This is a genomic window from Streptomyces sp. NPDC007945 (assembly GCF_042958885.1).
GTDB lineage: Bacteria > Actinomycetota > Actinomycetes > Streptomycetales > Streptomycetaceae > Streptomyces.
Map to the genome: position 1 here is coordinate 673,647 of NZ_JBIBJV010000003.1, position 52,165 is coordinate 725,811.

47 protein-coding genes (1 of these 47 running past the window's edge) are annotated in these 52,165 nt (G+C 74.0%); 28 read left to right on the forward strand and 19 right to left on the reverse strand.

The window, feature by feature from the left end:
* Both ACFZCF_RS13910 and ACFZCF_RS13915 read right to left on the reverse strand, forming a co-directional pair.
* Positions 1–381 carry the beginning of an NADH-quinone oxidoreductase subunit D gene (locus ACFZCF_RS13910; protein ID WP_388443343.1) on the reverse strand. It extends 762 nt beyond the left edge of the window, so the window shows 381 of its 1,143 coding nt (coding positions 1–381); its start codon is at positions 379–381; its stop codon lies beyond the left edge, outside the window.
* A 160-nt stretch (positions 382–541) separates the two neighbouring features.
* Complete coding sequence (locus ACFZCF_RS13915; RefSeq protein ID WP_391286683.1) at positions 542–1,549, reverse strand: SAM-dependent methyltransferase; 1,008 nt, start codon at positions 1,547–1,549, stop codon at positions 542–544.
* Positions 1,550–1,636: 87 nt separating this feature from the next.
* On the opposite strand from ACFZCF_RS13915, the gene ACFZCF_RS13920 reads away from it, so the two are divergent.
* Positions 1,637–2,839 (forward strand): sensor histidine kinase, encoded by a 1,203-nt coding sequence (locus ACFZCF_RS13920; RefSeq protein ID WP_388443346.1) that lies wholly within the window; start codon positions 1,637–1,639, stop codon positions 2,837–2,839.
* Positions 2,840–3,035: 196 nt separating this feature from the next.
* Positions 3,036–3,710: a response regulator gene (locus ACFZCF_RS13925; protein WP_391286646.1), complete on the forward strand. Its 675-nt coding sequence runs from the start codon at positions 3,036–3,038 to the stop codon at positions 3,708–3,710.
* Between the two features lie 28 nt (positions 3,711–3,738).
* On the opposite strand, the gene ACFZCF_RS13930 is transcribed toward ACFZCF_RS13925, so the two are convergent.
* The gene (locus ACFZCF_RS13930; protein WP_391286647.1) at positions 3,739–4,830 is read right to left on the reverse strand and encodes a DUF5937 family protein; all 1,092 of its coding nucleotides are present in this window, start codon (positions 4,828–4,830) and stop codon (positions 3,739–3,741) included.
* Positions 4,831–4,930: 100 nt separating this feature from the next.
* Between ACFZCF_RS13930 and ACFZCF_RS13935 the strand changes: the two genes are divergently transcribed.
* Entirely contained in the window at positions 4,931–5,158 is a 228-nt protein-coding gene (locus tag ACFZCF_RS13935; RefSeq protein WP_388443355.1) for a hypothetical protein, read from the forward strand.
* Between the two features lie 153 nt (positions 5,159–5,311).
* Here the strand turns inward: ACFZCF_RS13935 and ACFZCF_RS13940 are convergent, their stop codons facing one another.
* The gene (locus tag ACFZCF_RS13940) at positions 5,312–6,583 is read right to left on the reverse strand and encodes a beta-eliminating lyase-related protein (protein WP_391286648.1); all 1,272 of its coding nucleotides are present in this window, start codon (positions 6,581–6,583) and stop codon (positions 5,312–5,314) included.
* A gap of 138 nt (positions 6,584–6,721) precedes the next feature.
* Between ACFZCF_RS13940 and ACFZCF_RS13945 the strand changes: the two genes are divergently transcribed.
* The 10 genes from ACFZCF_RS13945 (at position 6,722) to ACFZCF_RS13990 (ending at position 14,871) form a co-directional block, all read left to right on the forward strand.
* Entirely contained in the window at positions 6,722–7,699 is a 978-nt protein-coding gene (locus tag ACFZCF_RS13945) for a DUF2520 domain-containing protein (protein WP_391286649.1), read from the forward strand.
* Positions 7,696–8,766 carry a pantoate--beta-alanine ligase gene (gene panC, locus ACFZCF_RS13950; RefSeq protein ID WP_391286650.1) on the forward strand — a complete coding sequence of 357 codons (1,071 nt, stop codon included), beginning with the start codon at positions 7,696–7,698 and terminating at the stop codon, positions 8,764–8,766. Before ACFZCF_RS13945 ends, panC begins: the two co-directional genes overlap by 4 nt.
* Entirely contained in the window at positions 8,763–10,436 is a 1,674-nt protein-coding gene (locus ACFZCF_RS13955; RefSeq protein ID WP_391286651.1) for an L-aspartate oxidase, read from the forward strand. The genes panC and ACFZCF_RS13955 overlap by 4 nt, the downstream gene beginning before the upstream one ends.
* 70 nt (positions 10,437–10,506) lie before the next feature.
* On the forward strand, positions 10,507–11,520 hold the full coding sequence (gene nadC / locus ACFZCF_RS13960; protein WP_391286652.1) for a carboxylating nicotinate-nucleotide diphosphorylase: 1,014 nt from the start codon (positions 10,507–10,509) through the stop codon (positions 11,518–11,520).
* Positions 11,520–12,326 (forward strand): type III pantothenate kinase, encoded by an 807-nt coding sequence (locus ACFZCF_RS13965; RefSeq protein ID WP_169093168.1) that lies wholly within the window; start codon positions 11,520–11,522, stop codon positions 12,324–12,326. Before nadC ends, ACFZCF_RS13965 begins: the two co-directional genes overlap by 1 nt.
* A 191-nt stretch (positions 12,327–12,517) precedes the next feature.
* Positions 12,518–13,090 (forward strand): hypothetical protein, encoded by a 573-nt coding sequence (locus ACFZCF_RS13970; RefSeq protein ID WP_388443553.1) that lies wholly within the window; start codon positions 12,518–12,520, stop codon positions 13,088–13,090.
* A gap of 14 nt (positions 13,091–13,104) precedes the next feature.
* Positions 13,105–13,281 (forward strand): hypothetical protein, encoded by a 177-nt coding sequence (locus ACFZCF_RS13975; RefSeq protein ID WP_388443373.1) that lies wholly within the window; start codon positions 13,105–13,107, stop codon positions 13,279–13,281.
* A 130-nt stretch (positions 13,282–13,411) separates the two neighbouring features.
* Entirely contained in the window at positions 13,412–13,825 is a 414-nt protein-coding gene (locus ACFZCF_RS13980; RefSeq protein ID WP_388443376.1) for a BlaI/MecI/CopY family transcriptional regulator, read from the forward strand.
* Positions 13,826–13,840: 15 nt separating this feature from the next.
* Entirely contained in the window at positions 13,841–14,350 is a 510-nt protein-coding gene (locus tag ACFZCF_RS13985) for an amino-acid N-acetyltransferase (protein WP_388443379.1), read from the forward strand.
* Positions 14,351–14,535: 185 nt separating this feature from the next.
* Positions 14,536–14,871 (forward strand): Lsr2 family protein, encoded by a 336-nt coding sequence (locus ACFZCF_RS13990; RefSeq protein ID WP_383458062.1) that lies wholly within the window; start codon positions 14,536–14,538, stop codon positions 14,869–14,871.
* Here ACFZCF_RS13990 and ACFZCF_RS13995 read toward each other — a convergent pair.
* Positions 14,850–15,446 carry an SCO3374 family protein gene (locus tag ACFZCF_RS13995; protein WP_391286653.1) on the reverse strand — a complete coding sequence of 199 codons (597 nt, stop codon included), beginning with the start codon at positions 15,444–15,446 and terminating at the stop codon, positions 14,850–14,852. The genes ACFZCF_RS13990 and ACFZCF_RS13995 overlap by 22 nt on opposite strands.
* Positions 15,447–15,919: 473 nt before the next feature.
* On the opposite strand from ACFZCF_RS13995, the gene ACFZCF_RS14000 reads away from it, so the two are divergent.
* A complete protein-coding gene (locus tag ACFZCF_RS14000) occupies positions 15,920–18,439 on the forward strand; it encodes an ATP-dependent Clp protease ATP-binding subunit (RefSeq protein ID WP_388443385.1) in 2,520 nt (839 codons plus the stop codon).
* Between the two features lie 73 nt (positions 18,440–18,512).
* Here ACFZCF_RS14000 and ACFZCF_RS14005 read toward each other — a convergent pair whose 3' ends face one another.
* Positions 18,513–21,455 carry an NACHT domain-containing protein gene (locus tag ACFZCF_RS14005; protein ID WP_391286654.1) on the reverse strand — a complete coding sequence of 981 codons (2,943 nt, stop codon included), beginning with the start codon at positions 21,453–21,455 and terminating at the stop codon, positions 18,513–18,515.
* A 476-nt stretch (positions 21,456–21,931) separates the two neighbouring features.
* On the opposite strand from ACFZCF_RS14005, the gene ACFZCF_RS14010 reads away from it, so the two are divergent.
* Positions 21,932–22,633 (forward strand): M23 family metallopeptidase, encoded by a 702-nt coding sequence (locus tag ACFZCF_RS14010; RefSeq protein ID WP_388443389.1) that lies wholly within the window; start codon positions 21,932–21,934, stop codon positions 22,631–22,633.
* Between the two features lie 12 nt (positions 22,634–22,645).
* On the opposite strand, the gene ACFZCF_RS14015 is transcribed toward ACFZCF_RS14010, so the two are convergent.
* The gene (locus ACFZCF_RS14015) at positions 22,646–23,200 is read right to left on the reverse strand and encodes a TetR/AcrR family transcriptional regulator (RefSeq protein ID WP_388443392.1); all 555 of its coding nucleotides are present in this window, start codon (positions 23,198–23,200) and stop codon (positions 22,646–22,648) included.
* A 107-nt stretch (positions 23,201–23,307) separates the two neighbouring features.
* Here ACFZCF_RS14015 and ACFZCF_RS14020 point away from each other — a divergent pair, with 107 nt between their 5' ends.
* Positions 23,308–24,885 carry a DHA2 family efflux MFS transporter permease subunit gene (locus ACFZCF_RS14020; protein ID WP_391286655.1) on the forward strand — a complete coding sequence of 526 codons (1,578 nt, stop codon included), beginning with the start codon at positions 23,308–23,310 and terminating at the stop codon, positions 24,883–24,885.
* Positions 24,886–24,954: 69 nt separating this feature from the next.
* Here ACFZCF_RS14020 and cseC read toward each other — a convergent pair whose 3' ends face one another.
* The 6 genes from cseC to ACFZCF_RS14050 form a co-directional block, all read right to left on the reverse strand.
* Positions 24,955–26,271 (reverse strand): two-component system sensor histidine kinase CseC, encoded by a 1,317-nt coding sequence (gene cseC / locus ACFZCF_RS14025; protein ID WP_388443398.1) that lies wholly within the window; start codon positions 26,269–26,271, stop codon positions 24,955–24,957.
* 3 nt (positions 26,272–26,274) lie between these two features.
* On the reverse strand, positions 26,275–26,985 hold the full coding sequence (cseB, locus tag ACFZCF_RS14030; protein ID WP_391286656.1) for a two-component system response regulator CseB: 711 nt from the start codon (positions 26,983–26,985) through the stop codon (positions 26,275–26,277).
* A 60-nt stretch (positions 26,986–27,045) separates the two neighbouring features.
* Positions 27,046–27,849, reverse strand: coding sequence for a hypothetical protein (locus ACFZCF_RS14035; protein ID WP_391286657.1), 804 nt, complete (start codon positions 27,847–27,849; stop codon positions 27,046–27,048).
* Positions 27,837–28,433, reverse strand: a complete 597-nt coding sequence (locus ACFZCF_RS14040; protein WP_388443406.1) for a SigE family RNA polymerase sigma factor — start codon at positions 28,431–28,433, stop codon at positions 27,837–27,839. The genes ACFZCF_RS14035 and ACFZCF_RS14040 overlap by 13 nt, the downstream gene beginning before the upstream one ends.
* Positions 28,434–28,697: 264 nt before the next feature.
* Positions 28,698–29,702, reverse strand: coding sequence for an A/G-specific adenine glycosylase (locus ACFZCF_RS14045; protein WP_391286658.1), 1,005 nt, complete (start codon positions 29,700–29,702; stop codon positions 28,698–28,700).
* Between the two features lie 33 nt (positions 29,703–29,735).
* The gene (locus ACFZCF_RS14050; protein WP_388443412.1) at positions 29,736–30,413 is read right to left on the reverse strand and encodes a phosphatase PAP2 family protein; all 678 of its coding nucleotides are present in this window, start codon (positions 30,411–30,413) and stop codon (positions 29,736–29,738) included.
* 215 nt (positions 30,414–30,628) lie between these two features.
* Here ACFZCF_RS14050 and ACFZCF_RS14055 point away from each other — a divergent pair, with 215 nt between their 5' ends.
* Positions 30,629–31,507 carry a hypothetical protein gene (locus ACFZCF_RS14055; protein ID WP_391286659.1) on the forward strand — a complete coding sequence of 293 codons (879 nt, stop codon included), beginning with the start codon at positions 30,629–30,631 and terminating at the stop codon, positions 31,505–31,507.
* A 181-nt stretch (positions 31,508–31,688) separates the two neighbouring features.
* Here ACFZCF_RS14055 and disA read toward each other — a convergent pair whose 3' ends face one another.
* Both disA and radA read right to left on the reverse strand, forming a co-directional pair.
* Complete coding sequence (gene disA / locus ACFZCF_RS14060; protein WP_388443419.1) at positions 31,689–32,813, reverse strand: DNA integrity scanning diadenylate cyclase DisA; 1,125 nt, start codon at positions 32,811–32,813, stop codon at positions 31,689–31,691.
* 264 nt (positions 32,814–33,077) lie between these two features.
* On the reverse strand, positions 33,078–34,484 hold the full coding sequence (gene radA / locus ACFZCF_RS14065; RefSeq protein ID WP_391286660.1) for a DNA repair protein RadA: 1,407 nt from the start codon (positions 34,482–34,484) through the stop codon (positions 33,078–33,080).
* A gap of 412 nt (positions 34,485–34,896) precedes the next feature.
* Between radA and ACFZCF_RS14070 the strand changes: the two genes are divergently transcribed.
* Positions 34,897–36,714, forward strand: coding sequence for a hypothetical protein (locus ACFZCF_RS14070; protein ID WP_391286661.1), 1,818 nt, complete (start codon positions 34,897–34,899; stop codon positions 36,712–36,714).
* Between the two features lie 171 nt (positions 36,715–36,885).
* On the opposite strand, the gene ACFZCF_RS14075 is transcribed toward ACFZCF_RS14070, so the two are convergent.
* A complete protein-coding gene (locus ACFZCF_RS14075) occupies positions 36,886–37,692 on the reverse strand; it encodes a hypothetical protein (RefSeq protein WP_388443556.1) in 807 nt (268 codons plus the stop codon).
* 161 nt (positions 37,693–37,853) lie between these two features.
* Here ACFZCF_RS14075 and ACFZCF_RS14080 point away from each other — a divergent pair, with 161 nt between their 5' ends.
* From ACFZCF_RS14080 to ilvD, 4 genes are all read left to right on the forward strand, one after another.
* The gene (locus ACFZCF_RS14080) at positions 37,854–38,798 is read left to right on the forward strand and encodes a Ppx/GppA family phosphatase (RefSeq protein WP_391286662.1); all 945 of its coding nucleotides are present in this window, start codon (positions 37,854–37,856) and stop codon (positions 38,796–38,798) included.
* Positions 38,799–39,000: 202 nt separating this feature from the next.
* The gene (locus ACFZCF_RS14085) at positions 39,001–39,825 is read left to right on the forward strand and encodes a sugar phosphate isomerase/epimerase family protein (protein ID WP_388443431.1); all 825 of its coding nucleotides are present in this window, start codon (positions 39,001–39,003) and stop codon (positions 39,823–39,825) included.
* Positions 39,822–40,436, forward strand: a complete 615-nt coding sequence (locus tag ACFZCF_RS14090) for a TetR family transcriptional regulator (protein ID WP_388443434.1) — start codon at positions 39,822–39,824, stop codon at positions 40,434–40,436. Before ACFZCF_RS14085 ends, ACFZCF_RS14090 begins: the two co-directional genes overlap by 4 nt.
* Positions 40,437–40,591: 155 nt before the next feature.
* A complete protein-coding gene (gene ilvD / locus ACFZCF_RS14095; protein WP_388443438.1) occupies positions 40,592–42,445 on the forward strand; it encodes a dihydroxy-acid dehydratase in 1,854 nt (617 codons plus the stop codon).
* Positions 42,446–42,622: 177 nt separating this feature from the next.
* On the opposite strand, the gene ACFZCF_RS14100 is transcribed toward ilvD, so the two are convergent.
* Positions 42,623–44,848, reverse strand: a complete 2,226-nt coding sequence (locus ACFZCF_RS14100) for a PQQ-binding-like beta-propeller repeat protein (protein ID WP_391286663.1) — start codon at positions 44,846–44,848, stop codon at positions 42,623–42,625.
* 142 nt (positions 44,849–44,990) lie between these two features.
* On the opposite strand from ACFZCF_RS14100, the gene ACFZCF_RS14105 reads away from it, so the two are divergent.
* The 5 genes from ACFZCF_RS14105 (at position 44,991) to proC (ending at position 48,865) form a co-directional block, all read left to right on the forward strand.
* A complete protein-coding gene (locus tag ACFZCF_RS14105; protein WP_388443444.1) occupies positions 44,991–45,245 on the forward strand; it encodes an SH3 domain-containing protein in 255 nt (84 codons plus the stop codon).
* Positions 45,246–45,293: 48 nt separating this feature from the next.
* On the forward strand, positions 45,294–45,800 hold the full coding sequence (locus ACFZCF_RS14110) for a hypothetical protein (RefSeq protein ID WP_388443447.1): 507 nt from the start codon (positions 45,294–45,296) through the stop codon (positions 45,798–45,800).
* Between the two features lie 590 nt (positions 45,801–46,390).
* A complete protein-coding gene (locus ACFZCF_RS14115) occupies positions 46,391–47,236 on the forward strand; it encodes an ATP-binding cassette domain-containing protein (protein ID WP_391286664.1) in 846 nt (281 codons plus the stop codon).
* Entirely contained in the window at positions 47,233–47,970 is a 738-nt protein-coding gene (locus ACFZCF_RS14120; RefSeq protein ID WP_391286665.1) for an ABC transporter permease, read from the forward strand. Before ACFZCF_RS14115 ends, ACFZCF_RS14120 begins: the two co-directional genes overlap by 4 nt.
* An 85-nt stretch (positions 47,971–48,055) precedes the next feature.
* Positions 48,056–48,865: a pyrroline-5-carboxylate reductase gene (gene proC / locus ACFZCF_RS14125; RefSeq protein WP_388443456.1), complete on the forward strand. Its 810-nt coding sequence runs from the start codon at positions 48,056–48,058 to the stop codon at positions 48,863–48,865.
* 4 nt (positions 48,866–48,869) lie between these two features.
* On the opposite strand, the gene ACFZCF_RS14130 is transcribed toward proC, so the two are convergent.
* A complete protein-coding gene (locus ACFZCF_RS14130; RefSeq protein ID WP_391286666.1) occupies positions 48,870–49,457 on the reverse strand; it encodes an isochorismatase family protein in 588 nt (195 codons plus the stop codon).
* 76 nt (positions 49,458–49,533) lie between these two features.
* Here ACFZCF_RS14130 and ACFZCF_RS14135 point away from each other — a divergent pair, with 76 nt between their 5' ends.
* Positions 49,534–50,532: a helix-turn-helix domain-containing protein gene (locus ACFZCF_RS14135; RefSeq protein WP_391286667.1), complete on the forward strand. Its 999-nt coding sequence runs from the start codon at positions 49,534–49,536 to the stop codon at positions 50,530–50,532.
* Here the strand turns inward: ACFZCF_RS14135 and trpS are convergent.
* On the reverse strand, positions 50,499–51,497 hold the full coding sequence (gene trpS / locus ACFZCF_RS14140) for a tryptophan--tRNA ligase (RefSeq protein WP_388443464.1): 999 nt from the start codon (positions 51,495–51,497) through the stop codon (positions 50,499–50,501). The two genes, ACFZCF_RS14135 and trpS, sit on opposite strands and share 34 nt — an antisense overlap.
* Positions 51,498–52,165 lie beyond the last annotated feature (668 nt).

The following is a 52,165-nucleotide window of genomic DNA, read 5'->3' on the forward strand; positions in this document are numbered from 1 at the left end:
GTAGGAACCCAGGAACATCAGGTGGTTCAGGACCCGGTTCAGCTCCGCGAGCAGCGTCCGCAGCCAGACCGCCCGCTCCGGCACCTCCATGCCGAGCATCCGCTCGACGCCCATCACCACGCCCAGCTCGTTGGAGAAGGCGGAGAGCCAGTCGTGACGGTTGGCCAGCATGACGATCTGGCGGTAGTCGCGGGCCTCGAAGAGCTTCTCGGCGCCCCGGTGCATGTAGCCGACGACCGGCTCCGCGTGCCGGATCACCTCGCCGTCGAGCACCAGCCGCAGCCGGAGCACGCCGTGCGTGGAGGGGTGCTGCGGGCCGATGTTCAGCACCATGTCGGTGCTCTCCGCCGCGCCGCCGATGCCGACCGTCGTCTCCGTCATGCCGGACAGTATCCCCCGCCGCCCACCCCGCCGACGGGCGAGCCCCCGGCCTGTGGACAACCCGTCGCCCCGGCCACCGCCCTGTGGACGAAGGACCCGCGGACGTCCGGTCCGCGGCCCGGAGACCCCACGGCGCCGACCCCGGACGACCGGCGCCCCCTCACACCCGCTGGCTCAGCCACAGGAAGTCGCCCAGGCCCCCGCGCGCGGTCAGTTCGGCCGCCTCCCCGGCGCCCGCCAGGGCGCGCACGTACGCCGCCGGGTCCGTCGAGGCGAGCGCGAGCGGCGGGCGGGCACCGGAGACGCCGAGGCCGCGCAGCGCCTCGCGCTGGGTCGTCAGCTCCGCCGGCACGCGCGCGTGGACCGCCGCCGCGCAGGCGTCCAGGGCGACGTGGGAGGTCAGGTCCCCGGTGCCGTCCGGGACCGGCGCGACCTCCCGGCCCGCCCGGAAGCCGGTCAGCGTGCCGAACGGCGGCCGGGAGCCCCGTACGTGCCCGTAGTCCACGGCCACCGCCAGGCCCGCCGCCAGCGAGCCGACCGCCGCCGCCCACGCCTCGTCCCGGGGCCGGCCGATCTCGGCCCGCCCGCCCGGCTCCTCCAGCGGCCACCAGCGGGCCAGCCACTCCGCGTCCGGGCCCGCGACCGGGGCGCCGAGCCGCTCGGTGCCGTCGGCGCGGACCTCCACGTACCGGACCGTGCCGTCCTCGCCCACCTCGGCGACGTCCACCGGCACGTTGTCCAGCCACTCGTTCGCGAAGAGCAGGCCGCGCACGCCCTCGGGGAGCCGGTCGGACCACTCCACGCGCGCGTGCAGCCCCTCCGGCCGGGCGGCCCGCTCCACCGCGTACGCCCGCACCCGCAGCCCCGCCGGGACCGCCGCAAGCACCCCGGCCAGCAGCTCGCCCCGGCCCGCGCCCACGTCCACCAGGTCGACCTCGTCGGCGCCCAGCTCCTCCGCCGTCGCCACGAGCAGCCGCGCCACCGCCGCCGCGAAGAGCGGCGAGGCGTGCACCGAGGTGCGGAAGTGGCCCGCGGGGCCCTCGGGGCGCAGGAAGAACCCCCCGGGGCCGTACAGCGCCTCCTCTGTCGCCTCCCGCCAGCCCCGCCACTCCCGACCGCCCCGCGGCCGCGCCGTCCCGCCCGTCACCTCATCCGTCACGCGCCCCAGTCTCCACCCCGGGGTGTACGGGTCACGCCGCGAGGATCGACCGCTCGGTTGATCCCCCGCCCCCGGGCTTTCCCTACTCTGGGTTACGTGCAGCGCCTCTACGACTTCATCCGCAGCCACCCGACGGGCGTCGACGTCTTCTGGGCCGTCGTCCTCCTCGGGTTCTCCGCGCTGTGGATCGGGTCGATGTACCCGGCCCTCGACCACGCCGTCGGCTACGGGGCGGTGGCCACGCTCTTCTCGCTGGTCGTCGCGCTCCGGCGGCGGGCGCCCGAGAAGATGCTGCTGCTCGCCGTCGCCCTCGGCGTCGTCCAGCTGGTCCTCGACATCCAGATCTTCATGGCGGACTTCGCCATGCTCGTGATCATCTTCACCGTCGCCGCGCACGACGGCCCCCGCTGGGCCTCCCGGCTCGCCCTCGTCGGCGGACTGTGCGCCGCCCCGCTCTCCCAGCTGCGGTGGCCGCTGGAGGAGACCGTCTCGGTGCCCGCCCGGGTCTTCTTCACGGTGATCATGGCCGTGCCGTTCGCCCTCGCCTGGGTCCTCGGCGACTCGCTGCGCACCCGCCGCGCCTACTTCGCCCAGCTGGAGGAGAAGGCCGCCCGGCTGGAGCGGGAGCGGGAGGCCCAGGCCAAGGTCGCGGTGGCGGCCGAGCGGGCCCGGATCGCCCGCGAGCTCCACGACGTCGTCGCGCACAACGTGTCGGTGATGGTGGTGCAGGCCGACGGCGCCGCCTACGTCATGGACTCCTCCCCGGAGACCGCCAAGCAGGCCCTGGAGACCATCTCCACCACCGGCCGGCAGGCCCTCGCCGAGATGCGCCGCCTCCTCGGCATCCTGCGCACCGGCGAGCACCAGGAGGCGGGGGAGTACGTGCCGCAGCCCGACGTGGAGCAGATCGAGGAGCTCGTCGAGCAGGTGCGCGGCGCCGGGCTCACCGTCGACCTCGCCGTCGAGGGCACCCCGCGCGAGCTGCCCACCGGCGTCGGCCTGACCGCCTACCGGATCGTCCAGGAAGCCCTCACCAACACCCGCAAGCACGGCGGCCCCGACGCCGGCGCCAGCGTCCGGCTCGTCTACTTCGACGACGGCCTCGGCCTCCTCGTCGAGGACGACGGCCGGGGCGCGCCCCAGGAGATGTACGAGGACGGCGGCGCCGACGGGCGCGGCCACGGTCTCATCGGCATGCGGGAACGGGTCGGCATGGTGGGCGGCACCCTGGACGCGGGACCGCGTCCCGGCGGCGGGTTCCGGATCAGCGTCCTGCTCCCGCTCAAGCCCGCACACTGAGAGGGGCCCGCCCACCACGAGCCGTTTACCGCGAGCCGTCCCCCGGCAGCCCCCACCACGAGTCCGCCCGTCGGGCCCGCCCGCCGAGACCCCGCCCCGCCGAGACCCTTCCCACCGAGCGCCCCCGCCCCGACCGGCCCGTCCCCGTCCGACCCACCCGCGAGTCCCCGCTCCGTCCCCTCACCGAAGGAACCCCATGTCCATCCGCGTGATGCTCGTCGACGACCAGGTGCTGCTGCGCACCGGTTTCCGCATGGTGCTCGCCGCCCAGCCGGACATGGAGGTCGTGGCGGAGGCCGGCGACGGCGCGGAGGCCCTGGAGGTGCTGCGGACCACCGAGGTCGACGTCGTCCTCATGGACGTCCGGATGCCCCGGCTCGACGGCGTGGAGGCGACCCGCCGGATCTGCGCGGCGCCCGACGCCCCGAAGGTGCTCATCCTGACCACCTTCGACCTCGACGAGTACGCCTTCTCCGGCCTGAAAGCGGGCGCGAGCGGCTTCATGCTGAAGGACGTGCCGCCGGGCGAACTGCTGGGCGCGATCCGCTCGGTGCACAGCGGCGACGCCGTCGTCGCCCCCTCGACCACCCGCCGTCTCCTGGACCGCTTCTCCCCGATGCTGCCGTCCTCCGGCCGCGAGCCCGAGCACCGCGAGATCGAGCGGCTGACCGAGCGCGAGCGCGAGGTCATGCTCCTCGTCGCCCAGGGGCTGTCCAACGGCGAGATCGCCGCCCGGCTCGTCCTCTCGGAGGCGACGGTCAAGACCCACGTGGGCCGCATCCTCACCAAGCTGGGCCTGCGCGACCGCGTCCAGGTCGTCGTCCTCGCGTACGAGACGGGCCTGGTCCGCGCGGGCGGCGCCAAGGGCTGAGCGCGCGGAACGCCGGTGCGCCGGCGGCTCAGCGCAGCACCGACTCCAGGAAGTCGCTGCCCAGACGGGCGACGACGGAGAAGTCGAGCTGGTGCAGGACGTAGCGGCCCCGGCGGCGGGTGGTGAGCAGGCCGGCCTTCCGCAGGACGGCCAGGTGGCGGGAGACCTCAGGAGCGGTGATGCCGTGGGTGTCCGCCAGCTCGCTCGTCGAGTACGGGCCGCGTGCCAGGCTCCGGCACATCCGCATCCGCACCGGGTGGGCGAGCGCTTCGAGGCGGAGCCGCACGGTGCCGACGGACTCCAGGCCGCCGACCTCGCGGCTCGCCGCCGGATACATGATCACCGGCTGCCAGCCGGGCGTGTAGAGGGCCATGAGGTGCGGCCGGCCGAAGGCGCTGGGCACCAGGGTCAGGGCGCCGGCCGTGGCCTCCGTCCGGGCCTCCACCAGCTTGTCGACCACGATCCGGGTCCGCTCGTCGTCCTCCTCCAGGCACAGCGCCGGGGAGGCGTCCGCGAGGGCGTCGGCGAGGCCCTTGCGGCGCATCAGCTCCGTCTTGTGGCGGGCGTCGGCGGCGAGCTGGACCCGGACCCGCCGCCAGGTGTCGGCGAAGAAGGCCTCGTCGCAGTCCTCCAGCAGGCGGCGGAGCCACGCGCGCGTGGCGGTGGGCGCGTTGATCATCCGCTCCGCGAACGCGGCCTGGCGCGGGCCGCGCGCGGCGGCCAGGTCCAGGGCGCGCCGACGGGACCCCTCGTCGACCAGCGGCGACGGGATGCCGCCCCGGGCGTAGCGGGGGCTGCACGAGATCTCCAGGGCGGCGCCGACGAAGGTCTCGTCGTCGATGCGGTCGAGGTCGTCGAGCTCCTCGGCCAGCGTCTCGCGGGGCCGTGCGGGCAGCAGGAAGTCCGAGCGGGTCGACCGCCACATGAAGTCGGCCTCCAGGAGGCGGTCCGCGAGGCCGGGTTCGAGCGCGGCGCTGGTCGCCGTCGCCCACGCGTGGTGGGCCGGGTGGTGGCCCGGTTCGGCGAGGACGTGGACGGCGTTGCCGAGCTCGGCCAGCGGCGAGGGGCTGAAGGCGATCCGCTCGGGCGGCACGCCGGTGATGTCGATGGTCACGCTCACGCCCCCATCGTGCGGGATGCCCCCGGGCCGCCGTCGCCCCGATTGACCAGGGCCGTCAATCGGCGCGCGCACCGGGCGGGGGCGGGCCCAGGGTGAGCCCATGGACGCGTTGCAGCAGCACCTCTTCGACAGCTACCGGGCCGCGCGGCGGGGCGAGCCCGCGCCGCCCGCCCCCGGCACCCACGACCTGGCCGTGCTCCGCGAACTCCGCGACCACCGCCGCTTCGCGCGCGTGCTCGCCGGCCGCCCCGCCACCGGCCCCCTCCACGCCGCCCGCACCCGCCTCCTGACCCGCCTGGGCCTCCGCCCCCGCCCGGCCCGCCCCTGACGACACCTCGGCCGCCCGCCGCGGGACCGACCGGCTCCACCGCCGCCCGGCCCGGGCCGAGGGACCGGACGCCTCCGCTCCGGGCGGACCGCGCCTCAGCCGCCCGGCCGAGCGCCCGGCCGCCTCAGCCGCATGACAGCGGTGCCCGTCGCCTCAGCCCTCGACGAGCGCCAGGAAGTCCCGTACGGCCTTCACGACGTCCTCGGCCGTCCACTCCAGGCCCGCCTCGGCCACCGTCACCTCGGTGTACGCGGTCCCCGGCGGGCCGCCCGCGCCCGGGGCGGACCAGCGGCGGAAGAGACACGCCCCGGTCCGCTCCGTCAGGGCCAGCGCCGCCGCGGTCAGGACCTCCGGCTCGTACGGCAGCCACACCTGGAACTGGTGGGTGTGCGGCACCTCCGGGTGGATCCGGAACCAGCCGGGACCGCCCGCACCGGCGAGCGCCTCGCGCAGCGCCTCCGCGACCACGCGCGCGTGCGCCACGTACGAGGGCAGCCGGGGCAGCTCGGCGTCCAGGCCGCGCAGGGCCGTGAGCGCGGCCGGGTACTGCTGGAAGAGCAGGCCGCCGTAGCGGTGGAGCCAGACCCTGGCCTCCGCCACCAGCTCCTCGGGCCCGGCCAGCACGGCCCCGGACAGCCCGCCGAGGGACTTGTAGAACGACACGTACACGCTGTCCGCGAGCCCGGCGATCTCCGCGAGCGGCCGCCCGAAGTGCGTCGGGCACTCCCACAGCCGCGCGCCGTCGAAGTGGACCACCGCGTCCCGCTCCCTGGCCGCCTCGACGGTCGCGGTGAGCTCCTCCCAGGACGGCAGCACGAAACCGGCGTCCCGCAGCGGCAGCTCCAGCATCAGCGTCCCGAAGGGCTCCGGGTGGTCCCGTACCTCCTCGGCCGTCGGCAACCGGGGCGCGTCCGTCGGGTGGACCGTCCGCAGCCCCGACACGGTCCCGAAGGCGTCCTCCTCGTGGACCTCGGGGTGGGCGAGCGAGTGGAGCGCCACGACCGGGTTGCCGGTGCGCCCGGCCCAGCAGCGCAGCGCCACCTGCTGGGCCATGGTGCCGCTGGGGAGGAAGACGGCGGCCTCCATCCCCAGCTCCTCGGCGACCCGGCCCTCCAGGAGCTCCACGAGACCGTCGCCGTACGTGTCGGGGAGCGCGTCGGCGAGGCCCGCCGCGTCCGTCCACTCGGCCAGCTCGCGCAGCCGCGCCCCGACCGTGCCGTCCACGGACGGGCGCCACAGCGAGCGCGCCGCCCCGCCCCAGACCCGGGCCCGGTGCCGCCGCGCCGCGGCCCCGTCGGAGGCCGCCGCGACGACCTCCCCGGCCGCCTCCCCCGTCGTCCCGCCGGACGCCTCGCCCCGTACCCCGCCGGACGCCTCTCCGGTCACCTCTCCGGGTGTCTCCGGTGGCAGCTGATCCCTGTTCATGGAGAGATCATCACACCGTGGCCCGCACCCCCGCCTGCGGGTTTCGGGCGGCCGGGAGGAGGGGCGAAACGCTGGCGTAGCATGACGAGAAATCGTCCGGTACCCGCCGAGGACTGGAACGGAAGGCCCGTAACCACCGTGAACGCACCCGCAGCGCCAGAGCCCAGGGCCGAGGACCGGCCCGCCCGGCTGACCGTCGGAGTCGTCGGCGCCGGCCGCGTCGGCCCCGCGCTCGCCGCCTCCCTCCGGCTCGCCGGACACCGCCCCGTCGCCGTCTCCGCCGTCTCCGACGCCTCCCGGCGCCGGGCCGCCGCGCTGCTGCCGGACGTGCCGGTGGTGGAGCCCGCGCGGGTGCTCGCGCTCGCCGACCTCGTCCTGCTCACCGTCCCCGACGACGCCCTGCCGGGCCTCGTCGAGGGGCTCGCCGGGACCGGCGCCGTCCGGCCGGGCCAGCTGATCGTGCACACCTCGGGGCGGTACGGCGCGCGGGTCCTGGACCCGGCCCGGCGCGCGGGCGCGCTCCCGCTGGCCCTGCACCCGGCGATGACCTTCACCGGCACCGCCGTGGACGTGCAGCGGCTCGCCGGCTGCTCCTTCGGGGTGACCGCGCCCGAGGAGCTGCGGCTCGCCGCCGAGGCACTGGTCATCGAGATGGGCGGGGAGCCCGAGTGGATCGCCGAGGAGGCCCGGCCGCTCTACCACGCGGCCCTCGCCCTCGGCGCGAACCACCTGGTCACCCTGGTGGCCCAGTCGATGGAGCTGCTCCGCACCGCCGGTGTCGCCGCGCCCGACCGGATGCTCGGCCCCCTCCTGGGCGCCGCCCTCGACAACGCCCTGCGGTCCGGTGACGCGGCCCTGACCGGCCCCGTGGCGCGCGGCGACGCCGGCACGGTCGCCGCCCACGTCGCCGAGCTCCGCAAGCACGCGCCCGGCACCGTCGCCGGCTATCTGGCGATGGCCCGGACGACCGCGGACCGGGCCCTCGCGCACGGTCTGCTCAAGCCGGAACTGGCCCAGAACCTGCTGGGCGTCCTCGCCGCCGACCCCGCCGCCGGCCAGGCCGGCCCCGCCGACACGACAGGCCCCGCCGACGGGCCGCGAGGAGACGACCGATGACCCTGACCGATCGGAGGAACCCCGGGCGTCATGCGCCGGCGGAGCTGGTCTCCACGGTCGCGGAACTGGCACGCGCGCGTGCGGGCTTCGGCGGCCCGCCCGGGCGCAACGCCGTCGTCATGACCATGGGCGCCCTCCACGAGGGGCACGCCACCCTGATCAGGACCGCCCGCGAGCGGGTCGGCGCCGACGGCTTCGTCGTCGTCACCGTCTTCGTCAACCCGCTCCAGTTCGGCGCCGGCGAGGACCTCGACCGCTACCCGCGCACCCTGGACGCCGACCTGGAGCTGGCCTTCGCGGCCGGCGCGAGCGTCGTCTTCGCGCCCTCCGTCGACGAGGTCTACCCCGGCGGGCAGCCGCAGGTCCGGATCACCGCCGGGCCCATGGGGGACCGGCTGGAGGGCGCCTCCCGGCCCGGGCACTTCGACGGCGTCCTCACGGTCGTCGCCAAGCTCCTCCACCTCACCGGCCCCGACCTGGCCTTCTTCGGGCAGAAGGACGCCCAGCAGCTGGCCGTCATCCGGCGGATGGCGCGGGACCTGAACTTCCCGGTCGAGATCGTCGGCGTCCCCACGGTCCGCGAGGACGACGGACTCGCCCTGTCGAGCCGCAACCGCTACCTCTCGGCTGCCGAGCGGCACACCGCCCTCGCACTGTCCCGGGCCCTGTTCGCCGCCCGCGACCGGCTCGCCGCGCAGGAGGCGCTGCACGCCCGCGCCGTCGCCCTGCCCGGCGCCCAGGGACGGGCGGGGAACCGCGCCGAGGGGCTGTCCCGGCTCGGCGAGGCCCGGGCCGCCGCCGACGCGCACGCGGTCGCCCAGGCCGCCGAGGGCGGCGGCGCCGAGGCTGTCCGGGCCGCGGCCCGCGGCGTCCTGGACGAGGCCGCGAAGGCCGAGCCGCCGCTCGTCCTCGACTACCTGGCGCTGATCGACCCCGCCGACTTCACCGAGGTCGAGGACGGCCACCGGGGCGAGGCGATCCTGGCGCTCGCCGCGCGCGTGGGCACCACCCGTCTGATCGACAACATCCCGCTGACCTTCGGAGCCATCCAGGGAGCCGCCTCGTGACCGGAATACGACTTCACGCCCCGGCGCCCGGCTGGGCCATCGACGCGGACGTCGTCGTGGTGGGCTCGGGCGTCGCCGGGCTGACGGCCGCCCTGCGCTGCACCGCCGCCGGGCTCCGTACGGTCGTCGTCACCAAGGCCAACCTGGACGACGGTTCCACCCGCTGGGCCCAGGGCGGCATCGCCGCCGCGCTCGGCGAGGGAGACACCCCGGGCCAGCACCTCGACGACACCCTCGTCGCCGGTGCCGGGCTCTGCGACGAGCCGGCCGTCCGCCTCCTCGTCACCGAGGGCCCCGACGCCGTCCGCCGCCTCATGGCCACCGGCGCCGACTTCGACCGCACCGACGACGGCGAGATCGCCCTCACCCGCGAGGGCGGCCACCACCGCCGCCGGATCGCCCACGCGGGCGGCGACGCCACCGGCGCCGAGATCTCCCGCGCCCTGGTCGAGGCCATCCGCGAGCAGGGCGTCAGGACCATCGAGCACGCCCTCGTCCTCGACCTCCTCAAGGACGACGAGGGCCGCACGGCCGGCGTCACCCTGCACGTCATGGGCGAGGGCCAGCACGACGGTGTCGGTGCCGTCCAGGCCCCCGCCGTCGTCCTCGCCACCGGCGGCATGGGCCAGGTCTTCTCCGCCACCACCAACCCGTCCGTCTCCACCGGCGACGGCGTCGCCGTCGCGCTGCGCGCCGGAGCCGAGGTCTCCGACCTGGAGTTCGTGCAGTTCCACCCGACGGTGCTCTTCCTCGGCGCCGGCGCCGAGGGCCAGCAGCCGCTGGTCTCCGAGGCGGTCCGCGGCGAGGGCGCCCACCTGGTCGACGCGGACGGCGTCCGCTTCATGCTGGGGCAGCACGAGCTGGCCGAGCTCGCGCCCCGGGACATCGTCGCCAAGGCGATCACCCGCCGCATGCAGGAGCAGGGCGCCGAGCACATGTACCTCGACGCCCGGCACTTCGGCGCCGAGATGTGGGAGCACCGCTTCCCCACCATCCTGGCCGCCTGCCGGGCGCACGGCATCGACCCGGTCACCGACCCGATCCCGGTCGCCCCGGCCGCCCACTACGCCTCCGGCGGCGTCCGCACCGACCTCCGCGGCCGCACCACCGTCCCCGGCCTGTACGCCTGCGGCGAGGTCGCCTGCACCGGCGTGCACGGCGCCAACCGGCTGGCCTCGAACTCGCTCCTGGAGGGCCTGGTCTTCGCGGAGCGGATCGCCGCCGACATCGCCGAGCACGGCCCGCACCGCGAGGGCGTGGCGCGCAACGAGGACGGCGAGGTGCTGACCCTCGTCGCGCCCGAGGCCCGCCGCGAGATCCAGCGGATCATGACCAGGGACGCGGGCGTGCTGCGCTCGGCCGCCTCCCTGACGGCCGCCTGCGACGCCCTGGAGGCGCTCCGGCAGGGCACCGAGGAGGAGCGCAAGGCGGCCGAGCCGGGCGTCGACTCCTGGGAGACCACCAACCTGCTGTGCGTCGCCCGGGTCCTGGCCGCGGCCGCCCTGGCCCGCGAGGAGACCCGCGGCTGCCACTGGCGGGAGGACCGGCCGGACCGGGACGACGAGCGGTGGCGCCGCCACCTGGTCGTCCGGATCGCCGCCGACCGCCGCCCGGTGGTCCGCGTCACCGAGGGCGCGGACTTCCCGCCCGTGACCCCCGAAGCCCCGTGACCCGGGGCCCTTCGGCCTCCCGTACCCCCGTCATCCCCCGAAGCCCCGTCACCCCCAGGGAGCAGCAGCCGTGAGCACGCCCGAGGAATCCCGTCCCGAGCCCGTGGACGTCCCTCTCATCCAGATCAGCTCGTACGAGGAGTCCGGCGGCTGCGGCGACGGCTGCGGCTGCGGCGACGCGGAGGAGTACGAGTGCGGGCTCGACCCCGCGCTCGCCCAGCTGCTCGCCGACGCCGGCCTCGACCCCGTCCAGGTCGAGGACATCGCCCACCTGGCGATCGCCGAGGACCTCGACGGCGGTGTCGACGTGACGACCGTGGCGACCGTCCCGGAGGACGCCGTCGCGACCGCCGACTTCGTGGCCCGGGAGGCCGGCGTGGTCGCCGGTCTGCGGGTGGCCGAGGCGGTCCTGTCGATCGTCTGCACCGAGGAGTTCGAGGTGGAGCGGCACCGGGAGGACGGCGAGCGCGTCGAGCCCGGCGACCTGCTGCTCAGCGTCACCGCCCGCACCCGTGACCTGCTCACCGGCGAGCGCAGCGCGCTGAACATCCTGTGCCGCCTCTCCGGCATCGCCACGGCCACGCGCGCGTGGGCGGACGTCCTGGAGGGCACGAAGGCCGAGGTCCGCGACACCCGCAAGACGACGCCGGGCCTGCGCGCCCTGGAGAAGTACGCGGTCCGCTGCGGCGGCGGCGTCAACCACCGGATGTCGCTGTCGGACGCGGCGCTGGTGAAGGACAACCACGTGGTGGCGGCCGGTGGTGTCGCCGAGGCCTTCCAGGCCGTCCGCGAGGCCTTCCCCGAGCTGCCGATCGAGGTCGAGGTCGACACCATGCACCAGGTCCGCGAGGTCCTCGACGCGGGCGCCGACCTGATCCTGCTCGACAACTTCACCCCGGACGAGACCGCGGAGGCGGTGGCCCTGGTCGACGGCCGCGCGGCCCTGGAGTCCTCCGGCCGGCTGACGCTGGAGAACGCGGCGGCGTACGCGGCGACCGGCGTGGACTACCTGGCCGTCGGCGGCCTGACGCACTCGTCGCCGATCCTCGACATCGGCCTCGACCTGCGCGAGGTGCGCGACTGATGCTCCTCACCATCGACGTCGGCAACACGCACACGGTCCTCGGGCTCTTCGACGGCGAGGAGATCGTCGAGCACTGGCGGATCTCCACGGATCCCAGCCGGACCGCCGACGAGATGGCGGTCCTGCTCCAGGGCCTGATGGGCATGCACCCGCTGCTCGGCGCGGAGCTGAGCGACGGGATCGAGGGGATCGCGATCTGTGCCACGGTCCCGTCGGTCCTGCACGAGCTCCGCGAGGTGACCCGCCGCTACTACGGGGACGTGCCGGCCGTCCTCGTGGAGCCCGGCGTGAAGACGGGCGTGCCGATCCTCACCGACAACCCCAAGGAGGTCGGCGCGGACCGCATCATCAACGCGGTCGCGGCGGTCGAGCTGTACGGGGGCCCGGCGATCGTCGTGGACTTCGGCACGGCGACCACGTACGACGCGGTGACCGCGCGCGGGGAGTACGCGGGCGGCGCGATCGCCCCCGGCATCGAGATCTCGGTCGAGGCGCTGGGCGTGAAGGGCGCGATGCTCCGCAAGATCGAGCTGGTCAGGCCGCGCGGGGTGATCGGGAAGAACACGGTCGAGGCGATGCAGTCCGGCATCGTGTTCGGGTACGCGGGCCAGGTCGACGGCGTCGTCGCCCGGATGAAGCGGGAACTCGTCGGCCCGAAGGGCGACCCCTCGACGGTGACGGTGATCGCCACCGGCGGCCTCGCCCCGATGGTCCTCCGCGACTCGGCCGAGATCGACCGCCACGAACCCTGGCTCACCCTCATAGGCCTCCGCCTGGTCTACGAACGCAACGTCTCCCGCATGTGACCCGCCCGGGCCCCGGTGCCCGCGGTGGCGTGTCCGCGGGTGGCGAGGGCCCGGCGCCCCAGGGGGGAGGGGCCCGGCCCCCGCAGGTGGAGGGGGCCGGTACCGACGCGCCGGGGTGATCGCTAAGCGAAATTTGTCCGATTAGCGCGTATCGTCGCCCCATGCCCACGCCCTACGGATCCCGCGGCGGCATGGCGTTCAGCGCGGACGAGCTGCGTGTGCTCCGACGCGCCCTCGCCAACGCCCTCCACCCCGCCCCCCTCCCGGAGGAGGACGTCCGCGACGCCCTCCGTCTGGCCTCTTCCGTGGACGAGGCGGTGCGCGAGGCGGACCGGCTGCGCGCCTTCCTCCTCGCCGACCTGGTCCGCTACCGCGAGTGCCTCCCCGGTTCGCTCACCGGCTACCTGGAACGCCTGGAGGAGGCCCTGGCCGGGGGGTACGACCCCGGCGTCGACGACCTGGCCGCCCTGCGTGCCCTGCGCGCCCACCCGGCCGCGGGCCGGCTGCTCGACCGCTGCCAGGTCCTCGCCGAGCGCTCCGTACGGGCGCGCCTCGCCCGCGTCTCCCAGGCCACCGCGAGCGCCCCGGCCGCCTCCCGCGCCCGGCTGCTCGCGCTGCCCGGTGGCCGGGCCGCCCAGGAGCCCCGCCCCAAGCCGCAGACCCCGACCCCCACCGAGCGGCCGGTCCCCAAGCCCTCCGAGGTCTTCCCGCCACGCCGACGCCCGGTTCCACCGCCCCCGCCCGAGGAACGGGTCGCGGGCTAGCTACCCTGGTCGGCATGGACTACGTCTCCGCGCTCGTGCCGCCGGTCGTGATGGCCGGGTTCTTCATCGCCCTCATCGTCGTGATCGTCAAGACGCAGGGCGGTCCGAACAAGGCCAAGGAGGACGCCGTGGTCGACGCGGCGCTGGCCCGCGCGGAGGCCGCCCGCCAGTCGGACGGCCCCGACGCGTAGGACCCGCAGGACCCCCAGGGGCGTACGACCGCCAACGGTCGGCGCCCCTTTTGTCGTGCCATGGGGTGTTGTGGACGGGCTTCGTCCGTCAATAACCGCTATTCCCGTTACCTCCCACTAGGGTGAGCCTGTGCCGCGCCCCTTGGGAGAACTCGAAGACGCCGTCATGACGCGCATCTGGCAATGGAACCGCCCGGTGACCGTCCGGGAAGTCCTGGAAGACCTCCAGCAGGAACGCTCCATCGCCTACACCACCGTCATGACCGTCTTGGACAATCTCCATCAGAAGGGCTGGGTGCGCCGGGAAGTCGAAGGCCGCGCCTATCGATATACGGCGGTCTCCACCCGCGCCGCCTACTCGGCCGCCCTCATGAACGAGGCCTGGACGCAGAGCGACAACCCCGCGGCCGCCCTCGTCGCCTTCTTCGGGATGATGTCCCCGGAACAGCGCGAGTCCCTGAACGACGCCATCCGGATCGTCCAGCGCGACATCCCGATCCCCGCCCCGCCCGAGGAGGGCGAGGGGGAACCGGAGTCTTCCTAGCGGTACCGTCCCCCCATGTCGAAAGCCGTCACCGTACGCCGTGCCCGCACCTCCGACGTCGCCGCCGTGCGACGCCTGGTCGACCCCTACGCGCGCCGCGGCATCCTCCTCGACAAGGCGACGGTGACGTTTTACGAGGCCATCCAGGAGTTCTGGGTCGCGGAACGCGACGAGGACGGGGAGGTCGTCGGAGTCGGCGCCCTGCACGTCATGTGGGAAGACCTCGCGGAAGTCCGCACGCTCGCCGTCGATCCCGACTTCAAGGGCGCCGGCGTCGGCCATCAGCTGCTCACCAAGTTGTTGCAGACGGCGCGCTGGCTCGGCGTGCGCCGGGTTTTCTGTCTCACCTTCGAAGTCGAGTTCTTCGCGAAGCACGGCTTCGTCGAGATCGGCGAGACCCCGGTCGACGGAGATGTCTACGCCGAGCTCCTCCGTTCCTATGACGAGGGCGTCGCCGAGTTCCTCGGTCTCGAACGAGTGAAGCCGAACACCTTGGGCAACAGCCGGATGCTTCTGCACCTGTGACCTATCCCGGCGGCGGAACCCGTGGAACCCCTCCGGAACCCCGCTGGAAGCCCGGTGGAGCCCTATGTCCGAATCGCGCACGTTTCCCGCGCTGTCGGGCATCTGAACCTCTCCCAGGGGTTTGTGTTTTTCCGGGAAAAGCGGTTTCCTTTCCGCGTACTGCATTTTCGATGAAAGGAAATCCGGTGGCACAGAAGGTTCAGGTCCTTCTTGTCGACGACCTCGACGGCGTCGAGGCGGACGAGACCGTGACGTTCGCGCTGGACGGCAAGACCTACGAGATCGACCTCACCACCGCCAACGCGGAGAAGCTCCGTGGCCTGCTCGAGCCGTACACCACGAGCGGGCGCCGCACCGGCGGCCGCACCACCGCGGGCCGCGGCAAGGGCCGCGTGGCCACCTCCGGCAGCCAGGACACGGCGAAGATCCGCGCCTGGGCCAAGGAGAACGGCATGGAAGTCAACGACCGCGGCCGCGTTCCCGCCCACGTCAAGGCGGCCTACGAGGACGCGAACCGCTGAGGCGTCCGCCGCTGAGCCGCCGGCCCGCCGGCCCGGGCGCTCAGCAGCCGCAGCCGGTGGCACTCCACCGCGGCCGCGGCCACCAGGCGCGTCAGACACGGGGCCTCCGCACGGCCCCACGGCCCGGACCGCGGAGCCGGCAGCGAGGACTCCACCTCGCGCCCCGGCTCGGGGGCCCGCAGCCAGACGGCGGCGTCCGGCGCGCCGGAACCGCCCCGCCCCGGCGGCGGGGGAGCGGTCATCCGGCCGTCGGCGCCCAGCGCCACCAGGTCCAGTGAGATCCCGCCCCACTCCAGCCACTCCAGCAGGCCGGGGAGCTCCTCCGCGCCACCCACGGCCACCAGGAGCCGCATCCGGCGCCCCAGCAGGGCCACGGGACCGGTGGCCGCGCCCACCCGGCGCAGCACCCCCCGGCCGGCCGCGGCGGGCAGGTCGAGCACGTCGAAACGCAGCCCCGTCACCAGCTGCGTCGGCGGACCCGGCACGGTGGCCCAGCCGAGCTCCCGCTCGTACCAGAGCGCGAGCTCCCGGCCGCCGTCGATCGGCGAGCGGGGAGACGGGACGGTGAGGGCCATGTCCGGGGAACTCCCGGGGGCCCCGGGAGGTTACGGCCCCGGCCGCGACCGGTGACGTAACGTTCCGGTCCGGGAACCCGAGGTGTCCGGTAATGGGGCGTACGAGCGCATTCGGCGACGCAACTCTGTTCGCTGGTAGCGGAGGGAACCCGGGTGTGCCGCATGGAGTGTCCGACCCGACGGGTAAGACATTCCTAGTGGAGAGGGGTGACCCGGCCGGCCGGTCCGTCTCGCGTTCGCCATCGGCGTACTCAAGGCGGGGGTAACCACTTGGCCTGCGGGAACATCGTCTCGCACCATCGAGTTGGAGCATTTGTCGGCTGTTCGGCAGCGGGCCACCCCAGGGACAAGGGGGTGATCCGGACGGATGTCGGCAGTTGGAATGAGCGGTCCCCGCTTGCGGGACTAAGCTGCGGAAGGACAGGGAGGGGATCGACCCCTAACTGACTGACCGCTCTGAGGAGCGATTAACGATGTTCGAGAGGTTCACCGACCGCGCGCGGCGGGTTGTCGTCCTGGCTCAGGAAGAAGCCCGGATGCTCAACCACAACTACATCGGCACCGAGCACATCCTTCTGGGCCTTATCCATGAGGGTGAGGGTGTCGCCGCTAAGGCCCTGGAGAGCCTCGGGATTTCGCTCGAGGCGGTCCGCCAGCAGGTGGAGGAGATCATCGGCCAGGGGCAGCAGGCCCCGTCGGGCCACATCCCCTTCACCCCTCGCGCCAAGAAGGTCCTGGAGCTCTCGCTCCGCGAGGCCCTCCAGCTCGGCCACAACTACATCGGCACGGAGCACATCCTGCTCGGCCTGATCCGCGAGGGCGAGGGCGTCGCCGCCCAGGTCCTCGTGAAGCTGGGCGCCGATCTCAACCGGGTCCGGCAGCAGGTCATCCAGCTGCTCTCCGGCTACCAGGGCAAGGAAGCCGCCACCGCCGGCGGCCCTGCCGAGGGCACCCCCTCGACGTCCCTGGTCCTCGACCAGTTCGGCCGCAACCTCACGCAGGCCGCTCGCGAGTCCAAGCTCGACCCGGTCATCGGGCGCGAGAAGGAGATCGAGCGGGTCATGCAGGTGCTGTCCCGCCGCACCAAGAACAACCCGGTCCTCATCGGCGAGCCCGGCGTCGGCAAGACCGCCGTCGTCGAGGGCCTGGCGCAGGCCATCGTCAAGGGCGAGGTGCCCGAGACCCTCAAGGACAAGCACCTCTACACCCTGGACCTCGGCGCGCTGGTCGCCGGCTCCCGCTACCGCGGTGACTTCGAGGAGCGCCTGAAGAAGGTCCTCAAGGAGATCCGCACCCGCGGCGACATCATCCTGTTCATCGACGAGCTCCACACCCTCGTGGGTGCGGGCGCCGCCGAGGGCGCGATCGACGCCGCCAGCATCCTCAAGCCGATGCTGGCCCGCGGCGAGCTCCAGACCATCGGTGCCACCACGCTCGACGAGTACCGCAAGTACCTGGAGAAGGACGCCGCCCTGGAGCGCCGCTTCCAGCCCATCCAGGTCGCCGAGCCGTCGCTGCCGCACACCATCGAGATCCTCAAGGGCCTGCGCGACCGGTACGAGGCGCACCACCGCGTCTCCATCACCGACGAGGCCCTCGTCCAGGCCGCGACCCTGGCCGACCGGTACATCTCGGACCGCTTCCTCCCGGACAAGGCCATCGACCTGATCGACGAGGCCGGCTCCCGGATGCGCATCCGCCGGATGACCGCGCCGCCGGACCTCCGCGAGTTCGACGAGAAGATCGCCGGCGTCCGCCGCGACAAGGAGTCCGCGATCGACTCGCAGGACTTCGAGAAGGCCGCGTCCCTGCGCGACAAGGAGAAGCAGCTCCTCGCCGCGAAGGCCAAGCGGGAGAAGGAGTGGAAGGCCGGCGACATGGACGTCGTCGCCGAGGTCGACGGCGAGCTCATCGCCGAGGTCCTCGCGACCGCCACCGGCATCCCGGTCTTCAAGCTGACCGAGGAGGAGTCCTCGCGTCTGCTCCGCATGGAGGACGAGCTCCACAAGCGCGTCATCGGCCAGAAGGACGCCGTCATCGGCCTCTCGCGGGCCATCCGCCGTACCCGTGCCGGCCTGAAGGACCCGAAGCGTCCCGGTGGCTCGTTCATCTTCGCCGGTCCGTCCGGTGTCGGTAAGACCGAGCTTTCGAAGGCCCTCGCCGAATTCCTCTTCGGCGACGAGGACGCGATGATCTCCCTCGACATGTCGGAGTTCAGCGAGAAGCACACGGTTTCCCGTCTCTTCGGTTCGCCGCCCGGATACGTCGGCTACGAAGAGGGCGGCCAGCTCACCGAGAAGGTGCGCCGCAAGCCGTTCTCCGTCGTCCTCTTCGACGAGGTCGAGAAGGCCCACCCCGATATCTTCAATTCCCTGCTCCAGATCCTGGAGGACGGTCGCCTGACCGACTCCCAGGGCCGGGTCGTGGACTTCAAGAACACGGTCATCATCATGACGACCAACCTCGGGACCAGGGACATCTCGAAGGGCTTCAACCTGGGCTTCGCCGCCCAGGGCGACACGAAGTCCAACTACGAGCGGATGAAGGCGAAGGTCAGCGAGGAGCTGAAGCAGCACTTCCGCCCCGAGTTCCTCAACCGTGTGGACGACATCATCGTCTTCCCGCAGCTGACCCAGGACGACATCCTCCAGATCGTCGACCTGATGATCGGCCGCGTGGACGAGCGCCTCAAGGACCGGGACATGGGCATCGAGCTCTCCCAGTCCGCGAAGGAGCTCCTCGCGAAGAAGGGCTACGACCCGGTCATGGGCGCCCGGCCGCTGCGCCGGACGATCCAGCGCGAGATCGAGGACTCGCTCTCCGAGAAGATCCTCTTCGGCGAGCTGCGTCCCGGTCACATCGTGGTCGTCGACACCGAGGGCGAAGGCGACGAGCAGAAGTTCACCTTCCGCGGCGAGGAGAAGTCGGCCCTCCCCGACGCCCCGCCGGTGGTGGCGGGCGAGAGCGGCCCGAACCTCTCGAAGGACGCGTGACGCACGCGCCGAGCGTGTAGCGGTCTGAAGGGGCGGCCCCGGAACCAGCTGGTTCCGGGGCCGCCCCTTTGCGTCAGACGACGTGGATGTGCGGCGGCAGGTTCTCGGCGCCCGCAAGGGGCAGGCTGCGGGGGCCCACGACCCGCCGCAGACGGGGGAAGACACGGGTCAGGGGAACCGTGGGCGGAACCTTCTGGAGGTGGAGGCTCGTCACCGAGGGGAGGACGACGTCCTCCGGGCACAGGGTGACGGCGTGGGGGGCGAGCACCAGGGACTCCAGGCGGCTCAGGAGGGAGAGGGCCCGCCAGTACTCCTCGTGGCGGTGCCAGGTCCCCCACAGGGAGAGGTGACGCAGGTCCGGGAAGCGGGCGAGACCGGCGAGGTCGTCGTCGGGGGCGTGACTGGCGTACAGCTGGCGCAGGGGCGCCGGCGGCAGGTCGGCCAGCTTCCACGGCGTCACCGCCATCCACAGGAGCGAGAGCTCTTCGAGGTTCTGCTGCCGGCCCAGAGCGGCGGGGAAGGCCTGCCCGGCACCCCGGGCGACGACCAGCGTCGTGAGGTCGCAGCGCCCCAGCAGCGCCGCCACCCGGTCGTCGCCCACGCCTTCGCCGATCTCCAGGCGGCGCGGGGCGAGGCCGAGGCAGAGCAGCTCGTCCGCCTGCGCGTCGTCGGCGACGATGTAGCGCAGCTCCGTCGGATCGAGGCGGGCGATGACCTCCTCCGCGTACGGACGGGTGTCGAAGCGCTTCCAGGCCCAGACGAGCTGGGCCCGGACGTCCAGGGACGGGTGGTCGGCGAAGCGCGTCAGGTACGGGATCGCCGCGTCGACCGGGATGTGGCTCGCGGCGATCACCACCATCTCCGCCGTCCCGTCGTCCAGCCCCTCCGGGCCCGGCAGCAGGTCGAGGACGAGCCGTCCGGCCGCCGCCAGCTCGCGCGCCTCGTCCGGGTCCCGGGGCGGGATGATCTCCTCCGTACGCTGCGTGATCTCCTCCCGTACGTCCTGGGAGACCTCCGTCGCGTGCCCGAGGGCCGTCGCGGCCAGCAGGGTCAGGCGCAGCCGGGTGCGCCGGTCGTCGGACACGTCCGCCGCGCTCAGCAGCTCCCGCAGGATCTCCGCCGCCTCGCGGGGGCGGGCGTGGCCCACCGCCATGCGGATGACGTCCTCCCAGCGGTCGTCCGTCGCGTGGCGGACGAGGACGCCGATGTCCCAGTGGTCCACCAGGGCCTTGGCCGCCAGGTAGTCCTGGAAGGTGCGGTGGACGAAGTCGACCGTGTCGGCGGTGGGCTCGCGCAGGAGGCCGCTGCGGTGGAGGAGGTGGGTGAAGACCTGGTCCGGGGTGAGGTCCGTGAGACCCATCGCCGGGAGGGCCTCGGTGACCAGGGCCCGCGCGTGGGCGCGGTCCATGACGAAGCGGTCGTTGAGCGTCAGCCAGTACGCCAGGCGCTGGACCAGCTGGATCTGGGGGGCCTCGTCCAGGTCCACGCCGTAGGGCGCGCCCACGCCGCGTTCGCGGTCGCGGCGGGCGAGGAGCAGGGAGAGGGCCGCGTCGTAGAGGGGCTTGCGGCCCCGGGGGAGGTAGCCGCGGCGGTCGTGGTGGAGGGCGCAGATCAGGCCGCACATGAGGGGGTTGGTGGCCAGCTGGGCGACGTGTTCCGTCGTGCGGAGGGAGTCGAGGAGCTGCTGCTCGTACGGTGCGGCGGCCGGGCCGGCCGCGCGGTGCCAGCGGCGGACGAAGGTGGCGACCTCGGTGGGGGACATGGGGGAGAGGGTCAGTTCGGTGAAGCCGTCGCGGGCCAGCCAGTCGTCGCGTACGGCGGTGGGGCGGGAGGTGACGAGCCAGCGGTTGCCGGTCCCGTAGGCGGCGAGGAGGCCGCGCAGCCAGTCCCGGGCCCGGCCGCGCTCGGCTTCGGGGATCTCGTCGATGCCGTCGACGAGGACCAGTCCCCGGCCGGCGGCGAGGACCCGGTCGGCCCAGCCGTCGGGCGGGGTGAGCGGGCAGTCGGCGGCGGAGAGGAACCGTTCGGCCTCGGGGAGGCGCTCGCCGTGGCGGGTGAGGGTGCGCAGCGGGAGGACGAAGGGGACGCGGCCGTGGAGGTGGTCCATGCCGTCGGCCGTGGGGGTGCCGCACGCCGAGACCGTCAGCCACTGGACGAGGGTCGTCTTGCCGGAGCCCGCCTGGCCCCGGAGGAGGATCCGGTCGTGGGCGGCGAGCGCGAGGTCGGCGCGGAGGGAGACGTGCTCCTGGCGGTCGCGGGCAGCGGGGTCGGGTTCGGAGCCCGGGCCGCCGGGGTCCGAGGGTGTGCCCGCGGCCTCCAGGGACAGGTAGGCCACGTCGAGCGGCCATTCCTCGGCCGCGTCCCGCAGGTCGACGCCGTGGATCGTCAGGTGGCCGTGCTTCCGCGCCAGGTGGGCGAGGTAGCGGTGTTCGAAGGCGGCGTCCTCGGCGAGGTGGCCGGGATTCGCGACGGCCACGACGTCGAGCTTCGCGGCCAGCGCGGCCTGGCCGCGGGTCTGCTCGACCAGGGTGCGGGCGATGAAGGAGGGGCGGCTGGTGAAGAACTCCAGGATGTGGCGGCAGGCCCGGGCGGTGGTGGCCTCCAGGTAGTGGACGGAGTCCGCGGAGAGGCCGTCGGGGGCGGGCGCGGCGGCCCGCAGGCGCCGGGCGAGGGCCTCGTGGCCGAGGTGGACGGCCTGGACGTCGTCCATGTCGAGGTCGCCGAGGGCCAGCAGGTGCGCGGCGAGGGCGTCGGTGACGGCCTCGGTCTCGTCGGCGGGGAAGGGCCGCTCGCCGGGGCCCTCGCAGGTGCGGGCCACCAGGGTCGCGGCCAGTCTCCGGACGTCCTTCTCGGTGAGGGTGCGCTTCTCGCCGCGGAAGGAGAGGAGGGAGGCGAGCCGCACGGGGCGGTCCTGGCCGGTGAGTCCGGCCCCCGGCGCGTCGCCGGCCAGCAGTTTCTTCAGCAGCGGGCCGATCGCGGCCGACGCGAGACGGGTGCCGATGAGTGCCGGTTCCATGTGTGTCCCCCCGTACGTCCCCGGATGCGGTCAGCGTAGTGCGGGACGGCCGTCGGGCGGCTCCGGTTGCGTGACCCAGGTCGCAATGGCAGGGGGTGGCCGGTGACAAGGCGCACAGGGGTTTCGAAGGGTACTAGACGGGATCGTAGTGCTGATATGGGGTGAAACGGGACGTTCAGCCGTCAACCAGCAGGACCTGGGCCTCCGGCTGCCCGGATCGGCCGTGGCGCCGCCCGTGGGGGCCTTTCCGGGGAGGGCGACATGGGGCTAAACCCGAAATCTTGGGTTGTTATGTCCGATTTGGGGAGTGGGTGGCGGGGGCGTCAAGAGGGCTATTCCTGGGGAGATCGCTACGACCTCGTGTCGTAGATGGGGTGTTTTGGGATGACCTGGGTGGCGGGTTACCAAGGAACGGCCAGCCCGGCGCAACGCACCGTTCGCGTCGGGTCCCGTTCTTCCCGGAGGTCTTCCCCCGTATGTCGAAGCGCATGAACCCCGTCGCCCGCACCACCGCCGTCGCCCTCGCCGCCGCGGGTATGGGAGCGACGCTGGTGGCCGGAGCCGGGTCCGCCTTCGCCGCCGAGAGCAAGGCCGCCCCGGTCGCCGGTACCGCGGCCGCCGCCGTCGCGGCGCAGGCCGAGACCCAGGCCAAGGCCGCCGCCCACGTGAAGGCCGCCAAGGCGCAGGCCGCCAAGGCCGCCCAGGTGAAGGCCGCGGCCAAGAAGGCCGCCGCCAAGCCCGTCGCCGCGAAGAAGGCCAAGGGCTGGGTCAAGCCGGTCACCTCGTACGCCCTGAGCGCCAGCTTCAACCAGGGCGGCTCCATGTGGGCCCACAAGCACTCCGGCCAGGACTTCGCCGTCCCGACCGGCACCCCGGTCAAGGCCGCCGGCTCCGGCACCGTCGTGAAGGCCGGCCCGAACGGCGGCGGCGACGGCCCCGCGTACGGCAACGCCATCGTGGTGAAGCACGCCAACGGCACGTACTCGCAGTACGCCCACCTGTCGAAGATCAAGGTCCACATCGGCCAGAAGGTCGCCGCCGGTCAGCGGATCGCCTTCTCGGGCAACACCGGCAACTCCTCCGGCCCGCACCTGCACTTCGAGATCCGTACGACCCCGAACTACGGCTCCGCCATCAACCCGGCCGCGTTCCTGCGGACCCACGGCGTCACCATCTGACGCTGATCCGTGTCAGGCCCGGTGGGCCTGCTCGATCAGATCGAGGGCGACCTCGAGGACGGCTTCCCGCTTCTCCTCGGGGTCGTCCTCGTCGTTCTGCAGGAAGAACGTGCCCGCGTGCAGGGTGAAGATCGAGCTCATCGCGCGGACCCGGTCCTTCGTCGGCGCCTCGGGGTCCTGGACGTACTCGTAGAGCGCGAGCAGCCGCTCCTTGAAGGTGAGGCCGATGCTGAGCTCCCGCACGGTCGCCTGGTTCTCGTGCATGAAGCGGAACAGCGGGGTCGCGGCGAGCAGGCAGACCTGGTAGCGGCGCAGGATCTCCCGCTTGGTCTCCAGGGTGCGCGGCTGCTCGGCGGCCCAGGCGAGCAGCTCGTCCATCGGGCGCGTCAGGTCCTGGAAGATCCCGATGATGATGTCTTCCTTGGTCTTGAAGTGGTAGTACAGCGCGGCCTTGGTGACGTCGAGGCGTTCCGCGATCTCCCGCAGCGAGGTCTTCTCGTAGCCCTGCTCGGCGAAGAGTTCGAGAGCCACGTCCTGGATGCGCTGGCGGGTGTTGCCTCGGGCCATGGCTGTTCACTCCCACTTTCCACAAAACTTACTTGACGACCGGCAAGTGACGCGCCTACCGTCCCCAGTGTAGTAACTAGCCGGGCGGCAAGTAAGGGGACGCCACCATGACGGACATCGCACCATCGAAACAGACGGCGGGGGAGCCGGAGACCCAGCGCAGCGTGCGCGTGGTCCTCCTCGCCCTCATGATCGCGATGCTCCTCGCGATGCTGGACAACATGATCATCGGCACCGCGATGCCGACGATCGTCGGCGAGCTCGGCGGCCTGGAGCACCTGTCCTGGGTCGTCACCGCCTACACCCTGGCCACCGCCGCCTCCACCCCCATCTGGGGCAAGATCGGCGACATGTACGGCCGCAAGGGCGTCTTCCTCACCTCGATCGTGATCTTCCTGATCGGCTCGGCGCTCAGCGGCATGGCCCAGGACATGGGCCAGCTCATCGGCTTCCGCACCGTCCAGGGCCTCGGCGCCGGCGGTCTGATGGTCGGCGTCATGGCGATCATCGGCGACCTGATCCCGCCCCGGGAGCGCGGCAAGTACCAGGGCATGATGGCCGGCGTGATGGCCCTCGCCATGATCGGCGGCCCGCTGGTCGGCGGCACCATCACCGACCACTGGGGCTGGCGCTGGTCCTTCTACATCAACCTGCCGCTCGGCGCCGTCGCCCTCGCCATGGTCACCGCCGTCCTCCACCTGCCGAAGAAGCGGCGGGCGGCCGGCACCCGGATCGACTTCCTCGGCGCCGCGCTGCTCACCGTCGGCATCACCGCGATCGTCCTCGTCACCACCTGGGGCGGCACCGAGTACGCCTGGGGCTCGGCCACCGTCGTCGGCCTCGCGGTCGGCGGCACGCTCGCCCTCGCCGCCTTCCTGTACGTGGAGACCCGCGCGAGCGACCCGATCATGCCGCTGCACATCTTCCGCAGCCGCAACTTCACGCTGATGTCGCTGATCGGCTTCATCACCGGCTTCGTCATGTTCGGCGCGGTCCTCTACCTGCCGATCTTCCAGCAGTCCGTGCAGGGCGCCTCGGCCACCAACTCCGGCCTCCTGCTCCTGCCGATGCTGCTGTCGATGATGGTCGTCTCGCTGGTCGTCGGCCGCTTCACCACCAGCACCGGCAAGTACAAGGTCTTCCCCATCGCGGGCGGCGCCCTGATGACCGTCGGCTTCTTCCTGCTGTCCACCATGGACACCGGCACGGGCCGCCTGCTCTCCGGCGTCTACATGGCCCTGCTCGGCGCCGGCATGGGCTTCCTCATGCAGATCACCATGCTCGTCGCGCAGAACAGCGTCGAGATGAAGGACATGGGCGTGGCCTCCAGCTCCACCACCCTCTTCCGGACCCTCGGCTCCTCCTTCGGCGTCGCCATCATGGGCGCCCTCTTCACCAGCCGGGTCCAGGACGAGATGGCCGCCCGCGGCGGCTCCGGCCTCACCGAGCGGACCGCCCAGCTCGACGCCGCCAGCCTGGCCAAGCTGCCGGAGGCGCTGCGCGAGGCCTACCAGCACGCCGTGGCCGCCGGCACCCACTCCGCCTTCCTCGTCGGCTCGGCGGTCGCGGTCCTCGGCTTCGTCCTCGCCTTCCTCGTCAAGGAGGTGGCGCTGCGCGGCGCCGGCCCCGCGACGCCGGAGAAGCCGGCGGACGAGGGCACGGCCAAGGTCGCCGAGACGGTCTGACCGTCCTCGCACGCGCGCGTGGGGCCGGTCTCCGACGAGACCCGGCCCCACGCGCGCGTACCCCCGGCCCTATCCCGGAAGCCGCAGGATCGGGAAGCTCCCCGTGTTCGTCGGCGCGTGGTCCGGCAGCCACAGCACCGCGACCGCCCCGCCGACGCCCTCCGGCGAGCCCTCCGAGGCGACGTTCCGGAAGGTCAGCCGGGCACCGAGGACCCGCGCCTGACCGGCCGCGATCGTCAGGCCCAGGCCGTGGCCCTGGCCCGCGCGGTCGCTCGTGCCCGTACGGAAGCGGCTCGGGCCCTCGCGCAGCAGCGCCTCCGGGAAGCCGGGGCCGTGGTCCCGTACGCGCACCACCCGGCCCTCGACGGTGACCTCCACCGGCCCCCTGCCGTGCTTGGCCGCGTTCGCCAGCAGGTTGCCGAGGATCCGCTCCAGGCGGCGCGGGTCGGTCGACACCCAGGACTCGTGGACCACCCGGACCTCCGCGTCCGGGAACATCGACCGCACCCGCCGGTCCACGAACTCGGCGAGCGCTATCTCCTGGAGCTCCGCACGCTCCGAGGCCCCGTCGAGCCGGGCCACCTCCAGGACGTCCTCGACCAGCGTCCGCATCGCCTGCGCCCGGTCCCGCACCAGCTCGGTCGGACGGCCCGGCGGCAGCAGCTCGGCCGCCGTCAGCAGCCCGGTCACCGGGGTCCGCAGCTCGTGCGCGATGTCCGCGGTGACCCGCCGCTCGGCCTCGATCCGCTCGTGCAGCGCGTCGGTGAGAGAGTCGATCGCCCACGCCAGGTCGTCGGTCTCGTCGCGTACGACGCCGCCGACCGCGTCCCGCACCCGGACGTCCCCGTTGCCCTGGGCGACCCGGCCGGCCGCCGCGGCGGCCTTCCGCAGCCGCCGGGACAGCTGCCCGCCGACCAGGATGCCGAGCGCGCAGCCGCCGAAGACCACCGACACCGAGCCGATGACCAGCGCCCGGTCGAGGTCCTTCATGATCGTGGCGCTGCGGTCGGCGAAGGGGATGTGCAGCGACAGCACGTCGCCGTTGGCCAGCGGCACCGCCGCCCACACGTCCGGCGGCCCGCCGTGCCGGTGCTCCTGCACGTATGTGCCCCGCCGCTGGTCCCGCATCAGCTGGTCGAGCTGGTCCGGCAGCGCCGGGTCGTTGATCTTGGCGCCGAAGCGCGGCTCCTTCGGCTTGGAGGTCTCGTAGAGGCGCTGGGCGAAGAGCAGCCGTTCCATCTGCACCTCGCGGGCGTTGTCGAGCATCGAGATCCGGGCGGCGTTGTGCACGACCACGCTGAGGGTGACCGCGATCAGCGCGCCGACCGCCGCGATGGCCAGGGCGATCTTCCAGCGGACGCCGGTGCGGAGCGGGAGCGCTCTCACCGATCAGCCCCTGAGCTTGTAGCCGAAGCCGCGGACCGTCTCGATCCGGTCCTGGCCGATCTTGGCGCGCAGCCGCTGCACGTGGACGTCGACGACCCGGGTGTCGCCGCCCCAGCCGTAGTCCCAGACCCGCTCCAGGAGCTTGTCCCGGGAGAGCACCGTGTTCGGGGCGGAGGAGAACTCCAGGAGCAGCCGCATCTCGGTCGGCGTCAGCGCCACCGGCGTACCGCCCCGGCGCACCTCCATGCCCTCGGTGTCGACCTCCAGGTCCCCGTCGCCGAAGACCAGCGGCCCGCCGTCGCCGGCCACCGCCCCGGCCGCCTCGCCCGCGCCGTTGCCGGCCGCGTGGCCGAAGCGGCGCAGCACGGCCCGGATGCGGGCCATCAGCACGGAGCCGTCGAAGGGCTTGGTGACGTAGTCGTCCGCCCCGGCCTCCAGGCCGAGGACGACGTCGATGGAGTCGGCGCGCGCCGAGAGCATGATCACCGGGACGGTCGACTCGTCGCGGATCCGGCGGCAGAGGCTGACCCCGTCCATGCCCGGCAGCATCACGTCGAGGAGGGCGATGTCCGGCCGGTGGGCACGGAAGGCGTCCAGGCCGGAGAGCCCGTCGGGCATCGCGGTGACGCGGAAGCCGTCCCGCTCCAGGGCGAGCTGGGTGGCCTCCCGGATGACGTCGTCGTCCTCGACGAAGAGGACATGGGTCTCGGCCATCGTGCGGGTCCTTCGGAGGTGGTGGGTGGGACGGGACGGCGGGCGGGGCGGGGAGGCCGCTCAGCCGGCGGCGGACGGGCTCGGCACCGGCTCCGGCACCTCGCCGGTCCCGTCGCTGCCCTCGCCGACGCCGCGGCTGTAGTCGTTGTGCACCCAGTCGTGCTGGGCGAACCTCTTCCCCGACCAGCGGTACGTGATGATGTCCTCGCCCGACGGGTAGGCGACCGGGTCGCCCTCCGCGTACACCTGCTTCGTGACGATCAGGTCGCCGCGGTCGATGGTGCCGAAGACCGCCGCGTCCTCGGCCATGAAGACGTTCTCGTAGCCGTCGGCGCCGGTGCCGCCGCCGCTCTTGCCCCGATACACGTACGTGCCGATCCCGACCGCGTCGCCGCAGGTCATCACGTTGACCACCACGTCAGGGACGGAACCGTCGGTGAGGTTCCCGTACGAGGCGTCCACCGGGTACGCGTCGGCCACGCACGGCTTCAGGTCGGCCTTCACCCGCGCGCCGATCTTCGGGTCGCCCTTCAGGAGCGCGACCGGGTCCACCCGGGGCGCCGCCTTCGCCGCGTCCGAGCCCGCGCCGGGGGAGGTGGCGGGCGGCGTGGGGGCGGCGGCGGCCGTCGCCTCGGCGCGGGCCGCGCCCTCGTCGCGCGAGCCGGTGCCGCCCGTGGAGCACGCGGCCACGAACAGGCCGAGGGCGGCGAGTCCGGCCATCGCCGTGACACCCGCCGCCTTGGGACCCGCCGTCCGCGCCGCCCCACCGCCGGAGACGGAGCCGGGACCCGCGGGGGCCCCGCCACCGGTACCGCCGAAGGGGGTTCTGACGCCGTCGGCGTCGCCGTCGTCTAGGCCGCGCACCGCTCGCGTCCTCCCTCGTCACCTCGCACGGCCGCCGCAGCCGACCGCTGTCCACCGGTCCGCTCCACGGGCCGCCCCAGCGCGCGGGCGTCCAGGTCGCGGCTCTCCAGCTCCTGGCGGAGCCGGGCGAGCGCGCGGTGGAGCGTCGACTTCACCGTACCCGTCGACATGCCGAGGGCCGCCGCGGTCTCCTCCGTGCTCATCTGCTCCCAGTGCCGCAGCACCACGACGCTGCGCTGCTTGGGCGCGAGCACCTTGAGGACGTCCATGAGCAGGGCCCGGTCGGCGTGCTGCTCCGTCGGGTCCTCCACGCGCGCGTCCGGCAGCTGCTCGGTCGGCACCTCTTCGAGGCGGCGCGCCCGCCACCACTCCGTCCGCGTGTTGATCATGACACGGCGCAGGTACGCGTCGGCCAGGGACTTGTCCGCGATCCCGTCCCAGCGGCCGTACGTGCGGACCAGCGCGGTCTGGAGCAGGTCCTGCGCGTCGACCGGGTCCGGGACGAGGCGGCGGGCGCTGCGCAGCAGCGCGTCCTGCCGCGTGCGGACGTACTCCTCGAAGTCGAGCACCTCGCCCTGGCTCATCCCGACTGCCTCCACATCCCCGTGACCTGCTTGTACTCCGTGTCGTCGACGACGCTACGGAGCGCTTGTCACGGGCCTGTGCGGGGCAGCCGTCGGTGGACGCACGGCTACCCATCGGTTGTGTAACAGCGGCGGCGGGACGGGCCCTTCGGTCGGGGCGGGCACGGCGCGGGGGCGCGCGCGGACCGGGCGGGTGCCACGAGCCGGGCGGGGCCCACGAGCCGGGCGGGGCCCCGGGTGGACGTCCCGGGACCCGCGCGCGTCTCAGGTCAGCGGGAGGCGGTACCGGCCGCCGTCCAGCGGCTCCACCAGACCGTCCGAGACCAGGCCGTCCAGGGCCCGGCCGCGCTGCACCGGCTCGTCCCAGACCGCGTCGAGCGCGGACTGCGGGACGGGACCGGGGGCGTCACGGAGCACGGCGAGGAGCCGGCCGCGGACCTGGCGGTCGGTGCCCGCGTACGTCTGGCCGCGGCGGGGCGGGCCGTCGTGGGCCGGCTTACCGGCGAGCAGCCAGGCGCAGCGGTCGGCGACCGGGCAGCGCCCGCAGTCCTCGTTCTTCGCCGTGCAGACCAGGGCGCCCAGCTCCATGGAGGCGGCGGCCCAGCGGGCCGCGGTCGCCTCGTCGTCGGGCAGCAGCTCCCGGGCGAGGCGCCGCTCGGCGGCGGTGGTGGCGTTCGGCGGGTACTGGACGCCGCTCGCCGCGCGGGCGAGGACCCGGCGCACGTTGGTGTCGAGGACCGCGTGCCGCTGCCCGTACGCGAAGGAGGCCACGGCCGCGGCGGTGTACTCGCCGATGCCGGGGAGCGCCAGCAGCTGCCCGTGGTCGCTCGGCACGTCTCCGTGGTGCCGGTCCCTTATCGCCACGGCCGCCGCGTGCAGCCGCAGGGCACGGCGCGGGTAGCCGAGCCGGCCCCAGGCGCGGACGGCCTCGCCGGGCGGCTCGGCGGCCAGGTCGGCCGGGCGCGGCCAGCGCGCCAGCCACTGCTCGTACACCGGCAGGACCCGGACGACGGGCGTCTGCTGGAGCATGAACTCGCTGACCATGACACCCCAGGCACCGGCCTCGGGGCGGCGCCAGGGCAGGTCGCGGGCGTGCCGGTCGAACCAGGCGAGGACCGGCCCGTGCAGCTCGGCGGGGTCGACGCCGGCCGGCGCCGGGCGTGCGCCGGCGCCGGCCGGAGTCGTACGGGCGCCCGACGGATCCGTACCGGCGTCCGGGCGGGAGGCGGTGGAGCGGGACAGGGAGGCGGGGGCATCGATGGAAGTCATGGCACCCCCGATCCTGGCACGTCCCGCGGACGATCAGTACGCGCCGTGGCGCGCGCGCGAGCGGCGCTCGGGGCGCGCGGAGGCGTGCGCCGGGGTCGCGGGCCCCCGCCCCGCGCACCACACGACCGCCGCGCTCCGGCTGGACCGGGCCGTCTCCACCAGCGCCGTCATCGGCCGGCGCGCGGCCCGCATGAAGAGGAAGGCGACCAGGCCGCCGAGGAGCAGGCCCGCGGTCACGTCGTGCGGGTAGTGGACGCCGACGAAGACGCGGGAGAACGCCATGAGGATCGCCATCGGCACGGTCAGCCAGGCGATCCCGCGCCAGGACAGGGCGAGCGCGATCGCGGCGGCGCCGGCGATCGTCGAGTGGTTGCTGGGGAAGGACCAGTCGCCGTACACGGGGCAGTCGATCAGCGCGGCGGGCGCCCCGGCGACGGCCCGGCACGGGCGCTCCTCGTCGATCAGCGACTTCAGCGCCTCGCTCACCACGTAACCGAAGGCGGTCGCGAGCGGGGCGAGGAAGGCGACCGCCATCGCCAGGCTCGATCCGGTCCGCGAACGCCACCAGCCGGCCAGGAACAGCGCGCCGAAGAGCAGCAGTCCGAGCTCCGTCCACACTTCGGCGAGCCACTGGAACCAGTGCGGTGTGGAGTGCGCGAAGTCGAGGACGTCGAGGTAGAGACGGTCGGAGAGGTCGAGGAGGGTTTCCATGGGACATGACGCTAACCGGAATCCGGAGCGCCCCGCCCCGGGCCAAGGACCGGACCGACCCCCGACGAAAGTGGGGGATGGGTGGCGGGAGCGGTGATTTCCGGCCGCCGCGGGGAGAGTTCCCGTTCCCCGAGGATGTGATCATCGGCAAAACTTGGGCTCTCGGGCGGCGGGTGGGGCGGGAGTTGGGCCTGATCTCTCGTAAGGTTCGGAGCGTGGGATCTTTGCGCAATCCGGTCGGGCCGCTTCCCTCCACCATCTACTGGCGACGGAGGGCGGTCGCGCTGTGCCTGATCGCGCTCCTCGCCCTGCTGACCCTGTGGGCCGTCACCTCCGGTGACGGCGGCGGGAAGAAGGGGAACGACGCCACCAACGGCGCCTCCCCCGTGCCCTCCATCACCCCGGGGCCGGGCGGGACCGGTCCCGCCATCAGCCAACAGCCGGGCGGACGCGACGAGTCGGGCGACTCCGGCGACGCGGGAGAGACCGGCACGGGCGACGGTACGGGCTCCGGCGACGGCGCGGACGCCGGATCCGGGACGGACGCGGGTGCCGGTACGGACGCGGGCCCGGGGTCCGGCGCGGACGAGGCCGGTTCCGGTTCGACGGGCAAGAACGGCGACACCGACGGCGCGGGCGGCGACGGCGGGGCCGGAACGGGCGCGGGACAGCGCCTCCCGGCCGACTCCCCCCTCCCGAACTGCCCTGCCGGATCCCTGGAGTTGACGCTGCGCAGCGCCAAGCTCACGTACGAGCCCGGCGAGAGGCCCCGCTTCCACCTGGTCCTCAAGAACACCTCGGACACCGACTGCAAGGCCGACCTCGGCCCCCGCGCCGCCGTGCTGAAGATCAGCAACCCGCAGAGCGACCGCCTCTGGTCCTCCGACGACTGCCCGCGCCCCGCCGACCCGGTGCTGCTGAGGCTCCCCGCACGCGCCACGCTCACCCACACCGTGGAGTGGGACCTCCGGCGCAGCGCCCCGCAGTGCGCCACCGCGCCCGCGGGCACCGCCGGCCCGGGCAACTACCTGGCCGAGGCGACCGTGGCGGGCGGCCGGACGGTCGCGACGCCGTTCAGCCTCGCGAAGGACTGAGCGCAGCCGTGACGAAGGACTGAGAGAAGCCCTGGAGGAGGGCTTGGGCGCAGGCCTGGACGAAGGGCTGAGCGCAGGCTTGGACGAAGGGCTGAGCGCAGGCCTCGCGGGGCCGGTGCGGGTGCGTCCCCCTGGTGGGCGACGCCGGTCCCGCGCGTGCCCGCCGGGCGGGCACGCGCCGTCAGACGTACCGCTCCAGGATCGACGACTCCGCGAGCCGCGACAGGCCCTCGCGGACGCTGCGGGCCCGGGCCTCGCCGACGCCGTCCACGGTCTGCAGGTCGTCCACGCTCGCCGCGAGCAGCTTCTGCAGCCCGCCGAAGTGCTCCACGAGCCGCTCGATGATCGCACCGGGCAGGCGCGGCACCTTGGCGAGGAGCCGGTAGCCGCGCGGCGAGACTGCCGAGTCGAGCGTCTCGGGGGAGCCGCTGTAGCCCAGGGCCCGCGCGACGACGGGAAGTTCCAGGAGCTCGGTGTGCGAGAGCGCGTCCAGCTCGGTCAGCGCCTCCGCGACCGTGCGGGAACGCTTCGCCGTCGGCTCCGGCACGTAGTCGCGGATGACCAGCTCGCGCTCCGGCTCCACTCCCGCGATCAGCTCGTCGAGCTGGAGGGAGAGCAGCCGGCCGTCGGTGCCGAGCTCGACCACGTACTCCGCGATCTCGGTGGCGATCCGGCGGACCATCTCCAGGCGCTGGGCGACGGCGGTGACGTCCCGGACGGTCACCAGGTCCTCGATCTCCAGGGCGGAGAGCGTGCCGGCCACCTCGTCGAGGCGGAGCTTGTACCGCTCCAGGGTCGCGAGCGCCTGGTTGGCCCGGGAGAGGATGGCGGCCGACTCCTCCAGGACCCGCCGCTCGCCGTTCACGTAGAGCGCGATGAGGCGCATCGACTGGGAGACGGAGACGACCGGGAAGTTGCACTGCTTGGAGACCCGGTCCGCGGTGCGGTGGCGGGTGCCGGTCTCCTCGGTGGGGATGGAGGCGTCCGGGACCAGCTGCACACCGGCCCGGTGGATCTTGGTGATGTCCTTGTCGAGGACGAGCGCCCCGTCGAGCTTGCACAGCTCGCGCAGGCGCGTCGCGGCGAACTCGACATCGATCACGAAGCCGCCGGTGCACATCGAGTCGACCGTCTTGTCCATGCCGAGGACGATCAGGCCACCGGTGTTCCCGCGGAGGATCCGCTCCAGGCCGTCGCGCAGGGCGGTGCCGGGCGCGACCGCGCTCAGCGCCGCGCGCATCAGTGCTTCGTTGCCGGAGCCCGCGCCGGACTTCCCGGGAGCTGATGCCCCGTCCTTGGCTGCCACTGCACTCCTCCGGCTCGTACGGATGGGCGAGACCAGGGCAAAGTCTAGCGACACCACCCCGCGGCCCTGGGCCGCACGCCGGTCCGGGGTGCTCCGGACGGGCCCCGCCGGCGCGCCCCGGTCGCGACCGCCCTACCCGCTCGGCCCGCCGCCTACCCCTCCGCACCCCCACGGGAGTACGCGCGGCGGCCCCCGGTACGCGCCCGGCGGCCCGGCGCGCTTCCCGGGCGCGTGCGCCGGGGGCCGGGCCGCCGTCCGGGGCGGTCAGCCCGCCGTCTCCTCCGTCTTCCTGGCCGCGCGGCGGCTCTGCGGCAGGACCCGGAGGGCGTCGCCGACGTCCGCCACTTCCGTCACCTTCATGCCGGGCGGCACCTTCCCCGGGTCCCCGGGGACCAGCGCGTGGGTGAAGCCCAGGCGATGGGCCTCGGCGAGGCGGCGCTGGACGCCCGTCACCCGCCGCACCTCGCCCGCGAGCCCGACCTCGCCGATCGCGACCAGGTTCTTCGGCAGCGGCGTGTCGCTCGCGGCGGAGGCCAGGGCGAGCGCGATCGCCAGGTCGGCGGCGGGCTCGGAGAGCTTCACGCCGCCCACGGTCGCGCTGTAGATGTCCCGCTTCCCCAGCGCGCTGATCCGGCCCCGCTGCTCCAGGACGGCCAGCATCATCGAGACCCGGGAGGTCTCCAGGCCGGAGGTGGTCCGGCGCGGCGAGGGGATCTGGGAGTCCACGGTCAGCGCCTGCACCTCGGCGACCAACGGCCGGCGGCCCTCCAGGGTGACCGTGAGACAGGTGCCGGGCACGGCCACGTCACGGCGGGTCAGGAACAGCCCCGACGGGTCGGCGAGCCCGATGATCCCCTCGTCGTGCAGCTCGAAGCAGCCGACCTCGTCCGTCGCCCCGTACCGGTTCTTCACGCCCCGCACCAGCCGCAGGCGCGCGTGCCGGTCGCCCTCGAAGTGCAGGACCACGTCCACCAGGTGCTCCAGGAGCCGGGGGCCGGCGATCGCCCCGTCCTTCGTCACGTGGCCGACCAGCAGCGTGGACATCCCGCGCTCCTTGGAGGCCCGGATCAGCGCGCCCGCGACCTCCCGGACCTGCGCCATGCCGCCGGGGGCTCCGTCGATCTCCGGGGAGGCCACGGTCTGCACCGAGTCCAGGACCAGCAGCGAGGGCTTCACCTCGTCGAGATGGCCGAGGACCGCGGACAGGTCCGTCTCCGCCGCCAGGTACAGATGGTCGTTGAGCGCGTGGATCCGGTCGGCGCGGAGCCTGACCTGGCTCGCGGACTCCTCGCCCGTCACGTACAGGGTGCGGTGCGCGTCGCTCGCCGCCCTCGCCGCCACGTCCAGGAGCAGCGTCGACTTGCCGACGCCGGGCTCGCCGGCGAGCAGGACGACCGCGCCGGGCACCAGGCCGCCGCCGAGGACCCGGTCCAGCTCGTCGACGCCGGTGGAGCGGGCGGTCGCCTGCCGGCCGTCGACCTGTCCGATGGGGAGCGCGGCCGTGGAGACGCGGCCGGCGGCGGTGGTCCTGACGGCGGGCGCGCCGTACTCCTCGACCGTCCCCCAGGCCTGGCACTCGGGGCAGCGGCCGAGCCACTTGGCCGTCTGCCAGCCGCATTCGGTGCAGCGGTACGACGGACGGTCCTTCGCGGTTTTCGTACGGGCAGCCATGCCCCACACCGTAGCCGCCGCCACCGACAGCGGACCGCCGTCCGCTCCCGCCCTGGGGACGGGCGCTCCACGGCCTGTGGACAACCTCCGCCCCGGCCCCCGCTGCCGATCCCGGCCGGCCCGCCGTCGACCCCGACCCGCGGCTGACCGTGGCCCGATCCCGACCCTGGCCCGATCCCGACCCGCCGTCGCCCCCGACCCCGACCCGCGGCCGACCCGATCCGGTCCCGATCCCGGTCCCGCCCCCGACCCGATCGCGACCCCGCCCCCGACCCGCCCCCCCCCGCGGTCAGGTCGCCGCGGCAGCATCACCCCTCGCTCCTGTCCCCTTTCGAGTGAGGGGTTCACCCGTAAGGCTGAGAAGAGCGGATCCGGTATGAAGAGTCCCCCCTCGCGCGCCTACGGTCGCCCAGTGACGAGCAGCAGGCTGGACTCCTCCCGCACCCCGGGCGCCCACCGGGCGCGCCGCGGCCCGCAGCAGGGACCGCGCACGCTCGGCCAGCGACCCCCCGCCCGCTACGAGGACGTCCTCGACGGGCTCTTCACGTACTGCCTCTCGGTCCTCTGCGACCACGACACCGCCACCGCCGTCCTCGGCGACGTCCTGGCGGCCGCCGAACGCCACCACGGCCGCTGCCCCTCCGACGAGGAGGGCCGCACCGCCTGGCTGTACGCCCTGGCCCGCTGGGCCTGTCTGCGCAGCCTCGGCGAGCAGCGCCGCCGGCGGCAGGGCGCGCACACCGGCCGCCCCGCCGTCACCCCGCCCGCGCCGCCTCCCGTCTCCGCCGAGACCGCCGAGCGCCGCCGCGCCGAACTCGCCACCCTGGCCTGGCCCGAGGCCGCCGGCACCACCCCCGAACAGCGCGAGGCCCTCGAACTGGCCGTCCGGCACGGGCTGAGCCCGCGGCAGGTCGCCGCCGTCCTCTCCCTCGACCCGCAGGCCGCCCGCGACCTCCTCGCCACCGCCGCCTGCGAGGTCGAGCGGACCCGGGCCGCGCTCGCCGTCGTCTCCACCGGCGGCTGCCCCACCGTCGCCCGCCTCCTCACCGGCGACCAGCGGGTGATCCTCTCGGCGGCCCTGCGCGCCGAACTCGTCCGGCACGTCGACGACTGCCCGGTCTGCCGCCGCGCCGCCGAGCGGGTCGGTGCCGCCGCGCCGTGGCCCGGGGCCGGGCCCCGCCCCGCCCTGGACGGCCCGGCGCTCGTCGAGGCCCCCCGGGCCGCCGCGTACATGGCGATGCTGCACGTCCCACGCGCGCGTGCCGGAGCCCCGCGCTTCGCCCCGACCGGCTTCCCGCTCGACCCCAAGGACCTCGTCGCCCGCCGCGACCGGATGCGGGCCCGCGCGGTCACCACCACCGTGGTCGCCGCCGTCGTCGCAGCCCCCGTGCTCGCCCTGTGGACCTCCTACCGGGGCGTCCCGGCGGACGCCGAGGCCCGGGACGCCACCCAGGTCAGCGCCGGCGAGAACGAGGAGGCGGCGGGCGGCGACAGCCTCCACGACCGGTACGAGAACGCCGGCAACGCCCGCGCGACCCCCGCCCCCGGCTATGTCCGGGGCAGCCGCTCCCCCGACGTCTCCGTCGAGGTCGTCACCCCGGGCCGGACCGCCGTCCCGGCCGCGCCCGCGCGCCCCGGCGAGCCGGCGCCCGGCTGGGTCGGGGTCACCGCCCGCTGCGTCGGCGGCGTCACCCTGATCACGCTCCGCGGGGAGGGCGGCGCCCCGGTCGACTGGTCGCTGTGGACGGACGCGCCCTGGCTGTACGTGACCCGTGCCTCCGGCACCCTCGCCCCGGGCGACACGGTCACCGTCGCCGTACGCGTCGACCCGGCGCGGGAGCCGCGCGGACCCTGGAGCGCCCGGATCGGCGTGGACCCCACCGGCGCGGTGCTGCGGATCAGCGGCCAGGGGCCCGTCGCCCCGATCGACGACCGGGTGATCCCGCCGCCGCCGGTCACCACGGAGCCCACGACCCCGCCGACCGCGCCGCCCCCCAGCCCGGTGGACCCGCGGCCGACCGATCCGGGCGAGCCCACGCGTCCGCCGACGACGCCGCCGAAGACGGAGGAACCCACCACCCCGCCGCCGACCACCGAGCCCACGACCCCGCCCCCGACGACCGACCCGGCGACGCCCCCGCCGACCACGGACCCGCCCCCGACGACGGAGCCGGGCACCACGGAGCCCACACCCCCGCCGAGCACGGAGGAGCCGACCCCGCAGCCCTAGGGCCTGTCGTCGAACTCCCGCCTGCCCCACGACGCCCTGCACGCACTCTCGCCGCACCGGGCACAAGGCCAAGTACGTCCCGTACGAGGCCTCGCGCCCGGCACGCCGGGAGCACGCACCTGACGCCGCGGGGCCGCCCTCCGGGCGACGCCGGGAGTTCGACGACAGGCCCTAGCGCTTCGGGTCGGCCGGGTGCGGCGCCACCATCGGCAGCGCCGAGGCGAGCCGCGCCTCGCAGAGCCCCACCAGCACGTCGTACGCGTCCTTGCCCATCATCTCGATCAGCTCGGGCCGGTACGAGACGTAGACCGGCTCCCCGCCGCCGTGCGCGGAGGTCGCCGAGGTGCACCACCAGTGCAGGTCGTGACCGCCCGGACCCCAGCCCCGGCGGTCGTACTCGCCGATGGACACCTGGAGCACGCGCGAGTCGTCGGGCCGGTCGATCCAGTCGTACGTCCGGCGCACCGGCAGCTGCCAGCACACGTCGGGCTTGGTCTCCAGCGGCTCCCGGCCCTCCTTCAGGGCCAGGATGTGCAGCGAGCAGCCCGCGCCGCCCGCGAAGCCCGGCCGGTTCTGGAAGATGCACGAGCCCTTCCAGCGGCGGGTCTGCCGGTCGCCGTCCTCGTCGGTCTGGGTCCACCCCGTCTCGCTGCCGACGTCGTGGAACTGCCACAGCTCCGGCGTCAGCCGCGCCACGTGCTCCGCCACCCGCTTCTCGTCGTCCTCGTCGGAGAAGTGGGCGCCGAGCGTGCAGCAGCCGTCCGCCGCCCGCCCCGCCTGGATGCCCTGGCAGCCGCTCCCGAAGACGCACGTCCAGCGCGAGGTCAGCCAGGTCAGGTCGCAGCGGAAGACCTGCTCCTCGTCCGCCGGGTCGGCGAACTCCACCCACGCGCGCGGGAAGTCGAGCCCCTGCTCGTCCGGCTCCTCGCCCTTGCGCTGCTTCCGCACGCCCTTCACGGGCGGCTTCCCGGCCTCCACGTGCTGCGCGTACTTCACGTCCCGCGGGTCGTGCGGGACGTGCGGAACCTCCTCGCGTACGGCTCCGTCGCCGGCGGCGGCACTGTCTTTGCCCGGCTTCGCCTTTTTCGTCTTTGGCACGACACCAAGCGTATGCGGGTGGGCGCAGTAGCGTTTCCGCCATGAGACTCGGAGTCCTCGACGTCGGTTCGAACACTGTGCACCTGCTCGTGGTGGACGCCCACCCCGGCGCCCGCCCGCTGCCCGCCCATTCCCACAAGGCGGAGCTGAGGCTCGCCGAGCTCCTCGACGCCCGCGGCGCCATCGCGCCCAGCGGCGTCGAGCGGCTCGTCGCGACCGTCCGCGACGCGCTCCAGGCCGCCGAGGACAAGGGCTGCGAGGAGGTGCTGCCCTTCGCGACCTCCGCCGTCCGCGAGGCCGGCAACGCCGATGCCGTCCTGACCCGGGTCAGGGACGAGACCGGCGTCGACCTCCAGGTCCTCACCGGCGAGGAGGAGGCCCGGCTCACCTTCCTCGCCGCCCGCCGCTGGTTCGGCTGGTCCGCCGGCAAGCTCCTCCTCCTCGACATCGGCGGCGGCTCCCTGGAGGTGGCGTACGGCATCGACGAGGACCCCGACGCGGCCGTCTCCCTGCCGCTCGGCGCCGGCCGCCTCACCGCCGGCTGGCTGCCCGGCGACCCGCCCGACACCGAGGACGTCAAGGCGCTGCGCCGCCACGTGCGCGCCCAGATCGCCCGTACCGTCGGCGAGTTCAGCCGCTTCGGGAAGCCCGACCACGTCGTCGCCACCTCCAAGACCTTCAAGCAGCTGGCCCGGATCGCCGGCGCCCCCGGCTCCGGCGAGGGCCTCTACGTGGAGCGGCTTCTGACCCGCGCCGCCCTGGAGGAGTGGGTGCCGCGGCTCTCCGCCATGACCGGCGGCGAGCGCGCCGCCCTGCCCGGCGTCTCGGAGGGCCGCGCCGCCCAGCTGCTCGCCGGCGCCCTGGTCGCCGAGGGCGCGATGGACCTGCTCGGCGTGGAGCAGCTGGAGATCTGCCCGTGGGCCCTGCGCGAGGGCGTGATCCTGCGCCGCCTCGACCACCTCCCGGAGGTCATGTCCGCCGTGTGAGGCCGGGGGCCGTGCCCCGGCGGGTGAGTCCGGAAGACACGGGCCGCCGGGCCCCGGGGACGTACGGCCGTCGGCCCCCGGGACGTACGGCCGCGCCACGCGCGCGTGCGTGGGTGCGTACGCGAAGGGGCGCGGCCGCGGGGGGCGGAGGGTGACGGGAACCACCCTCACGCGCCCAGGTGCGCCCCGTACCCTGTCTGTCGTGGCAGAACCAGCGGTGCGCGTCCCGGATGCGAAGGTCGCCCTGTCGACGGCCTCGGTCTATCCGGAGTCGACGGCGACGGCCTTCGAGGTCGCCGCGCGCCTCGGGTACGACGGCGTCGAGGTCATGGTGTGGACCGACCCGGTCAGCCAGGACATCGAGGCGCTGCGCCGGCTCTCCGACTACCACCAGGTGCCGATCCTCGCCGTCCACGCCCCCTGTCTCCTGATCACCCAGCGGGTCTGGTCCACCGATCCCTGGGTCAAGCTCCGGCGCGCGCAGGCGGCCGCCGAGAAGCTCGGCGCGTCCACCGTCGTCGTCCACCCGCCGTTCCGCTGGCAGCGCCAGTACGCGCGCGACTTCGTGACCGGGATCTGGCGGATGGCCGACGAGACCGACGTCCGCTTCGCCGTCGAGAACATGTACCCGTGGCGGTACAAGGACCGCGAGATGCTCGCCTACGCCCCGGAGTGGGACGTCACCAAGGACGACTACCGCCACTTCACGATCGACCTCTCGCACACCGCGACCGCCCGCACCGACACCCTCGCGATGATCGACCGCATGGGCGAGCGGCTCGGCCACGTGCACCTCGCCGACGGGCGCGGCTCCGCCAAGGACGAGCACCTGGTGCCGGGCCGGGGCACCCAGCCGTGCGCCGAGGTCCTGGAGCGGCTCGCCGTCTCGGGCTTCGACGGGCACGTCGTCATCGAGGTCAACACCCGGCGCGCGATGTCCGCCGCCGAACGGGAGGCCGACCTCGCCGAGGCCCTCGCCTTCACCCGGCTCCACCTCGCCTCGGCGGCCCGGGGCACGCGCGCGTGAGCGAGTCCGCTCCCCGGCGCCGCGGCCGCCCGGCCCGCGCCGCCGCCGACGACACCGCCCCCGGTGCGCGCGAGCGCATCCTGGCGGCGGCCAGGACGCAGTTCGCGGAGCGCGGCTACGACAAGACCTCGGTCCGCGGCGTCGCCAAGGCCGCCGGGGTCGACCCGGCGCTCGTGCACCATTACTTCGGCACCAAGGACGAGGTCTTCGCGGCGGCGATCGAGGTCTCCTTCGAGCCGACGCTCGTCGTCCCGGCCCTCCTCGACGGCCCGCGCGAGGAGGTCGGCGAACGGCTCGCCCGCTTCTTCGTCGGCGTCTGGGAGAACCCGGCGACCCGCGCCCCGCTGCTCGCGGTCATCCGCTCCGCGGTGACCCACGAGGCGGCGGCGAAGGTGCTGCGGACCTTCGTGCTGCGCCGCCTCCTGGAGCGGGTCGCCTCCGGGCTCGCCGTACCGGACCCGCGGTTCCGGGCCGAGCTGGCGGCCTCGCAGATGATCGGGATCGCGATCCTGCGGTACGTCCTCCAGGTGGAGCCGCTGGCCTCGGCGGACCCGGAGACGATCGTGGCGGAGGTCGCTCCGACGCTCCAGCGGTACCTGACGGAGGCCTGACCGCCCCGCGGGAATCCGGGAGAACCCCGGGCCGGGTGGGACGGAACCCTGACCGCCCCCTGGAATCCCGTCCCGTATAGCGGACAGGCTGTCCAGATCTTGGAGCGGCGGCGTACGCTCGAAGGAAGCACATCCATCACGAGGAGCGAGCGACGATGCCCGAGCTGAGGTCCCGCACTGTCACCCACGGCCGCAACATGGCGGGCGCACGCGCCCTTATGCGCGCCTCCGGTGTACCGGGCGCGGACATCGGGCGGAAGCCGATCATCGCCGTGGCGAACTCCTTCACCGAGTTCGTCCCCGGCCACACCCACCTCCAGCCCGTCGGCCGGATCGTCTCCGACGCCATCACGGCGGCCGGCGGCATCGCCCGCGAGTTCAACACGATCGCCGTCGACGACGGCATCGCCATGGGCCACGGCGGCATGCTCTACAGCCTGCCCTCCCGCGACCTGATCGCGGACAGCGTGGAGTACATGGTCGAGGCGCACTGCGCCGACGCCCTGATCTGCATCTCCAACTGCGACAAGATCACCCCCGGCATGCTGATGGCCGCCCTGCGCCTGAACATCCCGACGGTCTTCGTCTCCGGCGGCCCCATGGAGTCCGGCCGCGCGACCCTTGTCGACGGCTCGGTCCGCACGCTCGACCTGGTCGACGCGATCTCCGACGCGGTGAACCCGAACATCTCGGACGAGGACATCTCCCGCATCGAGGAGAGCGCCTGTCCGACCTGCGGCTCCTGTTCCGGCATGTTCACCGCCAACTCGATGAACTGCCTGACCGAGGCCATCGGCCTCTCCCTCCCCGGCAACGGCTCCGTCCTCGCCACCCACACCGCCCGCAAGGCGCTGTACGAGAACGCCGCCCGCACCGTCGTCGACCTCACCCGTCGCTACTACGACGAGGACGACGCCTCCGTCCTGCCGCGCTCCATCGCCACCCGCGCCGCGTTCGAGAACGCGATGGCGCTGGACATCGCCATGGGCGGCTCGACCAACACGATCCTCCACCTGCTCGCCGCCGCCCAGGAGGCCGAGCTGGACTACGGCCTGCCGGACATGGACGCGATCTCGCGCCGCGTGCCCTGCCTGGCCAAGGTCGCCCCGAACGTCGTCAAGGACCGCACGTACTACATGGAGGACGTGCACCGGGCCGGAGGCATCCCGGCCCTCCTCGGCGAGCTGTACCGCGCGGGCCTGCTCAACGAGGACGTCCACGCGGTCCACTCCCGCTCCATCAAGGAGTGGCTGGACGCCTGGGACGTGCGCGGCGGCGCCGCCACCGAGGAGGCCGTCGAACTGTTCCACGCGGCCCCCGGCTGCGTCCGCTCCGCGACCGCCTTCTCGCAGTCCGAGCGCTGGGAGAGCCTCGACACCGACGCGGCCGGCGGCTGCATCCGCGACGCCGCCCACGCGTACTCGAAGGACGGCGGCCTCGCCGTCCTGCACGGCAACCTCGCCGTCGACGGCTGCGTCGTGAAGACCGCCGGCGTCGACGAGTCGATCTGGACCTTCGAGGGCCCGGCCGTCGTCTGCGAGTCGCAGGAGGAGGCCGTCGAGAAGATCCTCAACAAGCGGGTCAAGGACGGCGACGTGGTCGTCATCCGCTACGAGGGCCCCAAGGGCGGCCCCGGCATGCAGGAGATGCTCTACCCGACCTCCTTCCTCAAGGGCCGCGGCCTGGGCAAGACCTGCGCCCTGGTGACCGACGGCCGCTTCTCCGGCGGCACCTCGGGCCTCTCCATCGGCCACGCCTCCCCGGAGGCGGCCTCGGGCGGCACCATCGCCCTGGTCGAGGACGGCGACCGGATCCGCATCGACATCCCGAGCCGCTCGATCGAGCTCCTCGTCGACGACGCGACCCTGGCCGCCCGCCGGGAGGCGCTCGGCGGCGTCTACGCCCCGAAGAACCGCGAGCGGAAGGTCTCGGCCGCCCTGCGTGCCTACGCGGCGATGGCGACGAGCGCCGACAAGGGCGCCGTCCGCGACGTCTCGAAGCTCGGCTGACGACCGCCCCGCCGTCACCGGAGCCGTGTCTCCGCGAGATCCCCCCTCACGCGCGCGTGAGGGGGGATCTCGCGTCGCGCCCGCGCGGGGAGCGGCTCCCCCGGGAGCACTGCGGCTGACGCGCGGGGGCACTGCGGCTGACGCCCGGGAGCGCTGCGGCCGACCCGGGGGCCGGGGTCACCAGGACTCGGCCACGCGCGCGTGCACCGCGAAGACCGAGCCGTCCGGGGCCGTTCCGAAGACCCGCTCCCCGGCGACCAGCGGCGCCGGCACCTGCGGCGCGTACCCGAGCCGTCCGTTCTCCAGGCGCGGCCGGGTCTGCCCCACGACCGCCCCCCGCGCGGTGTCCACGGCGAACAGCCGCCCGTCCGCCGCGGAGAGGTAGAGCCGCTCGTCGGGACCGAGGACGGGCGCCGAGACGTTCGAGGCCCCGGTCTCCAGGTCCCACCGCCGGCTGCCCTTCTCCGGCGCCGTGTCCAGGGCGACGAGCCGCCCGTCCAGGGAGAGCAGGTACGCCACCGAGCCCCGTACGGCGATCCCGGCGAGCTGCATCCGCTCGTGGATCCCGACCCGCCGCTCCGAGCCCGCGTCCGGCCCGCTCCCCGGGTCGTCCGGGGCGCCCGGCGCGAGCAGCACCAGCGCGTCGACCAGCATGCCCTGGTACCGCGAGGCGAGCACCAGCGTCCCGTCGGCGGTGCGGCCGACCGGGGCGGCGTCCCCGGTCACCACCCGGCTCCACACCAGCTCGCCGGTGGCCGGCAGCACCGCTCCGATCCGGCTGCTCCGCCCGTCCCCGGCGGTCTCGGAGACCGTGAGGAGGCCGGTGGGCGCGTCGTAGGCGCCGAGCACGGGACTGTCGAAGCCGGGCAGGCGGTGCGACCACCGTCCGTCCCCGGTCCGCGCGTCGATCCCGCGCAGCGCGCCGCGGCCGTCGGTGAGGACCACCACCCCGCCCGCCGGGCGGAAGGTCTCGGGCACGTCGGCGCGCGCGGTCCAGCCGGAAGCCCCGTCCTCGGCGGAGAGCGCGCGCAGCGGCCCGGGTCCCGTCGCGACGCCGACCAGCGGCTCCGTCCCGCCGGCCAGCGGCACCGGCGCCAGCGGCGGATCGGCCGCCACCGGCCCGGTCCGCTTCCACAGCACCTCGCCGGTCCGCGGGTCGAGCCGGGCGAGCGAGACGCCCCGGGCGGTGCAGTAGAGGGAGCCGGCCTCGTGCAGACAGGCCGGAGCGGCGGCCCCGCCGTGCTCCTGGAGGCGGGTGTGCCAGCCGTCGACGGCGGTCGCCACCTCGGCCGGGCGGGCGGGCGGCTCGGCGGCGGGATGGGCCGGCGGTCGCAGCGCCGCGTACACCCCGGCCCCGGCGAGGACCAGCACGACGGCGGCCGTGACGGTGAGCCGCGGCGCGAGCGGCGTCCGCCGGCGCCGCGCCGGCGGGGCGGGCACGGCGTCCCGGGTCGTCGTCGCGCCGGAGGCGTCGGTACGGCCCCGAACCAGGGCGTCGTCCGGCCCGCCGGGCGCGAACGGGTCGGCGGGCAGCACGGGCCGCCGCCGCTGGGACGGTATGAAGGCCTCGGCGTCGTACGAGGGCGGGAGGAGAGCCGCCATGATCTGGTCCGGCGTGGGCCGGTCGGCCGGGTCCTTCGCCAGGCAGCGCGCGACCAGCGGCGCCAGCTCGCCCGGCACCCCGGCGAGGTCCGGCTCGTCGTGGACCACCTGGTAGGCCACGATGTAGGGGCTGTCCGAGTCGAAGGGGCCGTGCCCGGTCGCCGCGTGCACCAGGACCGAACCGAGCGCGAAGACGTCCGCGGCGGGACCGACCTCGCGCGGCCGCTGGAACTGCTCGGGCGCCATGAACGGCGGCGAGCCGATCAGCTTCCCGGTCTCCGTGCGCAGATCGCTGTCGACCGGCCGCGAGATCCCGAAGTCGATGACCTTGGGCCCGGTGTCGGTGAGCAGCACGTTGCTCGGCTTGAGGTCCCGGTGCACCACTCCGGCGCGGTGGATGTCGCGCAGCGCCTCGGCGAGCCCGGCGGTCAGCCGGCGCAGCTCGGCGGGGGAGAGGGGACCGCGCTGCCGCACCTGGTCGGCGAGGGTCGGGCCGGGGACGTAGAGGGTCGCCATCCAGGGGCGCTCGGCGTCCGGGTCGGCGTCCACGACGGGCGCGGTGAAGGCGCCGCTGACCCGGCGGGCGGCGGCCACCTCCTGCCGGAAGCGGGCCCGGAAGTCGGGGTCCTCGGCGTAGCGCTCGTGCACCACCTTCACGGCGAGCCGCAGCCCGGAGGGCGAGGAGGCCAGGTGGACGACGCCCATGCCGCCCGCTCCGAGCACCGCCTGGAGCCGGTACTCCCCGGCGTACTCGGGACCCCCCGGGTCCCGGTCGGCATCGGTCCTGCTCAACGGCGGCATCTCCCACCCCCGTGTGGTTCCGCGTCCGTCCGTCGGCACGCGCGTGCGCGACGCGACGGAGCCTAGTCGATGGCCCCTGCGATGTCGGTGGGGCTTGCTAGCCTGCGCGCGTCGCACAGAGTGAAACCAGGGGGAGAACATCATGGCGGTGAAGTACTACCCGGTCGCGCCGGGGTACCGGGTCAACGTCCGCTCCGGCCCGAGCACGCAGCACCCGGTGGTCCGGGTGCTCTCCGAGGGCGCGACCGTGCCCGTCCACTGCCAGAAGCCCGGCGAGTGGATCACGGGGCCGTACGGCACCACCCGCCTCTGGGACAGCATCGCCCCGGGGCAGTACGTCTCCGACGCGTACGTGAAGACCGGCAGCGACGACTACGTCGCGCCGCGCTGCGCCTGAGGACCTCGCCTCGGCCCTCGAAGCGCCGCACCGGGGATAATCGTCCTCGTGAGCGAGGACAAGCAGCACCCCGGAAACGGCACGAGCGGACCCCGGCCCGAGGAGATCCGTTTCTTCGGGACCACCTGGGTCGACCACAGCGCCCACTACGGACTGCGGCGCGCCGGCCTCGCCGCCGGCGCGCTCGCCGCGGCCGTCGCGGGCGCCTTCGTGCTGCGCTTCGCCTACGAGGGACTCCAGGTCGCGGCGGTGGGCGGCCTCGTGAACACCCTGGTCATCCTGATGTTCGCGATCTGCTCGGCGATCGCCTTCACCAAGACCTGGGAGGGCTTCGGCCGCCGCCCCGCCGACCAGGCCCGCGAGGACTCCCTCAAGAGCCTCAAGGCCATCGGCTTCATCGGCACGCTCCTCGCCTACGCGCTGCGCTGCCTCATGGAGGCCCCCGGCGAGAAGCTCCGCCGCGCCGAGTACGAGACGGCCCGCGCCCGCCACGAGAAGCGCCGCGGCACCCGCACCGGCAACCCGGCCGCCCGCAAAAAGCCCAAGCGCGCCTAGGGCCTGTCGTCGAACTCCCGCCTGCCCCACGACGCCATGCACGCACTCTCGCCGCACCGGGCACAAGGCCAAGTACGTCCCGTACGAGGCCTCGCGCCCGGCACGCCGAGAGCACGCACCTGACGCCGCGGGGCCGCCCTCCGGGCGACGGCGGGAGTTCGACGACAGGCCCTAGGGTCCACCCCGGGACCTGCGGTCCCGCGAACCGGGACCAGCGGTCGGGCCGCCGGCATCAGCGGCCCGCGAACCGGGGACAGCGGTTCGGCACCGGCACCAGCGGTCCGGCCACCGGCGCAAGCGGCCGCCCGGCACCAGTGGTCCCGCCAACCGGGACCAGCGGTCCGGCCACCGGGGACCAGCGGTCCGCCTGGCACCAGCGGTCCGCCTGGCACCAGCGGTCCGGCCATCCGGGACCAGCGGTCCGCCCGGCGCCAGCGGTCCCGCCCTCCGGCACCAGCGATCCCGCCACCGGCACCCGCAGCGCCGCCACCCCCGCCCCCGCCACCGCCGCCCCGCGCGTACCCACCGCCACCGGCTGAAGCCCCCGCGATCCTTGACGCGGGGGCTTTCCCGTCCCCACTATTCATCGCATGATGAATTACGACTCCGGGGTGGCCCGCGAACCGGACCCCCCCGACCCGGCCCCCGCCGTCACCGCCCGCGGCCTCACCGCCGTCCGCGGCGCCCGCACCGTCCTGCGCGCCCTCGACCTCACCGTCCCCGCCGGCCGTGTCACCGGCCTCCTCGGCCCCTCCGGCTGCGGCAAGACCACCCTCATGCGCACGATCGTCGGCACCCAGGCCCACGTCACCGGCACCCTCACCGTCCTCGGCAGCCCCGCCGGCCACCCGGACCTCCGCCCCCGCATCGGCTACGTCACCCAGGCCCCGTCCGTCTACGACGACCTCACCGTCCGGCAGAACCTCGACTACTTCGCCGCCGTCCTCCTCCCCGGCCGCGCCCACCGCCCCGCCCGCGCCACCGCCGTCCAGGCGGCCCTCGCCGACGTCGACCTCACCCACCACGCCGACGCCCTCGCCGGACGCCTCTCCGGCGGTCAGCGCAGCCGCGTCTCCCTCGCCGTCGCCCTCCTCGGCAGCCCCGACCTGCTCGTCCTCGACGAACCCACCGTCGGCCTCGACCCCGTCCTCCGCCGCGACCTGTGGGACCTCTTCCACCACCTCGCCGCCGACCGGGGCACCACCCTCCTCGTCTCCTCGCACGTCATGGACGAGGCCGAGCGCTGCCACCGCCTCCTCCTCATGCGCGAGGGCGAGATCCTCGCCGAGGGCAGCCCCGACGCACTCCGCCGCCGGAGCGGCACGGACACCGTCGAGGAAGCGTTCCTCCGCCTCGTCGACACCGCCCGCGCCACCGCCCCCACCGCCCCCACCGCCCCCACCGCCCGCGCCGACCACGGGGAGCCCCGCCCATGAGCACCGCACGCACCCTCGCCACCGCGGCCCGCGTCCTGCGCCAGCTCCGCCACGACCCCCGCTCGATCGCCCTGATGCTCCTCGTCCCCTGCGTGATGCTCGTCCTGCTCCGCTACGTCTTCGACGGCAGCCCGGGAACCTTCGACGACATCGGCGCCTCGCTGCTCGGCGTCTTCCCGCTGATCACCATGTTCCTGGTGACCTCCATCGCCACCCTGCGCGAACGCACCTCCGGCACCCTCGAACGCCTCCTCGCCCTGCCCCTCGCCAAGGCCGACCTCATCGCCGGCTACGCCCTCGCCTTCGGCCTCGTCGCCGTCGCCCAGTCCGTCCTCGCCACCGGCCTCGCCGTCGGCCTCCTCGGCCTCGACGTCGTCGGCTCCCCCTGGCTCCTCCTGCTCGTCGCCCTCCTCGACGCGCTCCTCGGCACCGCCCTCGGCCTCTTCGTCTCCGCCTTCGCCGCCTCCGAGTTCCAGGCCGTCCAGTTCATGCCGGCCGTGATCTTCCCCCAGCTCCTCCTCTGCGGCCTGTTCACTCCGCGCGCCACGATGGCTCCCGCCCTCGAAGCGCTCTCGAACGTCCTGCCCATGTCGTACGCCGTCGACGGCATGAACGAGGTCCTCCGCCACCCCGACGTGACGTCCGCCTTCGTCCGCGACGCCCTCGTCGTCGCCGGCTGCGCCGTCCTCGTCCTCGCCCTCGGCGCCGCCACCCTCCGCCGCCGCACCCCGTGACCGCCCCTCGGACACCCCGCGCACCGGCCACCCCGCCGGTGCGAGGATGACGGCACGTACCCCCTCCGGCGAGGTGAACAGAGCCATGACCCAGACCGTCGCAGTCCTCGGCACCGGCAAGATCGGTGAAGCCCTCCTCAGCGGCATGATCCGAGCCGGCTGGCGCCCCGCCCACCTGCTGGTCACCACCCGCCGCACCGAGCGCGCCGCGGAGCTCCGCGACCGCTACGGCGTCGAGGCCGTCGGCAACGCCGAGGCCGCCAAGCGCGCCGACACCCTCATCCTGGCCGTCAAGCCCCAGGACATGGGCCGCCTCCTCGACGAACTCGGCCCCCACGTGGCCGCCGACCGCCTCGTCATCAGCGCCGCCGCCGGTATCCCCACCTCCTTCATCGAGGAGCGGCTCAGCCCCGGCACCCCCGTCGTCCGCGTCATGCCCAACACCCCCGTCCTCGTCGACGAGGGCATGTCCGTGATCTCCGGCGGCAGCCACGCCACCCCCGAGCACCTCGCCCACACCGAGGAGATCTTCGGCGGCGTCGGCAAGACCCTCCGCGTCCCCGAGTCCCAGCAGGACGCCGCCACCGCCCTCTCCGGCTCCGGCCCGGCGTACTTCTACTTCCTCGTCGAGGCCATGACCGACGCCGGCATCCTCCTCGGCCTGCCCCGCGCCCAGGCCCACGACCTGATCGTCCAGGCCGCCATCGGCGCCGCCGTGATGCTCCGCGACAGCGGAGAACACCCGGTGAAGCTCCGCGAGGCCGTCACCTCCCCCGCCGGCACCACCATCAGCGCCATCCGCGAGCTGGAGAACCACGGCGTCCGCGCCGCCCTCATCGCCGCCCTGGAGGCCGCCCGCGACCGTAGCCGCGAACTCGCCTCCGGCAACGGCTGAGCCCCTACTCCGCAGCGGCCCCCTTCAGCACGTCCGCCGTGGTCACGACCCGGGCGAACCCGCCTCCGTGCAGCGACACCGCCGTCGCCCGGGTCAGCTCCTCCGCCGTCCGCGTCCACCCGAACGGCCCCGCCAGGTCGAAGGTGTGCATCGCGTCCAGCGGGAACAGCACGTCGTACCCGAGGTTCCCGCCCATCCGGGCCGTCGTCTCGTTGCACATGTTCGTCTGGATCCCGACGATCACGACCTGCTCCACCCCCGCCGCCCTCAGCCACGCGTCCAGGTCCGGCTCCCCGTAGAAGGCGGAGTTCACCGTCTTCGTCACCAGCACTTCGGGCCCCGCACCCCGGCCCCGGCGCTCCGCCACGAAGTCCTTGAACGCGTTCCCCGCGCTCCCCGGCGCCAGCGGCGACCCCTCCCGCGGCGAGTCGTGCCGTACGAACACCACCGGCCGGCCCGTCTCCTGCCACCGGTCGATCAGCGCGGCCATGTTCTCCTCCGCCTCCGGGTTGTCCCGGCGCCCCCAGAGCGCGTCCTCGAAACCCCTCTGGACGTCCACCACGATCAGCGCTGCGTTCTTCTCGATCTCCATGACCACGATCCTGCCCCCGCCACCCCCACCACCCCAGGGGGACGAAAGCCAGCGATCGATGGTTTACTGCCACACCATGGCAGCCGCCCAGCGCATCGCCCTCCTCGTCTTCCCCGGCGTCCGCGCCTTCGACGTCTCCGTCGTCACCGAGGTCTGGGGCACCGACCGCAGCCGCCACGGCGTCCCCGCCTTCGACCTCCGCCGCGCCGCCGCCGACCCCGCCGCCCCCATCCCCCTCAGCGGCGGCCTCAGCCTCGCCCCCGACCGCCCCCTCGACTGGTTCGACGCCCTCACCCCCACCGACCTCGTCCTCGTCCCCGGCATCGAGGACCCCGACGCCGACGTCCCGGCCCCCGTCCTCGACGCCCTCCGCCGCGCCCACACCGCCGGCGTCCCCGTCGCCTCCCTCTGCGCCGGTGCCTTCGTCCTCGCCCGCGCCGGTCTCCTCGACGGCCGCCGCGCGGTCACCCACTGGCGCCTCGCCGATACCCTCGCCGCCCGCCACCCGAAGGTCCGCGTCGAACCGGAGGCGCTCTACATCGAGGACACCGGCATCTGGACCTCCGCCGGCACCGCCGCCGGCATCGACCTCTGCCTCCACCTGGTCCGTATGGCCCACGGCGCCGAGACCGCCGCCACCGTCGCCCGCTCGATGGTCACCGCCCCCTTCCGCACCGGCACCCAGGCCCAGTTCATCGAGCACCCCACCCCCAGGACCGACCGCGACGCCGACGCCCTCGCCGCCGTACGCGCCCACGCCCTCGCCCACCTCGACCAGCCGCACACCGTCGCGAGCCTCGCCGCCCGCGCCGGCATGTCCCCCCGTTCCTTCGCCCGCCACTTCCAGGCCACCACCGGCACCACCCCCCTCCACTGGCTCATCACCCAGCGCGTCGCCGCCGCCCGGAAACTCCTCGAACGCACCGACCACCCCCTCCCCGAGGTGGCCCGCCGCGCGGGCTTCGGCAGCGAGGTCACCATGCGCCAGCACTTCGCCACGCACCTCGCCACCAGCCCGCGCGACTACCGCGCCGCCTTCCGTCAGACCGCGGGCAGCAGCCCGATCGCCCGGTAGGCCCGGTCGACCAGCGGCCGCGCCATTCCCCGTGCCCGCTCGGCCCCGTCCCGCAGCACCTTGTCCACGAACCCCGGATCCGCCGCCAGCTCGGCATGCCGCTCCCGCACCGGCCGCAGCAGCTCCACGACCGCGTCCGCCGTGTCCTTCTTCAGCGCCCCGTACGAGGCGTACCCGCCGGCCAGCTCCTCCGGATCCCCGCCCGTGGCCGCCGCCAGGAGATCGAGCAGATTCGTGATCCCCGGCTTCAGGTCCCGGTCGTGAGCGACCTCCTGCCCGCTGTCGGTCACCGCCCGCATGACCTTCCGCCGCACGGCGTCCGCCTCGTCCAGCAGATAGACGATCCCGGCCCCGTTCTCGTGCGACTTCCCCATCTTCGACGCCGGGTCCTGGAGGTCCATCACCCGCGCCGCCACCGCCGGCCGTGTCGCCCTCGGCACGGTGAAGGTGTGCCCGTACCGCTGGTTGAAGCGCACCGCCAGGTCCCGCGTCAGCTCCACGTGCTGCGTCTGGTCCTCACCCACCGGCACCTCGTCCGCCCCGTAGGCCAGGATGTCCGCCGCCATCAGCACCGGATAGGTGAGCAGCGACAGCCGCACCCCCTGCCCCGCCTCCCGCGCCCGCGTGCTCTTCTCCTTGTACTGGATCATCCGCCGCAGCTCGCCGTCGGTGGCCGTGCACTCCAGGAGGTACGACAACCGGGCGTGCTCGTCGACATGGCTCTGCACGAACAGCGTGCAGAGCTCCGGATCGAGCCCCGAGGCCAGCAGCAGCGTCGCCGCCTGCCTGCTCAGCCTGCGCACCCGCGCGGGATCGTGCTCCACGGTCAGCGCGTGCAGGTCCACCACGCTGAACAGCGCCTCGCCACGGTGCTGGTCCACCTCGACCCACCGCCGTACGGCCCCGAGGTAGTTGCCCAGCGTCAGGTGCCCCGTCGGCTTGACCCCGCTGAAGATCCTCGTCATCGCGTTCCGCTCCTTCTCCGTACCGCGCCGACCCGACGGCCCGGCTCCCGGAGGGGGATACGCGAACGGCCGCCGAGTCGGCGGCCGTGTGTGCATGCTGAGTACGGGCCGCCGTCAGGCGGCCCACCACTGAGTGGTGTGCGCATGCGTAGTCATACGGCGAGGGTACTCCCTGGGCCGGGGTTGACACGGGATTACTCGGTCCGTACTGTTCTCCGAGTTGTCCGACGTGAGCACCGACCCCGGTCGGCCCCGGACAGCGATTCCGCAAGAACCACCGAGCCTGACGGCCGCGATTCGTCGCGCCGTTCTGCTTTCCGTGCGCTTTTGCGAAATGAGGAATCCGCGTTCGAAGTTCGGACGCAGGCCCCGATTGGCTTCGGGACCGGGGAATCCGCTAATGTCTCACTCGTCGGAACGGCCCAACAGCCCGGAAGACAACCCCCTCTGACTGGGAATCAGACGCCGAAAGGATCTGATAGAGTCGGAAACGCCGGAAGGGTCCGGAGCGAAAGCGAAAGGGACCGGAAAGCACCGAGGAAATCGGATCGGAAAGATCTGATAGAGTCGGACAACGAAGGAAGCGCCCGGAGGGCCTGGAGACAGGAACGAAGGAAGCGTCCGCACCTTGAGAACTCAACAGCGTGCCAAAAATCAACGCCAGATTA

Bases quoted from the DNA above. Each gene is read 5' to 3' on its own strand.
- ACFZCF_RS13925 (WP_391286646.1), top strand. From the start codon at position 3,036: ATGTCCATCCGCGTGATGCTCGTCGACGACCAGGTGCTGCTGCGCACC.
- ACFZCF_RS13935 (WP_388443355.1), top strand. From the start codon at position 4,931: ATGGACGCGTTGCAGCAGCACCTCTTCGACAGCTACCGGGCCGCGCGG.
- ACFZCF_RS13940 (WP_391286648.1), bottom strand. From the start codon at position 6,583: ATGAACAGGGATCAGCTGCCACCGGAGACACCCGGAGAGGTGACCGGA.
- panC (WP_391286650.1), top strand. From the start codon at position 7,696: ATGACCCTGACCGATCGGAGGAACCCCGGGCGTCATGCGCCGGCGGAG.
- ACFZCF_RS13965 (WP_169093168.1), top strand. From the start codon at position 11,520: ATGCTCCTCACCATCGACGTCGGCAACACGCACACGGTCCTCGGGCTC.
- ACFZCF_RS13970 (WP_388443553.1), top strand. From the start codon at position 12,518: ATGGCGTTCAGCGCGGACGAGCTGCGTGTGCTCCGACGCGCCCTCGCC.
- ACFZCF_RS13975 (WP_388443373.1), top strand. From the start codon at position 13,105: ATGGACTACGTCTCCGCGCTCGTGCCGCCGGTCGTGATGGCCGGGTTC.
- ACFZCF_RS13985 (WP_388443379.1), top strand. From the start codon at position 13,841: ATGTCGAAAGCCGTCACCGTACGCCGTGCCCGCACCTCCGACGTCGCC.
- ACFZCF_RS13995 (WP_391286653.1), bottom strand. From the start codon at position 15,446: ATGGCCCTCACCGTCCCGTCTCCCCGCTCGCCGATCGACGGCGGCCGG.
- ACFZCF_RS14000 (WP_388443385.1), top strand. From the start codon at position 15,920: ATGTTCGAGAGGTTCACCGACCGCGCGCGGCGGGTTGTCGTCCTGGCT.
- ACFZCF_RS14005 (WP_391286654.1), bottom strand. From the start codon at position 21,455: ATGGAACCGGCACTCATCGGCACCCGTCTCGCGTCGGCCGCGATCGGC.
- ACFZCF_RS14010 (WP_388443389.1), top strand. From the start codon at position 21,932: ATGTCGAAGCGCATGAACCCCGTCGCCCGCACCACCGCCGTCGCCCTC.
- ACFZCF_RS14015 (WP_388443392.1), bottom strand. From the start codon at position 23,200: ATGGCCCGAGGCAACACCCGCCAGCGCATCCAGGACGTGGCTCTCGAA.
- ACFZCF_RS14020 (WP_391286655.1), top strand. From the start codon at position 23,308: ATGACGGACATCGCACCATCGAAACAGACGGCGGGGGAGCCGGAGACC.
- cseB (WP_391286656.1), bottom strand. From the start codon at position 26,985: ATGGCCGAGACCCATGTCCTCTTCGTCGAGGACGACGACGTCATCCGG.
- ACFZCF_RS14040 (WP_388443406.1), bottom strand. From the start codon at position 28,433: ATGAGCCAGGGCGAGGTGCTCGACTTCGAGGAGTACGTCCGCACGCGG.
- ACFZCF_RS14045 (WP_391286658.1), bottom strand. From the start codon at position 29,702: ATGACTTCCATCGATGCCCCCGCCTCCCTGTCCCGCTCCACCGCCTCC.
- ACFZCF_RS14050 (WP_388443412.1), bottom strand. From the start codon at position 30,413: ATGGAAACCCTCCTCGACCTCTCCGACCGTCTCTACCTCGACGTCCTC.
- radA (WP_391286660.1), bottom strand. From the start codon at position 34,484: ATGGCTGCCCGTACGAAAACCGCGAAGGACCGTCCGTCGTACCGCTGC.
- ACFZCF_RS14080 (WP_391286662.1), top strand. From the start codon at position 37,854: ATGAGACTCGGAGTCCTCGACGTCGGTTCGAACACTGTGCACCTGCTC.
- ilvD (WP_388443438.1), top strand. From the start codon at position 40,592: ATGCCCGAGCTGAGGTCCCGCACTGTCACCCACGGCCGCAACATGGCG.
- ACFZCF_RS14100 (WP_391286663.1), bottom strand. From the start codon at position 44,848: ATGCCGCCGTTGAGCAGGACCGATGCCGACCGGGACCCGGGGGGTCCC.
- ACFZCF_RS14105 (WP_388443444.1), top strand. From the start codon at position 44,991: ATGGCGGTGAAGTACTACCCGGTCGCGCCGGGGTACCGGGTCAACGTC.
- ACFZCF_RS14115 (WP_391286664.1), top strand. From the start codon at position 46,391: ATGATGAATTACGACTCCGGGGTGGCCCGCGAACCGGACCCCCCCGAC.
- ACFZCF_RS14120 (WP_391286665.1), top strand. From the start codon at position 47,233: ATGAGCACCGCACGCACCCTCGCCACCGCGGCCCGCGTCCTGCGCCAG.
- proC (WP_388443456.1), top strand. From the start codon at position 48,056: ATGACCCAGACCGTCGCAGTCCTCGGCACCGGCAAGATCGGTGAAGCC.
- ACFZCF_RS14130 (WP_391286666.1), bottom strand. From the start codon at position 49,457: ATGGAGATCGAGAAGAACGCAGCGCTGATCGTGGTGGACGTCCAGAGG.
- ACFZCF_RS14135 (WP_391286667.1), top strand. From the start codon at position 49,534: ATGGCAGCCGCCCAGCGCATCGCCCTCCTCGTCTTCCCCGGCGTCCGC.
- trpS (WP_388443464.1), bottom strand. From the start codon at position 51,497: ATGACGAGGATCTTCAGCGGGGTCAAGCCGACGGGGCACCTGACGCTG.